This window comes from Streptomyces sp. NPDC005492 (assembly GCF_040605995.1).
In the GTDB taxonomy this organism is placed as follows: Bacteria; Actinomycetota; Actinomycetes; order Streptomycetales; family Streptomycetaceae; genus Streptomyces.
The window spans coordinates 1-48,547 of record NZ_JBEXDX010000059.1; the positions used below are offsets into that span (position 1 = coordinate 1).

Sequence of the window (48,547 nt, forward strand, 5' to 3'; positions counted from 1 at the left end):
GCTTCTGACAGAAGAACGAGAAAGCGCTTCACATGGTCTTGGTGACGCCTTCGAGGGCGGCGGCCGTCGTACGGGGGCGGGTTGTGCGAGGTCGGGGTGCGGTGGTGGCCGTGATGGAGCTGACCGCGCTCGCCGACTCGGTCACCTTCCCCGAAGGGACCGAGCACTACGAGTCCACCCTCGAGCCCGTCGACGACACCTTCCACCGGGTCGCCGTATCGCCCGTGCCCAAGGACGTCGGCGCGGCCGGCGTGATCGAGGCGCTGGGCGAGCGGCTGAAGACGGACGAGCCCCTGGCCTGGTTGAGGCGCACTTCACTCGCACCTGTGGGTACAACGCGCCGGTGCGGGGCCGTGTCCGGACCTGGGAAACCGGCGGTGAGGGATTCCTGCCCTGCTCCGAGCCCTCGGACGACGGCGCCGGGCGTGCCGCGGGGCTGCGTCTGTGTCCGGCCGGTTCGGTGGAGGGGGAGCCGGGCTGATCCCTCTCGCCCCCGCCCGTAAGGCCCTGCGGAGGCTCCTTCCCCGTACGCCACGTACGATGGGGTAAGGCCGTGGCGTGTCCAGCCCGGCAGGGTCCGCGTAACACAGACGTACGCGCAGGCCTTCCTCACTCTCCGGGAGTACGCCGCAATATGGCCACGCGCCACGACATCCGCAACGTCGCCATCGTCGCCCACGTCGACCACGGGAAGACGACCCTCGTCGACGCCATGCTGAAGCAGGCCGGTGCCTTCGCCGCGCACGCCGCCGAATCGCTCGACGACCGCATGATGGACTCGAACGATCTGGAGCGTGAGAAGGGCATCACGATCCTGGCCAAGAACACGGCCGTCAAGTACCACCCGAAAGATGGCGGCGACGTCATCACCATCAACATCATCGACACCCCGGGCCACGCCGACTTCGGTGGCGAGGTCGAGCGCGGTCTGTCGATGGTGGACGCGGTGGTGCTGCTCGTCGACGCCTCCGAGGGCCCGCTGCCCCAGACCCGCTTCGTGCTGCGCAAGGCGCTCCAGCAGCGCCTGCCCGTCATCCTGTGCATCAACAAGACGGACCGCGCGGACTCCAGGATCGACGAGGTCGTCAACGAGACCTACGACCTCTTCCTGGACCTGGACGCGGACGAGGAGCAGATCGAGTTCCCCATCGTCTACGCGTGTGCGCGCGACGGTGTCGCCTCGCTGACCAAGCCCGTGGACGGCACCGTCCCGCAGGACAGCGACAACCTGGAGCCGTTCTTCACCACGATCCTCCAGTCCGTCCCGGCCCCGTCCTACGACGAGACCGCCCCGCTCCAGGCGCACGTCACCAACCTGGACGCGGACAACTTCCTCGGCCGTATCGCGCTGCTCCGTGTCGAGCAGGGCGAGCTGCGCAAGGGCCAGACCGTCACGTGGATCAAGCGCGACGGCACCATGTCCAACGTGCGCATCACCGAGCTGCTGATGACCGAGGCGCTCACCCGCAAGCCGGCCGAGATGGCGGGCCCCGGTGACATCTGCGCCGTGGCCGGTATCCCGGACATCATGATCGGCGAGACCCTCGCCGACCCCGAGAACCCGATCGCGCTGCCACTGATCACGGTCGACGAGCCGGCCATCTCGATGACCATCGGTACGAACACCTCGCCGCTGGTCGGCCGCGGCGGCACCGGCAAGGGCGCCTCCGCGAAGGCCGCCGTCAAGGACCGCAAGGTCACCGCCCGTCAGGTCAAGGACCGTCTGGACCGCGAGCTGATCGGTAACGTCTCGCTGCGCGTGCTGGACACCGAGCGCCCCGACGCCTGGGAGGTGCAGGGCCGCGGTGAGCTGGCGCTGGCCATCCTGGTCGAGCAGATGCGCCGCGAGGGCTTCGAGCTGACCATCGGCAAGCCGCAGGTCGTCACGCAGATGATCGACGGCAAGGTGCACGAGCCGGTCGAGCGCATGACGATCGACGTGCCCGAGGAGCACATGGGCGCGGTCACGCAGCTCATGGGTGTCCGCAAGGGCCGGATGGACAACATGTCGAACCACGGCTCGGGTTGGGTCCGGCTGGAGTTCGTCGTCCCCTCCCGCGGTCTCATCGGCTTCCGTACCGAGTTCCTGACGGGCACGCGCGGCACGGGCATCGCGCACTCCATCCACGAGGGCCACGAGCCGTGGTTCGGCACCCTGACGACCCGTAACAACGGTTCGCTGGTGGCCGACCGCGCCGGTGCCGTCACCGCGTTCGCGATGACGAACCTCCAGGAGCGCGGTGTGCTGTTCACCGACCCCGGCACCGAGGTGTACGAGGGCATGATCGTCGGCGAGAACTCCCGCGCCGACGACATGGACGTGAACATCACCAAGGAGAAGAAGCTCACCAACATGCGGTCGGCCGCCGCCGACTCGTTCGAGGCGATCGTGCCGCCGCGCAAGCTCTCCCTGGAGCAGTCCCTGGAGTTCTGCCGCGACGACGAGTGCGTCGAGGTGACCCCGGAGGCCGTTCGCATCCGTAAGGTCGTCCTCGACCAGAAGGAGCGCGGCCGCTCCGCGAGCCGCGCCAAGCACGGCTGACCTTCGGCTGGAACCGGCCAACTGAGCCCGGGTGCCCCCATCTTGGGGGCACCCGGGCTCAGCCTTTCGGCGCGGGCCGGCTGATCCCTCTCCAGGGACGGCCCTCGCGCTTGCGCTATGTCGACCCCCGTGGTCACCGAGGAATGGCCGAATACAGGGTTATCCCTCGTCCTTGTCAGGAACCCGCACAGCCCCGCCGATCAGCACTACTCTGCCGTTGGTGCGATCCTGTCCATGCCCTGTGCGGCGCCGGTCGAACTCTCCCGGCGTCCAGGCGTGTCGAATGCGCAGTGGCCGCGAAACCGCAACTCATTTTTCACGCCCATCGCGTTCGGCATGCGGACATTCAAGCCCGATAGGTGTGTAACAAGTCCGTTTCGCAGGCATCTTTCACCAAACCCTTTGTCCGGATTTTGGAAGATGTACGCGCGAGGTGTGATCGAACCGAGACCTTGTGAATATGGCTCGGTCCCGCCTCATGGCAGATAGTTAGGCGCGTAGAGCTCGGATCACGGGTCACTCGCTGTAGGCGGCGACTCATCGAGCGCGGGGAGCACTTGACCATTTCAGGCACCGGTGACGGTGATGTGTCATGCGCTCTCCCAGGTGATGAACCATTGGACTCATGAGGAGGAGCCCCCATGCGTGGTGCCAAGAGCGCCAAGTGGGTTGCGATAGCCGCAGTTGTGGCGCTGGGCGCAACGGCCTGTGGCGGCGGCGGTGACGACAGCAGCTCTGGCGGCGGCAAGGGCAACGGCGTCGTGTCGGTGGAGATCGGCGAACCGCAGAACAGCCTGGTTCCCACCAACACGTACGAGACCGAGGGCGGCCAGGTCATCAACGCCCTCTTCACGGGTCTGACCAAGCTTGACGCCGACAACAAGGTCGTCAACGCCATGGCCGAGTCGATCGAATCCAAGGACAACAAGGTCTGGACGATCAAGCTCAAGTCGGGCTACACGTTCCACAATGGCGAGAAGGTCACTTCCCAGTCCTTCATCGACGCCTGGAACTACGGCGCCAACCAGACCAACGCCCAGCAGACCAACCCGCTGTTCAGCCACATCCAGGGCTACAGCGACCTGAACCCGGGTGAGGGCAAGAAGCCGACGACCGACAAGATGTCGGGTCTGAAGGCCGTCGACGACAACACGCTCCAGATCACCCTGAGCGGCGCGTTCTCGGCGTTCCCCTCGCAGCTCTCCTTCACCGCGTTCGTCCCGCTGCCCAAGGCGTTCTTCAAGGACCCCAAGGGATTTGGCGAGGCCCCGATCGGCAACGGCCCATTCAAGATGAGCGGCACGTTCAAGCACAACGAGTCGATCAGTGTCGTGAAGTACGACAAGTACCCGGACGCCTCGAACATCGAGGTCAAGGGCGTCAACTTCAGGATTTACTCGAACCTTGACACCGCGTACAAGGACCTCGTCGCCGGCAACCTCGACACCCTGCTGACGATCCCCAACTCGGGTCTGCCGACGTACCACAAGGACCTGCCGGGCCACTACATGGACACGGCCGACTCCGGGGTCGGTTACATCGGCTTCCCGATCAAGTACAACAAGGCCTTCCAAAACGCGGACCTGCGCAACGCCATCTCCATGTCGATCGACCGCAAGACGATCGCCTCGAAGATCTTCCTCGGCGCCCGTACGCCCGCGGACGACTTCATCAGCCCCATCATCGACGGCTACCGCAAGGGGGCCTGCGGCGACGCCTGCACCCTCAACCCGGCGAAGGCCAAGGAGCTCTACAAGAAGAGCGGCGGGCTGCCCGGCAACACGCTGGAGATCGGCTACAACGCCGACGGTGACCACAAGGCCTGGGTCACCGCGGTCGCCAACCAGATCCAGCAGAACCTGGGCATCAAGGTCACGGCCAAGCCCTTCGAGCAGTTCCAGACCATCCTGAACGACCTGGATGCCAAGAAGTACCAGGGCGCGTTCCGCATGGGCTGGAACATGGACTACCCGGACATGGAGAACTACCTCCGTCCGATCTTCTCGAAGGAAGCCATCACCAACGGCTCGAACTACGCCGGCTACGTGAACGAGAACTTCGAGAAGCTGCTCGTCCAGGGTGACCAGGCGGCGACGCACGAGGAAGCCATCAAGAAGTACCAGCAGGCCGACGACGTGATCCTCAAGGACATGCCGTACATCCCGGTGTACTTCTACACCTTGAACACCGGCTTCAGCGACAAGATCAAGTCGCTGAAGATCGCCGGTCACCAGATCCTGTGGGACACGGTCAAGCTCAGCTGACCAGGTTCTGAGCAGTCCTGACACAGCGTTACGGGGTGAGCAGGGGGAAGGCTGGCCTTCCCCCTGCTCACTCCTGCTGCCGTCTCCCTGTCCGGCCGCCCCGTCCCCCTCGGTCGCGGTCGGATCGAGCACCCCCCTCTGGAGTACCCATGGGCCGATACGTCGTGCGCCGTCTTCTGCAGGTGATCCCTGTGGTGATAGGCGTCACGTTCATCATCTTCTGCCTGGTCTTCGCTCTGCCCGGCGACCCGATCCAGGCACTGGCCGGCGAGAAGCGCGCCGACCCGAACATCGCAGCGATCCTCCGTGACCACTATCACCTCAACGAGCCGCTGTACCAGCAGTACTGGCACTACATCAGCGGCGTCTTCACCGGTGACCTCGGCGAGACGTACAACGGACGTGCCATCTCCGAGATCGTCTCCGAGCGCTTCCCCATCACCCTGAAACTGGGGCTGACGGCGTTCGCCATCGAGGCCGGGATCGGCATTGTCGCCGGCATCTTCTCCGCCCTGAGGAAGGGCAAGTTCATCGACAACCTCGTGCTGGTCTCGACACTGGTGCTGATCTCGATCCCGGTCTTCGTGCTCGGCAGCGTGCTCCAGCTCGAGTTCGGCGTGAAGCTGAAGATCACGCCGGTCGCCGGCATCGAGAAGGGCTGGCCGCAGAGCTACATCCTGCCGGCCATCGTGCTCGCCTCCACCTCGATGGCGTACATCTCCCGGCTCGTCCGTACGAGCATGGGGGAGTCCGTCCGTGCCGACTACGTCCGTACGGCGATCGCCAAGGGCCTTCCGCAGCGGCGGGTCATCGGCGTGCATGCGCTGCGCAACTCCCTGATCCCGGTCGTCACCTTCCTGGGGTTCGACCTCGGTGCTCTCATGGGTGGTGCCATCATCACCGAGCGTGTGTTCAACATGCCCGGTATCGGTGGTCAGTTGGCCCAGTCCGTCTATCTGCGCGAGCGGCCGGTCGTCGTCGGTCTGGTGACCCTGCTGGTACTGATCTACCTGGTCGCCAACCTCCTCGTAGACCTGATGTACGCCGTGCTCGACCCGAGGATCCGTTATGAGTGAGAAGACGATAGAAAGGCCCACCACCGACGAGGCCGCCATAGCCAAGGAGATCGAGGCCGAGGAGAAGGCCGCGTCCCGGCAGGCGAGCCTGCTCAAGGACGGTTGGACGGACCTGCGCAAGCGCCCCATGTTCCTCGTGACGGCCTTCATCATCGTGTGCCTGCTCGCCCTGGCGATCGCGCCCAGCCTGTTCACCGACCGCTCCCCGTACTCGGACGGGTTCTGCCAGCTGCAGAACTCCATGAACGGGCCGTCTTCCGGGCACTTGTTCGGTTTCGACGTGCAGGGCTGCGACATCTACACGCGGACCGTGTACGGCACTCGCAACTCGATCGTCGTCGGTGTGGTGACGACCCTGGCCACCACGCTGATGGGTGGTCTGCTCGGCATGCTGGCCGGTCTGCTCGGCGGCTGGATCGACGCGCTGCTGTCCCGTATCACCGAGGTCTTCTCCGCTCTGCCGCTGATCATCGGCGGTCTGCTGATCATGTCGATCTGGGGCGGCGGCGACGTGTGGACCGTCTCCTTCATCATGGCGATCCTCGGCTGGCCGCAGGTCTTCCGGATCATGCGCGGCGAGGTCATCTCCAACAAGTACAACGACTACGTGACGGCCGCCCGTGCACTCGGCGCGGACTCCTGGCGGATCGCGTTCCGGCACATCCTGCCGAACACGCTCGCCCCCGTCATCGTCATCACCACGATGAACCTCGGTGTCTATATCTCCGCCGAGGCCGCCCTGTCCTACCTGGGTATCGGCATCCAGCCCCCGAACATCTCCTGGGGCGTCATGATCAGTGATGCCCAGGACCGGTTCCTGACCAACCCGCACGCCCTGCTGTTCCCGGCCGGTGCACTGAGCATCACCGTGTTGGCATTCATCGTGCTCGGCGACGTGGTCCGCGACGCCTTCGACCCCAAGTCACGCTGAGGGAGGCGTACGTGACCATCATCGACCCGACGGACGCCATTCCGGGCCAGCGCCCCGGCGACGAAGAGAAAACCGGCCCACTGCTCGAAGTGCGCGATCTGCACGTCGAGTTCCAGACCCGCGAGGGTGTGGTCAAGGCCGTCAACGGTGTCAACTACTCCGTGAACTCCGGGGAGACGCTCGCCGTGCTCGGCGAGTCCGGCTCCGGCAAGTCCGTGACCGCGCAGGCGATCATGGGCATCCTCGACATGCCACCCGCCCGCATTCCGCAGGGCGAGATCCGCTTCTACGGCCAGGACATGCTCACCATGGGCGGCGAGGAGCGGCGCAAGCTGCGCGGCGCCCGGATCGCGATGATCTTCCAGGACGCGCTGTCCTCGCTCAACCCCGTACTCAGCGTGGGGTTCCAGCTCGGCGAGATGTTCCGCGTGCACCAGGGCATGTCCCGCAAGCAGGCCAAGGCGAAGGCCATCGAGCTGATGGACCGGGTGAAGATCCCGGCCGCCGCGGCGCGCGTGAACGACTACCCGCACCAGTTCTCCGGCGGTATGCGCCAGCGCATCATGATCGCCATGGCGCTCGCCCTGGAGCCGGACCTGATCATCGCCGACGAGCCGACCACGGCCCTCGACGTGACCGTCCAGGCCCAGGTCATGGACCTGCTCGCGGAGTTGCAGCGCGAGTACCAGATGGGGCTCATCCTCATCACCCACGACCTCGGCGTGGTCGCGGACGTCGCCGACAAGATCGCGGTGATGTACGCGGGCCGCATCGTGGAGACGGCACCGGTGCACGAGCTGTACAAGCGCCCGGCGCACCCCTACACCCGGGGTCTGCTGGACTCCATCCCGCGCCTGGACCAGAAGGGCCAGGAGCTGTACGCGATCAAGGGCCTGCCGCCCAACCTGCTGAAGGTGCCCTCGGGTTGTGCCTTCAACCCGCGTTGCGAGAAGGCGCAGGACATCTGCCGTACGGAGCTTCCGCCGCTGGTCCCGGTGACCGAGCCGGACGGAGCGGAACTGCCCGGCCGCGCCAGCGCGTGCCACTTCTGGAAGGAGACGATCCATGGCTGACCCGACCAAGGCCGACGAGCCCAAGGACGCGGTGGCGCACGTCTCCGACGTGGATGTGGCCGAGGTGCACTCGGAGGAGGAGGCGGTCGCCGCTCTCGACGTGACCGTCGACAGGGGTGAGCCGATCCTTCAGGTGCGCAACCTCGTCAAACACTTCCCGCTGACACAGGGGATCGTCATCAAACGCCAGGTCGGCGCGGTGCAAGCCGTCGACGGCATCTCCTTCGACCTGCACCAGGGCGAGACCCTGGGCATCGTGGGCGAGTCCGGCTGTGGCAAGTCGACGGTGGCCAAGCTCCTGATGAGCCTGGAGAAACCGACGGCCGGCGAGGTCTTCTACAAGGGCCAGGACATCACCAAGCTGTCCGGCAAGGCGCTCAAGGCCGTCCGCCGGAACATCCAGATGATCTTCCAGGACCCGTACACCTCGCTCAACCCCCGTATGACGGTGGGCGACATCATCGGTGAGCCCTTCGACATCCACCCGGAGGTCGCACCGAAAGGCGACCGTCGCCGCAAGGTGCAGGAACTCCTGGACGTCGTAGGCCTCAACCCGGAGTACATCAACCGCTACCCGCACCAGTTCTCCGGCGGTCAGCGCCAGCGCATCGGCATCGCCCGCGGGCTCGCGCTCAATCCCGAGGTCATCATCTGCGACGAGCCGGTCTCCGCGCTCGACGTGTCGGTCCAGGCACAGGTCATCAACCTGATGGCGCGGCTGCAGGACGAGTTCAACCTCTCCTACATCTTCATCGCCCACGACCTGTCGATCGTCCGGCACATCTCGGACCGGGTCGGGGTGATGTACCTCGGCAAGATGGCCGAGATCGGCACCGACGAGCAGATCTACGAGCACCCGACGCACCCCTACACCCAGGCGCTGCTGTCCGCGGTCCCGGTGCCGGACCCGGAGGCCCGTGAGCACCGCGAGCGGATCATCCTGACGGGCGACGTGCCCTCCCCGGCCAACCCGCCGTCCGGCTGCCGCTTCCGCACCCGCTGCTGGAAGGCCCAGGACAAGTGCGCCGAGGAGGTTCCGCTGCTCGCGATCCCGGAGCGCTTCAAGGACTCCGACGGCCCGGTGGCCCACGACTCGGCGTGCCATTTCGCCGAGGAGAAGGACGTGGTGCACGCGGTCTGATCCGTACGTACGGCCTCTGGTTCCCGGCACTGTCCTACGGTGCCGGGAACCGGCGTGGGTGAAACGGCCGCGTCTTGACGCCTGGCCGGCGCTTCCCCGCACACGGCTGAACGCCGCTCTTTGGCCGTCTGCCGTCACTGCGTCAGCGGGCGAGGAACTGCTTGAGCACCGCGGCGAGTTCAGCGGGTGCGTCCAGCGCGATGAGGTGTGCCGCGGTGGGGAACTCGACCAGGTCGGCGCCGGGGATCTCGGTGGCGTACCGGCGGGCGATGTCCTGGAAGTCGGCGACGTCGAGGCGGCCGATTCCAACCAGCGTGGGAACAGCGATCGTGGCGATGTCGCCTTCTGCGCCGCCCTGGGAGTGCTCTCCGACGGTGTCCTGGTTCACCAGCGACGTCCGCATCGGGGTCCGGAGTTGTTCGGCCAGTCCCGGGGCGACGTCTTCCCAGCCGCGGCCCGGTCCGCGCAGCCACATGTCCAGGTTCACGCGGACTGCGGTGTCCAGGTCGCCCGCGGCCAGGGCCGCCGTTTCGGCCTCGTCGTACACGACCATGTCCGCCGACCAGTCATAGCCGGGCCACGGCGGGGCGAGCAGGGTCAGGGACTGTACTCGGCCCGGGTGGGCGAGAACGAAGTTCACGGCCACCCGGCCACCCCAGGACGCGCCGACGAGCCGGACTCCTTCGTGCCCGAGATGGTCCAGGAGGCGGCACAGGTCATCGGTCTCAGTGAACGGACCGGCCGGGGGTGCGGACTCGCCGAAGCCGCGCAGGTCGTAGCGGATGACGGTGTGCTGCTCCGCGAGGGCGGGCACGACCGCGTCCCACATACGATGGTCGGCGACGCCGGCGTGTATGAGTACCACGGGCGAGCCTTCGCCGGTGACGGTGTAAGAAAGGTGACCGAGGTCGTCGGCAAGGATGTCCATGCGCGGATACTTCCAGGTCAGCACCGTACGGGCCACTGCATTAGCGATGCCGGAAGGTGACTTCTCACGTGCTGATCCGTGCCTGAGCCCAGTGGCAGGCCACCTGTCCCTCGCCGCCCCCGTCCAGCACCTTCAGGTCCTGATTCCGGCATGCGTCCGCCACTCCCGCCCGCTCCGCCTCCCCGCTCGCCAGCACCTGGCAGCGGGCGTGGAAACGGCAGCCGGAGGGGATGCGGGACGGGTCCGGCGGTTCGCCGGTCAGCACCACCGGGTCGCCCGGAGCTTCGGGGAGAACCGACAACAGCGCCTGTGTGTACGGGTGTCGGGGCGCCGTCAGGACCCGCTCCACCGTGCCCGTCTCCACGATCCGGCCCAGATACATCACCGCGACCCGGTCGGCGATGTTCCACGCCAGGCCCAGATCATGGGTCACCACCAGTGCGGCCAGGCCCAGCTCGGTGCGCAGGCGCAGCAGCAGGGCGAGGATCTCGCCGCGTACGGAGGCGTCGAGCGAGGCCACCGGCTCGTCGGCGACGATGAGTGCGGGCTCCAGGACCAACGCGCCCGCGATGACGACTCGTTGACGCTGGCCGCCGGACAGCTCGTGCGGGTAACGGAGGAAGAAGCGCTCGGGCGGCCGCAGCCCCGCCCGGGACAGGGCCTCGGCGACCGCCGCCCGCTCGTCTCCCGGGTGCCCGTGGATCCGCAGTCCCTCGGCCACCGCCTCGTACACCGTGTGCCGGGGATTGAGTGATCCGCTCGGATCCTGCAGGACCAGCTGGGCGCGCCTGCGGTAGGCCTTCAGCGCCCGGGACGTGTACTCCAGCGGCTTTCCGTCGAAGTGGACGCTGCCCGCGGTCGGCGGGACCAGACCGAGCAGCGAGCGCGCCAGTGTCGTCTTGCCGCAGCCGGACTCGCCGACGAGGGCCACGATCTCCCCGACGCCGATATCGAGTCCGACGCCGTCCACGGCCCGGGCGGGCGGGGCGCCGCGGCGTCCGGCAAAGGTCACGTGCAGGCCCCGCGCACTCAGGAGCGGCTGCGGCGCGGGTGTCGTGGTCATGTGGTGCTCCTCGCGTCCTCGGCCGCGGTGGCCGGGCCGGGGATCGCCGGCTCCACGTGCACGCAGGCCGCTCGCCGTCCCCGTCCCGCGTCCCGGAGGGTCTGGTCCTCGGTGGCACACTCGTCCAGGGCCACCGGACAGCGCGGGTGGAAGGAGCAGCCGGAGGGCAGATCCGACGGATCGGGCGGGTCACCCGCCAGGCCGCGCGGGGCGAACCGGGAGGCCGGGTCGCCGATGCGTGGGAACGCCGCCGAGAGGGCGTTGCCGTACGGGTGCAGGGCGTCCTCGTACACCGTTCGTGCGGGGCCCTCCTCGACCACCCTGCCCGCGTACATCACCGCCAGCCGGTCGCAGGTGTCGGCGAGCACGGCCAGGTCGTGGCTGATCATGATCAGGCCCAACTCCTGCTCGGCGACGAGCTGTTCGATCAGCCGGAGGATCTGCGCCTGGATCATCACGTCCAGGGCGGTGGTCGGCTCGTCGGCGATGACGAGCCGCGGGTCGCAGGCCAGCGCCATGGCGATCATGACGCGCTGGCGCTGCCCGCCGGAGAGTTCGTGCGGGTACGCCCGCGAGCGCGCGACCGGCAGACCCACCTGCTCAAGGAGCTCGCCGGTCCGCTTCTTCGCCGCCGCCGGGGTCGCCCTGCCGTGCAGCAGGATCGGCTCGGTGATCTGGTCGCCGACGCGGTGCACGGGGTTGAGCGAGTGCATGGCCCCCTGGAAGACGATCGAGGCGCCCGCCCAGCGCACCGCGCGGACCTGCCCCCACTTCATGGTCAGGACATCCTCCCCGTCGAGCAGGATCTCCCCGCCGACCCGGGTGCCGGGCGGCAGCAGCCGCAGCAGGGCCAGCGCCAGCGTGGACTTGCCGCAGCCGGACTCGCCCGCGATGCCGAGCTTGCGGCCGGCCTCCAGGGACAGGTCCACACCGCGTACGGCGGCGGCCCCGTTGCCGTAGGTCACGGTCAGGTCCCGGACCTCGAGGAGCGTCAACGGGCCACCCCCAGCCTCGGATTGAGCACCGACTCCACGGCCCGCCCGCACAGCGTGAACGCCACCGCGACCAGCGCGATCGCGATGCCGGGCGGCACCAGGTACCACCAGTCGCCGGCACTGACCGCGCCCGCCTCGCGCGCGTCCTGCAGCAGCCCTCCCCACGAGATGACCGTCGGATCGCCGAGGCCGAGGAAGGCCAGCGTCGCCTCGGCGAGCACCGAGGAGGAGATCATCAAGGTGGTCTGGGCGAGGATCAGCGGCATCACATTGGGCAGCACGTGCCGGGTCATGACATGCCAGTGCCCGCCGCCGAGGGCCTTGGCCCGTTCGATGTACGGCCGTGACTCCACCGCCAGCGTCTGCGCACGCACCAGCCGGGCCGTGGTCGGCCATGCGGTCACGCCGATCGCCAGTACCACCGTGCCGAGCGAACGGGACATGACGGTGGCGAGGGCGATGGCCAGCACCAGCGTCGGCATGACCAGGAACCAGTCGGTGATCCGCATCATCACGGTCGCGTACGGGCCGCGGAAGTGCCCGGCGGTGATCCCGACCACGGCGCCGATGGCCACCGACAGCACGGCCGCGAGGAGCCCGACGAGCAGTGAGACCCGCGATCCCCACACCACGAGGCCCAGCAGATTCCGCCCGAACTGGTCGGTGCCCAGCGGGAATTGCCCGCTCGGACTCTCCAGCGGACGGCCCGGTGCGTCGGTCACGCTGGACACGTCGGAGCCGACCGTCAGCGGTGCGGTGAGCGCGACGAGCGCGAACAGGGCGAGTGCGGCCAGGCCCACCAGCCCGGCGCGATGGGTGCGGTACCGCGTCCAGAACCGCACGACGGACCGGCGGCGGCGCTGCCGGGCGAGCGACCGCGGGCCCGCTTGGGCGGCCGGGGGAGTGGCTTCGGTGGTCATCGGCCGACCCTGGGGTCGAGCAGCGGATAGACCAGGTCCGCCAGTGTGTTCATGACGATCACCGCCGCGGCGAAGAAGAGGAACAGCCCCTGGACCAGGGGCAGATCGGGGACGCTCAGAGCCTGGTAGAACAGCCCGCCCAGGCCGGGCCAGGAGAAGACCGTCTCCACCAGGATCACCCCCGCGACCGTACGGCCGAGGTTGACGAAGACGAGAGTGACGGTGGGGAGCAACGCGTTCGGGACGGCGTGCCGGCGGCGGACCAGGTCGTCCCTGAGGCCCTTGGCGCGCGCGGTCGTCAGATAGTCGCTGCCCATCTCGTCGAGCAGCGCCGAGCGGGTGACCAGCAGCGTCTGCCCGTACTCGACCGCGACCAGGGTGACCACCGGGAGCACGAGGTGATGGGCGACGTCGAGCACGTAGGCGAGGCCCTCCTTGCCGCCGGACTCCATGCCCCCGGTCGGGAAGAGCCCGGGGATCGGTCCCACGCCCACGGAGAACACGATGATCAGCAGCAGGCCGAGCCAGAACGACGGAACGGAGTAGAGGGTCAGCGCCAGACCGGTGTTCAGCCGGTCGGAGAGGCCTCCGTGGCGCCACGCCGAGCGTGTGCCGAGGAACATGCCGAGCGCGGTGTACAGCAGGAAGGCCGTACCGGTGAGCAGCAGGGTGTTCGGCAGCGCTTCGGTGATCTTGTCGATGACGGGCGCCCGGAACTGGTACGAGGTCCCGAGGTCACCGGTGAGTGCCTTGCCGCAGTAGTCCGTGAACTGCTGCCACAGCGGCAGATCGAGTCCGAACTCCCGTCGGTAGGTGGCCAGTTGACCGGCCGAGATCGGTCGGCCGCCGGTCATGGTCTTGACCGGGTCGCCCGGGATCAACCGGAACAGGAAGAAGCCGGTGACCAGGACGGCGAGCAGCGAGACGACGGCACCGCCCAGCTTGCCGGCGCCGTACCGGACATATGTGCTCCAGGTGCCCGCCCGCTGTCCGCGGTTCGCGGGTCCGGCGGATGCCGGGCCCACGGCCGGGTCGACCGGCGCGGACGTGGCGTCAGTTGCCATGAACGCCCGTCCTGTGCCGCGCTGTCGCGGGTCGTCGCACGGCTACTCCCGGTCCTCGGCGGTGGCACGACGGCGCATCGCGAACAGGAACACCGCGCCCACGAGGACCACGCCCCCGATGGCGATACCGGTGATCGCACCGCCCGAGAGCCCGCCGGACGAGCCGTCGGAGGTCGCGGGAACCGCGGACCACCAGCTCCAGTAGCCGTCCTGGCCGTAGATGTTGCCCGCGGCGCTGGGCATCGTCTCGATGGACTTGATCTGGTCGGTGCGGTAGGCCTCGACGGCGTTCGGGTACGCCATGACGTTCATGTACCCCAGGTCGTACAGCCGTGACTCCATCTGCTTGACGATGGCCGTCCGTTTGGCCGGGTCGTACTCGGCGAGCTGCTGGGCGTAGAGCTTGTCGTACGTCTTGTCGCAGATGAAGTTGTCGGTCGCGCCGATGTCCTTGGGTGTGGCCGGAAGGGCCGCACAGGTGTGGATGGACAGCACGAAGTCCGGGTCGGGGTTGACGGACCAGCCGTCGAAGGCGAGGTCGTACTTGCCCGCGAGCCAGGGGTCGGTCACGTTGTCCAGGCAGTCGAGCGTTACGCCGATGCCGAGTTTGCCCCACCACTCCTTGAGGTACTGGCCGACCGCCTTGTCGTTGGGGTCGGTGGCGTGGCACAGCAGGCGGTAGGTGATCGGCTTGCCGTCCTTGCCGACCCGTTTGCCGTCGCTGTTCTTCTTGTAGCCCGCCTCGTCGAGGAGTTGGGCCGCCTTCGCCGGGTCGTAGGCGAGTTCCTGGCTCGCCGAGGGCTTCCAGAAGTACGACGAGAAGCGGGGCGGGATGTAGCCCTCGCCCTCGACGGCGTGACCCTGGAACACCTTGTCGACGAGGGTCGCCCGGTCGACCGCCATGAACAGCGCGTGCCGCACGCGCTCGTCCAGCAGCGAGGGGTCGCCGTCGCCGAAGTGCTTGCCGTTCTTGGCCTGCGCGCCCGGGTTGGTGGCCAGGGCGTAGAAGCGGCGGCCGGGTGCGTCGTTGACCTTGATGTCTTTCTCGCCCTTGAGGGACGCGGCCTGCGCGGGTGTCAGGGACGGGGAGCCGGCGACGAAGGAGACCTCGCCCTTGCGCAGTGCGGCCACGGCCGCGTCCTGGTCCTTGTAGTAGCGGAAGACCAGCTCGTCGAACTTCGGCGCCCCGCGCCAGAAGGTCTTGTTGGCCTTGAGCCGGACGTAGCTGTCGGCCTTGTAGTCGGTGAGGACGAACGGTCCGTTCCCGACGATCGGGAAGCTCTTGTCGTTGTTGAACTTCGAGAGGTCGCCGACCTTCTCCCAGATGTGTTTGGGCACGATCGGCACGTCGAGCGCGGTCATCGTCGCCTGCGGCTTCTTCAGCTGGATGACCAGCCGGGTGGGGCTCGGGGCGGTGACCTTATCGAAGTTGGTGACGAAGCTGCCGTTGGCGGTGGCGGCGCCCGGATCGGTCATCATCTTGTTGAACGTCCACGCCGCGTCCTCGGCGGTGGCCTTCTGTCCGTCGGACCACTTGGAGTCGGAGCGGATCGTGTACGTCCAGGTCAGCTTGTCCGGCGACGGCTTCCAGGCGGTGGCCAGCCCCGGGACGACGTGAGCATCCTTGGGGTCGTAGTTGGTCAGGTAGTCGTACATCAGCCGGTGAATGGTGGTGCTGACCAGACGGCTCGCCAGGAAGGGGCTCAGGGAGTCCACGCTCTGTGCGACCGCGACGGTGAGGACCTTGTCCCCCTCCGTGGCCGCGGCCTGATGCGGTGCCGGGTTGAGGGGGGTGGCGAGAGCCGCCGAGACTGCCAGGGCGGAGGCAACGGCGGCGGACAGCCGGCGTAAGAGGAGTCGCGGTCTTCTCGGGTGCGACTGTTCTGTGCCGTTTCGGTCCTGAGTGCTCATGGTCCTGACCTCGCGCTTGACCAGGTGACGCCGGCTGGGTTGAAGAGTGTGTCTATCAGCGGCGGTCGGCACCCGTCAACGGTGCCTGAAAGCCCATGTGGCCTGCGGAAACGGGGAGTTGACGGCCCGATCGGAGGTTTATTGGTCCAAACCACTGAAGCGTGCCTGGTGGGGACTTGGCGGTGCGGCGTGACACTCAGGGCCAGGTGGCTTCACCCCTACTCCGCGCGGCCTGTGCTGCATTCGGGTGGCTGCGTGTGCACTCTGAACCTTTTGTGCGGATATTTGCCGATAACGGATTGATCTGGATCGGCTTTCCCGAGGAGGCACTCGATGCGTGGAGCCACGCACGCCAAATGGGCCGCTTGCGCGGCGGCGGTAGCCCTCGCGGCGACCGCCTGTGGGGGCGGGAGCAGCGGCAGCGGCGGCGGCGGTGACGGCAGCGCGGTCCTCAGTGCCTCCTGGGGCGACCCCCAGAACCCGCTGGAGCCGGCCAACACCAACGAGGTGCAGGGCGGCAAGGTCCTCGACATGGTCTTCCGCGGTCTCAAGCGCTACGACCCGAAGACCGGCAAGGCCGCGGACATGCTCGCCGACAAGATCGAGACCACGGATTCGCAGAACTTCACGGTTACGGTGAAGAGCGGCTGGAAGTTCAGCAACGGCGAGGCGGTGACCGCGAAGTCGTTCGTCGACGCCTGGAACTACGGTGCCAGCCTCAAGAACAACCAGAAGAACGCGTACTTCTTCGGATACATCGAGGGCTACGACAAGGTCCACCCCGACAGCGGCTCACAGTCCGCCGACACCCTCAGCGGGCTCAAGGTGACGGGCACCAACACCTTCACCATCAAGCTCACCCAGAAGTTCTCGACCTTCCCCGACACCCTCGGCTACGCGGCCTACTCCCCGCTGCCGTCGACGTTCTTCTCCGACCACGCCGCCTGGCTGAAGAAGCCGGTGGGCAACGGGCCGTACGCCATCGAGTCGTACACCAAGGGCTCGCAGATGCAGCTCAAGAAGTGGGACGGCTACACCGGTGCGGACAAGGCCCAGAACGGTGGCGTGACCCTCAAGGTCTACACGGACAACAACACCGCCTACACCGACCTGATGGCCGGCAACCTTGATCTGGTCGACGATGTCCCGGCGGCTCAACTCAAGAACGTCAAGAACGACCTCGGTGGTCGTTACATCAACACGCCCGCCGGGATCATCCAGACGCTCGCGTTCCCGTACTACGACAAGAACTGGAACAAGAGCGGCTCGGAGAAGGTCCGCACGGGGCTGTCCATGGCCATCAACCGGGACCAGATCACCAACACGATCTTCCAGAAGACCCGCACCCCGGCCACCGACTGGACCTCCCCGGTGCTCGGCACCGCGGGCGGCTTCCAGGACGGGCTGTGCGGGGACGCCTGCAAGTACAACCCGACCGAGGCGAAGAAGCTCGTCCAGGAGGGCGGCGGGATTCCCGGCGGGCAGGTCAAGATCACGTACAACGCGGACACGGGCTCGCACAAGGAATGGGTGGACGCCGTGTGCAACTCCATCAACAACGCGCTCGGCAACGACAAGGCATGCGTCGGCAACCCGGTCGGCACCTTCGCGGACTTCCGCAACCAGATCGGCCAGCACAAGATGACGGGGCCGTTCCGGGCCGGCTGGCAGATGGACTACCCGCTCATCCAGAACTTCCTCCAGCCGCTCTACTACACCAACGCCTCCTCGAACGACGGCCAGTGGTCCAACAAGGACTTCGACAAACTCGTCAACCAGGCCAACGCGGAGACCGACACCGCCAAGGCGATCAAGCTCTTCCAACAGGCCGAGGGTGTCGTACGGGACAACATGGCCGCCATCCCGCTCTGGTACCAGAACGGCAGCGCGGGCTACTCCGACCGGCTCTCCAACGTGGCGCTCAACCCGTTCAGCGTCCCGGTCTACAACGAGATCAAGGTCGGCTGACCCGCGATGGGGCGGTACGTCGTCCGGCGGCTGCTGCAGATGATCCCGGTCTTCATCGGCGCCACACTGCTGATCTTCCTGATGGTGAACGTGATGGGCGACCCCATCGCGGGCCTCTGCGGCGACCGGCAGTGCGACCCGGCGACGGCCGCCCAGCTCAAGCGCGAGTTCGGCCTCGACAAGCCCGTGTGGCAGCAGTACCTGACCTACATGGGGAACGTCTTCACCGGTGACTTCGGGACGGCGTTCAACGGCCAGAAGGTCACCGAGCTGATGGCGACCGCGTTCCCCGTCACCATCCGGCTGACCCTCGTGGCGATCGTCATCGAGGTCGTCGTCGGCATCGCGCTGGGCGTCATCACCGGCCTTCGGCGCGGCCGCCCGATCGACACCAGCGTGCTGCTGCTCACCCTCGTCGTCATCTCCGTCCCCACCTTCGTCACCGGTCTGCTGCTGCAACTGCTGCTCGGTGTCGAGTGGGGCTGGATCAAACCGTCCGTCTCAACGGACGCCACCTTCAGCGAGCTGATCGTCCCCGGTCTCGTCCTCGCCTCGGTCTCCCTCGCGTACGTGACCCGGCTGACGCGCACCTCCATCGCGGAGAACAAGCGCTCCGACTACGTCCGTACGGCCGTCGCGAAGGGCCTGCCGAGGCGCCGGGTGATCGTCCGGCACCTGCTGCGCAACTCGCTCATCCCCGTGGTCACCTTCATCGGCACCGACATCGGCGCCCTGATGGGCGGCGCGATCGTCACCGAGCGGATCTTCAACATCCACGGCGTCGGCTTCCAGCTCTACCAGGGGATCGTCCGCCAGAACACGCAGACCGTCGTCGGCTTCGTGACGATCCTCGTCCTCGTCTTCCTGGTCGCCAACCTCCTCGTCGACCTCCTGTACGCCGTACTCGACCCGAGGATCCGCTATGCCTGAGCAGCCGTTCGAGCAGGATCGCGCCATCGCCGGGACCGGCATGGGCGGGGCGATGGACCTCGCCACGAGCGAGGCGGAGACCCTGGAGCGGACCCCGGGCGGCCCGGAGGGCACCGGCCCGGCGGAGCGGCCCCGCTCCCTCTGGTCCGACGCGTGGCGAGACCTGCGCCGCAACCCCGTCTTCATCATCTCCGCGCTCGTGATCCTCTTCCTGATCGTCATCTCCCTCTGGCCCTCGCTGATCGCCTCGGGCAACCCCCTCAAGTGCGACCTCGCGAAGGCCCAGGAGGGCTCCCAGCCGGGCCATCCCTTCGGCTACGACGGTCAGGGCTGCGACGTCTACACGCGCACGGTCTACGGCACCCGTACGTCCGTCACGGTGGGCGTCCTCGCCACGCTGGGCGTCGCGCTCTTCGGGTCGGTGCTGGGGGGCCTCGCCGGGTTCTTCGGCGGGGCCTGGGACTCGCTCCTCTCCCGCCTCACGGACATCTTCTTCGCGATCCCGGTAGTCCTGGGCGGCCTGGTCCTGCTGTCGGTGGTCACCAGCAACACGGTCTGGCCGGTCATCGGCTTCATGGTGCTGCTCGGCTGGCCGCAGATCTCCCGCATCGCCCGCGGCTCGGTCATCACCGCCAAACAGAACGACTACGTCCAGGCCGCCCGAGCCCTCGGCGCCTCCAACTCCCGCCTCCTGCTACGGCACATCACCCCGAACGCGGTAGCCCCGGTGATCGTCGTCGCGACCATCGCCCTGGGCACCTACATCTCCCTGGAGGCGACCCTGTCCTACCTCGGCGTGGGCCTGAAGCCCCCCACGGTCAGCTGGGGCATCGACATCTCCGCGGCCTCCGCCTACATCCGCAACGCCCCCCACATGCTCCTCTGGCCGGCCGGAGCCCTGGCGATCACCGTCCTGGCGTTCATCATGCTGGGCGACGCGGTGCGGGATGCCCTTGATCCGAAGTTGAGGTGAGGGGTGTGTTTTTGAGCGGGTGTGAGGTGAGCGGTCGATGGTTGGGCCCGGTTCCCGCAGGCGGTTGGGCGAGAGACGCGGGTGTGCCGTCGCCATCGGTCCCGTCCGCCCGGTCGCCTGGGGCGTCTGCGGTCCCCGTGTCCGCGTTCTCTCCGCTCGGCGGCGCGGCTCGCGACGCCGATGGCGTGAGGGTGGTGGAAGTGAGTGGGCTGCGGCTGGTCCGAGTACCTGTGGGGTTGCGGAGCCTGGCCGGAACTTGGGCACGGGCCGCCGGTGGGGTGGCCGTGGGAGCGCCGTCTGCACCGGCTGCGCGTTGTGCCTCGGTTGTGCCTGCGGTCCCCGTCCCCGCCTTCCTCGTGCCCGGCGACGCGATGCGCGACGCCCTCGGATCCGAAGGCGAGGTGATGGCGTGCTGACGCTGCAAGCGCGTGGTCTGCGGCGGGGGCTGCCGAGCGGGCCGGGTGCGCTGTTCGCCCCGGCCGCCCGGTTCGTGTTCGTCATGTTCGGCGGCGCGGTGTGCGGCGTCTCTGATCCGAAGGTGAGGTGATCGGCGTCATGTTGCTCGAAGTGCGGGATCTGCACGTGGAGTTCAGGACCAGGGACGGGGTCGCCAAGGCTGTCAACGGGGTCAATTACAGCGTGGACGCGGGGGAGACCCTCGCCGTGCTGGGGGAGTCGGGGTCCGGGAAGTCCGTGACCGCGCAGGCCGTCATGGGGATCCTCGATGTGCCGCCAGGGAAGATCACCGGTGGGGAAATCCTGTTCCGGGGGCAGGATCTGCTCAAGTTCAAGGAGGACGAGCGGCGCAAGGTCCGCGGCGCCGAGATGGCGATGATCTTCCAGGACGCGCTGTCCTCGCTCAACCCCGTGCTCTCCGTGGGCGACCAGCTCGGCGAGATGTTCATCGTGCACCGGGGGATGTCCCGCAAGGACGCCCGCGCCAAGGCGGTCGAGCTGATGGAGCGGGTACGGATCCCGGCCGCCAAGGAACGCGTCCGCGACTACCCCCACCAGTTCTCCGGCGGTATGCGCCAGCGCATCATGATCGCCATGGCGCTCGCCCTGGAGCCGGCGCTGATCATCGCCGACGAACCCACCACCGCCCTCGACGTCACCGTCCAGGCCCAAGTCATGGACCTGCTCGCCGAGTTGCAGCGCGAGCTGCACATGGGGCTCATCCTCATCACCCACGACCTCGGAGTCGTCGCCGACGTCGCCGACAAGATCGCCGTGATGTACGCCGGGCGGATCGTCGAGTCGGCCCCGGTCCATGACATCTACAAGGCCCCGGCACATCCGTATACGCGCGGTCTGTTGGACTCGATCCCCCGCCTGGACCAGAAGGGGCAGGAGCTCTACGCCATCAAGGGCCTCCCGCCGAACCTCATGCACATCCCGCCCGGCTGCGCCTTCAACCCCCGCTGCCCGATGGCCCAGGATGTGTGCCGGACGGACGAACCACCCCTCTACGACGTGGACGAACACCGGGGCAGCGCCTGCCACTTCTGGAGGGAGTGCCTCAATGGTTGAGTCAACGGTTGAGCCGATCCTGGAAGTCAGTGGACTGGTCAAGCACTACCCGTTGACCCAGGGCATTCTGTTCAAGAAACAGGTCGGTGCCGTCAAGGCCGTCGACGGTGTGGACTTCACGCTCAACAGGGGAGAGACCCTCGGCATCGTCGGGGAGTCCGGGTGCGGCAAGTCGACCGTCGCCAAGATGCTGGTCAACCTTGAACGGCCGACGGACGGGTCGATCAAGTTCAAGGGCGAGGACATCAGCCGTATGTCGGGCCGTGCGCTCAAGGCCGCGCGGCGCAACATCCAGATGGTGTTCCAGGACCCGTACACCTCGCTCAACCCCCGCATGACCGTCGGCGACATCATCGGGGAGCCGTACGAGATCCATCCCGAGGCGGCGCCGAAGGGCGACCGGCGCAAGCGGGTTCAGGATCTGCTGGACGTGGTCGGGCTCAACCCCGAGTACATCAACCGGTATCCGCACCAGTTCTCCGGCGGCCAGCGCCAACGCATCGGCATCGCACGGGGGTTGGCGCTGCGCCCCGAGGTCATCGTGGCCGACGAACCCGTCTCCGCGCTCGACGTCTCCGTGCAGGCCCAGGTGATCAACCTCCTCGACCGGCTCCAGGACGAGTTCGACCTGTCGTACATCTTCATCGCGCACGACCTGTCGATCGTCCGGCACATCTCGGACCGGGTCGGGGTCATGTACCTCGGCCGGATCGTGGAGATCGGCAGGGACGCCGAGATCTACGACCACCCGACGCACCCCTACACCCAGGCCCTGCTCTCCGCCGTACCCGTGCCCGACCCGGACGCGCGCGAGCACCGGGAGCGGATCATCCTGGCGGGCGACGTGCCGTCCCCGACGAACATCCCGTCCGGGTGCCGCTTCCGTACCCGCTGCTGGAAGGCGCAGGAACGGTGTGCGCTGGAGGTGCCGCTGCTCGCGGTACCGGCCGAGTTCCGGCTCGTGACCGGGCCCGCCGCGCACGACTCGGCCTGTCACTTCGCCGAGGAGAAGACGGTCGTACCAACGGAAGCGCCCCGGGACGATCTTGGGAATGAGGCGGAATAACAACACAAACAGGCATCAAACGCGTTAACACGCAGGCAACTCGACCGACCCGATCTCGATATACGGACGCGTCAATCTGAATGACGTACGGCCGTGCGGGTGCCGTAAACGGACCGGGGCGCGCCATGTCGCCCCGGTCCGTTGCCGTACCTAGACCAGGCCCAACGCCCGCTTCAGGAAGTCGACTTGGAGCAGCAGCAGGTTCTCGGCGACCTGTTCCTGCGGGGTCATGTGCGTCACCCCGGACAGCGGCAGCACCTCGTGCGGGCGGCCGGCGGCCAGCAGCGCGGAGGACAGTCGCAGGGCGTGCGCGACCACGACGTTGTCGTCGGCGAGGCCGTGCACGATCATCAGTGGGCGGTGCGGGTCGGCAGGCGAGGACAGCCCCTCGTCGGTGACGAGACCGCTCTTCGCGTACGACTCCGGGTCCGCGGCCGGGTCGCCGAGATACCGCTCCGTGTAGTGGGTGTCGTAGAGCCGCCAGTCGGTGACCGGGGCGCCCGCGATGCCCGCGTGGAAGACGTCCGGGCGGCGCAGCACGGCGAGCCCCGCGAGCCAACCGCCGTACGACCAACCGCGGATGGCCACCCGGGAGAGGTCGAGCGGATGGCTCTTCGCGAGGTCCTGGAGGGCGTCGATCTGGTCGTCCAGGGAGACCGTGAAGTCGCGGTGGACGGCCTTCTCCCAGGCCGGTGAGCGGCCGGGGGTGCCGCGGCCGTCGGCGACGAGCACCGCGAAACCCTGGTCGGCGAACCACTGGGACGTGAGGTGCGCGTTGTGTGCGGCGACCACGCGGGGGCCGTGCGGACCGCCGTAGGGATCCATCAGAACGGGCAGCGGATTCTCGCCGTCGTAGTCGCGTGGCATAAGCAGGGCGCACGGGACGCGGCGTGCGCCCCCCTCGGTGAACGTGATGCGCGGGGACATACCTGGATCTTCGGCGTACGAAGCGACCGTCACCGTCTTCCTGCCCTGGCGCAGGACCTGAACCTGGGTGCCCGGCCGCCCCGGTGTCGCCGACACCAGGACCGTCACGCCCCCGGCGCGTACCGCCGAGTGCACGCCGGGCTCCTGCGAGAGACGCTCCAGGCCGAGTTCGTTCACCCGGTAGACGTGCACCTCACCGGTCTCCGGGGCGGGCGCGTCCTCGCCCGCCGAGGCCGAGACCAGCACGCTGTCGTCCGAGACGTCCAGGACGGCGCGTACGTGCAACTGCGGCCCTGTGAGCAGGCGTTCACCCACCGCGAGCACCCGGGCGCCGCCCTCGTCCGCGATCCGCACAAGTCGTCCCGAAGGGCTCCAGCAGGGCACACCAGGGAAAAGATCAAGCCAAACTGGATCTTCGTCGGCGTGCACCATCCGGGTCGCCCCGGAGTCCGGCTCCACGGCCAGGAACAATTGGCTGCGCTGGTCCCGGGCCTGCACCAGCAGCAGCGGCGCCCCCGCCTCTGACCAGTGCACTCGCGCCAGATACGGGTAACGCGCCCGGTCCCAGACGACCTCCGCGCGCACCCCGTCCAGACCGACCACGTACAGCCGGACCTCCGCGTTGGCCGTGCCCGCCGCCGGATACGCCACCCGCTGCGGCTCGCGCTCGGGGTGGGCCGGATCGGCGATCCACCAGCGCCGCACCGGAGTGTCGTCCGCGCGCGCGACCAGCAGATGCTCCGAGTCCGGCGCCCACCAGAAGCCGCGGGTACGGCTCATCTCCTCGGCCGCGATGAACTCGGCCAGCCCATAGGTGACTTGTTCCGACTCCGGCTCGGCCAGCGCCCGGTCACCGTCGCCCTCGGCCCCTACGACCCGCAGGGCGCCGCCGGTGACGTAGGCGATGTGCCGTCCGTCGGGGGCGGGGCGGGGGTCGATCACCGGTCCGGGGACGGGGAGTTCACGTGCCGTGCCCGCCTCCAGGTCGGCCGTGAAAAGCCGCCCTGACAACGCGAAAGACGCCAACTCCACGGCGCTGTCGGTGGCGTAGCCGACGATCCCGGCACCGCCCTCACGGGTGCGTTCGCGGCGCGCCCGCTCCTCGGGCGAGAGGCGCTCCGAGGCGCCGCCCAGGAGGGCGCGCGGGTCGGCCGCCACGCGCTCCTCGCCGCCCGCCGGATCGAGGACCCACAGCGCGTTCGCCCGGTCCGTGCCGGAGGCGGAGCGCAGGAACACGACCCGGGAACCGTCGGGCGCCACGGTGAACGCGCGCGGCGCGCCGAGCGTGAACCGCTGGGTACGGGCGTGCCGTCGGGGGAAGGAGTCAGCCTCGGTCGTCATCCCCCGACCATATTGGCCATGCGCCCCCTTGTGCGGCTGTGCGCCGAGCGATGCGCGAGCGCGGATAGTTATGATCACTAGCGCTGGGTGGGTATCAACCTGCTGGCTGCTGTATGGATTTGCTCTACGGATCCACTCCATGGATCCATTGCCCCCATAGTCCGACCCCCCGAGTCCCTGGGATCATTGGAGGTGAGCCGCCGTGGCACTCTCGATTTCGGCGGTGGTGCTGCTGGCGATCGTCGTCTTCCTTCTGGTCAAGAAATCAGGGCTGAAGGGCGGGCATGCGGTCGTCTGCGTCCTCCTCGGGTTCTATCTGGCCTCCTCGACGGTCGCGCCCACGATCAGCGATCTCACGACGAACATCGCGAGCATGATCGGCAGCATCAAGTTCTGACGGCTCACCTTTAGGGTGGGCGCATGACGGAACTGCCCGGCCGTCGTCTGCTGCTGGTGCACGCGCACCCGGACGACGAGTCGATCAACAACGGCGCGACCATGGCCAAGTACGCGGCCGAGGGTGCCCACGTGACACTGGTCACGTGCACCCTCGGTGAGCACGGCGAGGTCATTCCGCCCGCACTGCGGCATCTGTCGGGCTCCGACCTGGCCGCGGAGCGGGAGCGCGAACTCACGGCCGCCATGAAGGCGCTCGGCGTCGCGGACCACGGCTTCCTGGGCGGCGCAGGGTGGTACCAGGACTCCGGGATGATGGGCACCCCGGACAACGACGACCCCGCCTGCTTCTGGCAGGCCGACGTCGACGAGGCCGCCGGACATCTCGTCGAGGTGATCCGCGAGAGCCGCCCCCAGGTCCTGATCACCTACGACCCCGACGGCGGCTACGGCCACCCCGACCACATCCAGGCCCACCGCGTCGCCATGCGCGCCGCCGAACTGGCCGCCGACGCCGGGCACCCGATCGCCAAGGTCTACTGGAACCGCGTCCCCCGGCCCGTCGTGGAGGAGGGCTTCGCGCGGCTCCGCGCCGCGCTGCCGGACCTGCCCTTCGCCGAGGCGGCCGCCGTGGACGACGTACCGGGTGTCGTGGACGGCGAGCGGATCACCGCGGCGATCGACGGCTCCGCGTACGCGGCCGCCAAGACCGCGGCCATGCGCGCGCACGCCACCCAGATCGAAGTCGCCCCGGACCAGCCGTACTTCGTGCTCTCCAACTACCTCGCGCAGCCGATCCTCACCACTGAGTACTACGAGTTGGTCCAGGGCGAGGCCGGCGGTCCGACGCCCGAGACAGACCTCTTCGAAGGGCTGGGCCTGTGATGAGCGCCAACCAGGGCGGCAGCCTGCTCGCCCAGCCGCTGCAACGGCCTTCCGGGCTACGGGTGTTGGCCTATCTGGGCCTCTTCGTGCTCGGCGCGGTCGTCGGGGTGGCGGGGGCGCTGGTGCAGGCCGCGTGGTTCCCGGGCGGGCTGCTGCTCGCGCTCGTGGGAGCGGCCGGACTCTTCCTCGGCGGGGCGAGAGCGGCCGACGGACGGGGCGGTGCCGTGGCGCCCGCCGCCGGTTGGATGGTCGCCGTCATCCTGCTCACCGCCAGCCGCCCGGAAGGCGACTTCCTCTTCGGCGCGGGAGTCGGTTCCTATCTCTTCCTGCTCGGCGGAATGGCTGTTGCTGTGATGTGTGCCACGTTGGGTTTGGGGCGGCAACCAAGCGGTCCTGACGTCCGACTTGGCAAGTGACGTACCACTTCGCGGTGAGGCGCGCGTGCGAGTCCGGTGTGGGTTTCCCCAGCGGCCGTGGGATACCGCCAAGAAGTGGCCAGTATGGTGGTGCGCGCCGCCGAGTCGCCCGTGGGTGTCGGGCGGCGGAGCCAACCGGGAGAACCTGCCTTGAGTCGTGAAACTGACACTCCGTCCTCCGGGCCCGACGGGCGCGGCGGAGCCGCTTACCCCTCGGGGACCCCGCCGTACGGGACGCCCGCGGCTTCCGACGACCGTACGGACGCGGGGCGTTCGGCCGCGCAGCCGGAGGAACGCAAGACCGAGACGACGCTGACGACCCGGATCCGGATCAACATCCCGGGGTCGCGGCCCATTCCGCCGGTCGTCGTGCGCACGCCCGTCGCGGACGCCGAGACCGGTGAGAGCGAGTCGACCGGCGAAATGCCGTTGCCCGGTGGCGGGATGCCCACGGCGACGGGCATCGTCGAGCCGACCGCCGAGATCGCGCTGCCGACGGCCGAGGAGAAGACCAGCGACTGGTTCGCACCCCGCAAGTCCGGCCCTGCGAAGGGCGGTCAGGGCGGTGGCGGCACCAACGGGGCCGGGATTCCCGGCGGTTCGGCCGCCGGAACCCCGAGCGGAGCCCGGCCGAGCGCCGGCCGTCCCGGTGGTGTGGTCGGCGGCATGACCGTGACGGGAGCGACCCGTCAGGGCGGCACGAACGGTGCCGGACTCGGCGGTGCCACCGGCGCGGGACCCGTCGCCCCCGGGCACGGCGGCGGCACCGGCTCCTTCGACGTGACCGAGGCGCTGGCGGCGGCCGGACAGTCGGGCAACGGCTCACGCCCGAACGGCGGCCCCGGCGAACCGCGCCGCGACGACCTGCCGTACTTCTCGGAGAACGGGCAGGGCGAGCAGGGCGGACAGGGTGGCTTCCCCGGGCCCAACGGGCAAGGCGGACAGGGTGGTTTCCCTGAGGCCAATGGCCACGGCGGCCCCGGTGGGCCGAGCGGTTTCAACGGCCCGAACGGGCGCGGCGGCCAGGGCGGACCCGAGGGTCCTGCGGGCCCAACCGGCGGTCCGGTCACCGGCGACGGCCTCATGTCGCCCTCGACGGGCGGCGAACCGGGGGCACCCAGCGCATTGAGCGGTTACGTCGACGGACCTGGCGGCGCGGGTGGGCCTGGCGGCGCCGGTGGACCCGGCGGCCCGGGCGGGCGTCGCGGCCGGCATGGCGGCGGCGGACCGGGCAGGGGCTCCGAGGGTCCCGGCGCGGGGCCTGGTGGTCCGGGCATGAGCCCCGGTGGACCTGGTGGTCCCGGCGTGGGAGGCCCCGGTGGTCCCGGCTCCGGGCTTGGTGGTCCGGGTGCTGGTCCCGGCGGACCGGGCATGGGCCCCGGCGGTCCTGGCATGGACGTTCCCGGTGGTCCCGGTGCCGGACCGGGTGGTCCGGGAATGGCGCCCGGAGGCCCGGGCATGAGCCCTGGCGGTCCCGGTGGTCCCGGTGGACTGGGCATGGGCCCCGGTGGCTCCGGTGCCGGACCGGGTGGTCCGGGCATGAGCCCCGGTGGACCTGGTCGTCCCGGCATGGGAGGTCCTGGCTCTGGGCTTGGTGGTCCGGGTGCTGGTCCCGGCGGACCGGGTGGTCCGGGCACCGGCATGGGTCCCGGCGGCCCCGGCATGGGCGCCCCCAGTGGACCCGGCGCCACCCCCGGAGGGCCCGGCATGATCCCCGGCGGTGGTCTCAGCGACGACACCGCCATCCTCACCCCGCAGAAGCCGGCCCCCGAGCCCGGCTACGGCGCCCCCGCCGACCAGGTCTCCGGACACACCGTCACCAGCGGGATGCCGGTCGTCCCGGGTACCGGGAACCCGCCGTTCGGCCCCGGTGCCCACCCCGACGGGCCGCTGCCGCACACGCCCCCGAAGCTGCCCGAGCCCGGCTCGACGCAGAGCGCGCCGGCCGCCAAGAACGCGGGCAAGAGCGCGGCGAAGAAAAAGAAGAAGGGCCGCAGCAAGCTGGTCCTGCTCCTCGTCGGTGTGTTCGTCCTCGCGGGCGGTGCCTACGGCGCCGGGCTGCTGATGAACCACACCGACGTGCCCAAGGGCACCACCGTGCTCGGCGTCGACATCGGCGGCGGCACCCGTGACGACGCCGTCAAGAAGCTCGACGACGCGTTCGGCGACCGGGTGAACAAGCCACTGAAGCTGTCGGTGGGCGGAAAGACGGTCTCGCTCAAGCCGGACCAGGCGGGGCTGCAGTTCGACTTCGCGTCCACGGTCAGCGCGGCCGCCACGAGCGACTACAACCCGGTCTCCGTGATCGGCTCGCTCTTCGGCCAGCACCGGGTCGTCCAGCCCGACATGCCGACCGACGAGGAGAAGCTCCAGGCCGCCCTGGCGGACCTCGGCGGCGGCTCCGGCTCCGGCGCGGTGACCGAGGGCACGATCGAGTTCAAGGCCGGCAAGGCGGTCGCCGTCTACGGCAAGGCGGGCAAGGCCATCGACGCGAGCGGCTCAGCCGACGCCGTGGAGGCCGCGTACCGCGCCGAGATCGAGACCGATACCGCCACCGCGGTGACGGTCCCGACCACCACCAAGCAGCCGACGGTCTCGAACGCCGAGGTCGACCGCGAGATGAAGGCCTTCGCCCAGCCGGCGATGTCCGGGCTGGTCACGGTCAAGACGGACACCGGGGTCTCGGTGCCGATGAGCCCGCAGAACTCCCTGTGGAAGTTCCTCAAGGTGAAGGCCGTCGACGGCAAGCTCGTCGACAGCCCCGACCTGACCGCGCTCAAGGAGCTCTACGGCAACGCCTTCGACGGGGTGAAGATCACCCGGGCCACCGGCCAGAAGACCGCCGTCACGCCCCAGGACGTCTACCTGGCCCTGCGCAAGGCGCTGGTGAGCAAGACCGACCGGGTGGGGATCATCGTCACGAACCCCAGCTAGGGGCTCAGCCGAAACGAGGGGGCACCCGGCACTCGCCGGGTGCCCCCTCGTCGTAGGAACGTCGTATGACAACTGTCATGCGGCACACCGGACCGCCGACACTGCCGGGCACCGGCCGCCGGCGGCCACGATGAGGGCATGACGACAACAGCGGCGACCACCACCAGCCCAGTGGTCGAGTTCGATCAGGTGAGCAAGAGCTACGGCAGCGTACGGGCCGTCGACGGTCTGTCGCTCGCGCTCCACCCGGGCGAGACGGTGGCCCTGCTGGGTCCGAACGGGGCCGGGAAGTCGACCACCCTCGACCTGCTGCTCGGCCTCAAGCAGGCCGACCAGGGCCGGGTCGGCGTCTTCGGTGCCAGCCCCCGCGAGGCCATCGTCGCCGGGCGGGTGGGCGCGATGCTGCAGAGCGGCGGGCTGATGGACGAGGTGACGGTGGCCGAACTGGTGAGGCTCGCCTGCGACCTGCACCCGAAGCCGTACAAGGCGACCGACGTCCTCGCCCGCGCGGGCATCGCCCAGATCGCCGACCGCAAGGTCAACAAGCTCTCCGGCGGCCAGGCCCAGCGCGTCCGCTTCGCCCTCGCGACGGCCGGCGACAGCGATCTGATCGTCCTCGACGAGCCCACCACCGGTATGGACGTCTCCGCCCGGCAGGCCTTCTGGGCCACCATGCGCGAACAGGCCGACCAGGGCCGTACGGTCCTCTTCGCCACCCACTACCTCGAAGAGGCCGACGCCATCGCGGACCGCGTGCTGGTCCTGCACCGCGGCCGGCTGCTCGCCGACGGCACCTCCGCCGAGATCAAGGCGAAGGCCGGCGCGCGCCGGGTCGCCTTCGACCTGGACGGCGAGATCGACGAGGCGCCGCTGCGGTCCCTGCCCTTCCTGACCACCATCGACATCAGCGGATCGACCGTCCGCATCCAGTCCACCGACGCCGACGCGACCGTCCACGCGCTCTACGGCCTCGGCGTCTACCCCCGCAACCTCGAAGTCGCCGGACTCGGCCTGGAGCAGGCCTTCGTCGCCATCACCACCGCCGAGGAGGCCAAGCAGTCATGAACAGCCTGATCCGACTGGAACTCACCCGCGCCCTGCGCAACCGCAAGTTCCTGTTCTTCTCGGTGATCTACCCCTCGGTGATCTTCCTGCTGGTCTCCAACCAGACCGGCAACGTGGAGGGCACCGGCCTGAGCGTCGCGAAGTACGTCATGGTCTCCATGGCCTCCTTCGGCGCCCTGACCGCCGTCCTGATGGGCAACAGCGAGCGCATCGCCAAGGAGCGCGAGAACGGCTGGGTGCGGCAGCTCCGGCTGACCCCGCTGCCCGGGCGCGGCTACGTCCTCGCCAAGACCGCGAGCGCCGCCGTGGTCAGCCTGCCGTCGATCGTGGTCGTCTTCGCCGTCGCCGCCCTGGTGAAGGACGTACGGCTGGACGCCTGGCAGTGGCTCGCGCTGACCGGCGCGATCTGGGCCGGCAGCCTCGTCTTCGCGGCGCTCGGCGTGGCCATCGGGTATCTGGCGAGCGGGGACGCGGTCCGCCCGATCACGATGATCATCTACTTCGGCCTGTCCATCCTCGGCGGCCTGTGGTTCCCGTCCACGACCTTCCCGACCTGGCTGCAGGACATCGCGAAGTGGCTGCCCACACACGCGTACGCTGCCCTGGGGCAGGCCATCGAGCAGAGCCAGTCGCCCCACGCCAAGGACGTCACCCTCCTCGTCGTCTACTTCGCCCTGTTCGCGGGCGGGGCGGCGTGGCTGTACCGGAAGGACACGCTGAAGGCGTGAGCGCGATGACCGAAGACCCGCGGTCCGAAGAGGAAGTCCGGGCGGAGCGGCTGGTGCGCATCGGACGGCCGCCCCGCAACCGGGCCGAGGTGATCCGCAAGCTGGTGTGGGTCCTGCCCTGGCTGGTCTTCCTCGGCTCCCCGGTGGGCGACCTGGCCTCGGGCCACCACACGACCTGGGCCACGGCGGCCGGCTGGGCGGGACTGCTGGTCTTCGTCGGGACCTATCTGGCCGTGGTCTTCCGCACCATGGGCCGGCCCTACGCCGGCGGGACGATCGTCGCGCTGGTCGCCGTGCTCTGGGTGCTGGGCCTCGTCCTGGCCCTCTGCTTCGGCAGCGCCTGGCTCGGCGTCTTCGTGTACGTCTCCGTCACCTGCGGGGTGACCCTCCCGCTGACCACCGCTTACTGGACGATCCCGCTGACCACCGCCGCGATGATGCTGGCGGGATGGGCCGCCGACGACCTGGACGACGCCTGGGGCCTGTTCCTGGTGGTGCTGCTGGTGGGGTACTCCATGACGGGCGTACGCCAACTCGTGCGCACGACCGTCGAGTTGCGCAAGGCCCGCGCCACCGTCGCCCAACTCGCCGCCAACGAGGAGCGGTTGCGCCTCGCCCGTGATCTGCACGACCTGCTCGGCCACTCGCTCTCGCTGATCACCCTGAAGAGCGAACTCGCCGGCCGGATGCTCCCCGACCACCCCGACAAGGCGGCCCAGCAGGTCGCCGACATCGAACAGGTCAGCCGCCAGGCCCTGGTGGACGTCCGCGAGGCCGTCACGGGCTACCGCCGCCCCCGCCTGGCCGACGAACTCGCGGGCGCCCAGATCGCGTTGACGGCGGCCGGGGTCACGGCCGACCTCCCCGTCGAACCGGACCTCGCCCACCTCCCCGAGGACAGCGAGTCCGCGCTGGCCTGGGCCCTGCGCGAGGCGGTCACCAATGTCGTACGGCACAGCGGCGCCCAGCGGTGTGTCGTGGAACTGGTCCGGCGTCAGACCCTCGACGGCCCGATGCTCGAACTGTCCGTCGAGGACAACGGCTCGGGCGGCTCCGGCAAGGGCCCGGGCAACGGTCTCAGCGGGCTGACCGAGCGCCTGGAGAAGGTCGGGGGCTCCCTGGAGGCGGCCCGCGTCAAACACGGCTTCCGGCTGGTGGCACGGGTGCCCGCCGACGCTCAGGTCTCCTCGGCGGACGTAGGATCGCCCGCATGAGCCGTACGATCAAGGTCCTGCTCGCCGAGGACCAGTCGATGGTCCGCGAGGCACTGGCCGCGCTGCTCGGCCTGGAGGACGACATCGAGGTCGTCGCCCAAGTGGCGCGCGGCGACGAGGTGTTGGCGGCGGTCCGGGAGCACGCCGTGGACGTGGCCCTCCTCGACATCGAGATGCCGGGCTGCACGGGCATCGAGGCGGCGGCCCGGGTCCACAAGGAACTCCCCGGTGTGAAGCTGGTCGTCCTCACCACCTTCGGCCGGCCCGGCTACCTCCGCAGCGCGATGGAGGCGGGCGCCGACGCGTTCCTGGTCAAGGACGCCCCGGCGGCCCAACTCGCCGCAGCCGTACGGAAGGTGCTGGCGGGGGAGCGGGTCATCGACCCCACCCTCGCGGCGGCGGCCCTGGCCGAGGGCGCCAACCCGCTCACCGACCGCGAACGCGAGGTCCTCAGAGCGGCGGCGGACGGCTCCACCAACGCCGAACTCGCCACCGCCCTCCACCTCTCCCAGGGCACGGTGCGCAACTACCTGTCGACCGCCATCCAGAAACTGGCGGTGCGCAACAGGGCGGAGGCGGTGCGGATCGCGCGGGAGAAGGGCTGGCTGTAGGTCAGTTGAGCATCGAGCGGGCCGAATGGGCCTGACGCCGCACCTGGTCGGCGGCCGGTTCGTCCACCGCGGCCACCACCTCGGCGTAGGCCTCCAGTTCGGCCGCGCCGGTGAGGAAATCCCCCCGCTGGACCAGCAGTTGAGCCCGCTCGTACCGCAACCGTGCCGGATGCGAAGGCAGCAGCAACGCCAACTCGACGGCCCACAACGCCACTTCCGACCGCTCCGGCCGGGCCGCGGCCCAGGCCCGGATGTTGTTCAGGACGCGCGACACCACCTCAAGAGGCGCCGCGGGCGCCAGCATCGAGGGGTGCAGCGCCGCCCCCGTGGCCCCGGCCACCAGCAACTCGGCGTCCGCCCCGGACAGCACGCGTCCCCCGTCGAACGGATCGGCCAGCACCTGCTCCTCCGTCGGCCCGAACCCCACCACGAAGTGCCCCGGCAACGCGACCCCGTAGACCGGAGCCCCCGCCCGCCGGGCCACTTCCATCCACACCACGGACAGCAGGATGGGCAGCCCGCGCCGCCTTCGCAGCACCTGGTGCAGCAGCGAGGACTCCAGCCGCTGGTAGTCGGCGGGCGTACCGCGGAACTCGAAGCGGACGCCGAGGAGTTGGCGCAGGGCGCTCGCCCAGGCGGACGGGCCGCCGGGGCGGAAGGGCACCTGTCCGGCCAGTTGGTCCAGTTCCATCTGCGCCGCGTCGATGCCCGCGTCGTCCAGCGCCCCGTCCGCCGCCGCGCCCACGAGCAGGCACAGCGTGGTCAGATCGGGCCGCTCGGACCGCACCTCCTCGGCGAACCGGCCGCGCACCTGCGCGGACCGCCCGGGCGGCGGGGGACAGGGAGCGGACATGGCGAACTCGAACCCCCTCACGACGATCCGTCGCGACCGGTGTCACCGGTCGGGGCCGGCTCGCGGTAGTGGTGGTAGGCGTGATGCACCCCGAATCCCATCCCGGCGTACAGCGCCCGCGCCCCCGCGTTGTCCGCCTCGACCTGCAGCCACGCGGCCGACGCCCCCTCGTCCAGCGCCCGCGAGGCCAGCGCGGCCATGACGAGAGAGGCCAGCCCCCGCCGCCGTAGCGCCGGATCGACCTCGACCGCGGCGAAGCCGGCCCACCGGCCGTCGACCACGCACCGCCCGATCGCGGCGGGCTCGGCGCCCTCGCCGGGCACGGTCGCGAACCACACCGACGGTCCTCCGCCCAGTACCTTCAGGGCCACCTCGCTCACCCCCTTGCGCTGATAGCGGGCCAGCCACGCCTCGTCGGCCGTCCTGGACAGGACGACCCCGGACGCGTCGGCCCGGTCGGCGACCGGGGCCAGCGCCCCGGTCCACAGCTCGGCCGTCACCTCACGGGTCCAGCCGCGCCGCTCCAGCTCGGCGCAGAGCAGCTCCTGTGTGCCCTCGGCTCCGGTCGCGGTCTGGACGTAGGCGGGCAGGCCGCGCTCTCCGTACCACCGTCGTACGGCGGTGAGGGCCTCGTCGAGGGGCAGGCCGGGATCGCCGAGCGGCAGCACGGAATTGGCGCGGCGGGTGAACCCGGCGGCGGCCCGCAGTTCCCACTCGCCGAGCCGCTCGCGCTCCACCGGCTGCCAGCCGCGCGCGGCGACCCGGGCCAGCTCCCGGTAGCCGGCGGAGGGTCCCCGGCGGCGGGCCGGAGCGGCCGGGACCACCTTGCCCGCGACCAGCGAGGATTCCGCGATCCGGACGGACTCGCCGCTCTTGCGTGTGATCGTGAGCACACCGCTGTCCCATGATGTGAGAACACCCACCGTGTCGGTGAACTTCTCCGCCGTGTCTTCACCCTCGCTCAAGCGCCGGACCGAGACCCGTTTACCCACGTCAGCGGCGGTTACGCGGACCTCAAGACGTCCAGCCGCAGAGATTTCCACAGGTCAGTTCACCCCTCCTGTATGGATCACGCCCCGGAACGGAGATACTAGGGGCGGGCATGGACGACGCCGCGCTCCAGCGCGCCTGGCGGCGGAGCCTACGGAGGCCCGCCAGCGCCCTATCGAGGAGGAACGACAGCGTGACCTACGTCATCGCGCAGCCTTGTGTCGACGTCAAGGACAAGGCGTGCATCGAGGAGTGCCCGGTCGACTGCATCTACGAGGGCTCCCGGTCCTTGTACATCCACCCGGACGAATGCGTCGACTGTGGAGCCTGCGAGCCGGTGTGCCCGGTCGAGGCGATCTTCTACGAGGACGACACTCCCGAGGAGTGGAAGGACTACTACAAGGCGAACGTCGAGTTCTTCGACGAGCTCGGCTCCCCCGGCGGCGCCAGCAAGCTGGGCCTGATCGAGCGCGACCACCCCTTCGTCGCCGCGCTGCCGCCGCAGAACCAGTAAGAGCGGCCCGCACCGACGCGCCGCCTCGGTCCCGTACGGCCTGATCACCCCGATCGCCGTACGGGGCCGAGGCGTTTGCCGTACCGGTCGTACCGGCTGTACCTGCTGTACCTGCTGTACCGAAGAGAGTGAGCGAGGAACCGTGTCCGCAGTCTCCGACCGTCTGCCCACCTTCCCCTGGGACAAGTTGGAGCCGTACAAGAAGACGGCGACGGCACACCCGGACGGCATCGTCGACCTCTCGGTCGGCACCCCGGTGGACCCGGTCCCCGACCTGATCCAGAAGGCCCTGATCGACGCGGCCGACTCGCCCGGCTACCCGACGGTCTGGGGCACCCCGGCCCTGCGCGACGCGATCACCGGCTGGGTCGAGCGCCGCCTCGGCGCCCGGGACGTCACCCACCGCCACCTCCTGCCGATCGTCGGCTCCAAGGAACTCGTCGCCTGGCTCCCCACCCAACTGGGCCTGGGCCCCGGCGACCGGGTGGCCTACCCGCGCCTGGCGTACCCGACGTACGAGGTGGGCGCCCGACTGGCCCGCGCCGACTACGAGGTCTACGACGACCCGACGACTCTGGACCCCCAGGGCCTGAAGCTCCTCTGGCTCAACTCGCCCTCCAACCCGACCGGCCGGGTGCTGAGCAAGGACGAGCTGACCAGGGCCGTCGCCTGGGCTCGTGAGCACGGTGTCCTGGTCTTCTCCGACGAGTGCTACCTCGAACTGGGCTGGGAGGCCGACCCGGTCTCGGTCCTGCACCCGGACGTCAACGGCGGTTCCTACGACGGGATCGTCGCGGTGCACTCGCTCTCCAAGCGCTCGAACCTGGCCGGTTACCGCGCGGCCTTCCTGGTCGGCGATCCGGCGGTCCTCGGCCCGCTCCTGGAGATCCGCAAGCACGGCGGCATGATGACCTCGGCGCCCACCCAGGCGGCGGTGGTCGCGGCCCTCGGCGACGACACCCACGTCCGCGAACAGCGCGAGCGCTACATCGCCCGCCGCACCCTGCTCCGCGAGGCCCTCGTGTCCCACGGCTTCCGCATCGAGCACAGCGAGGCGAGCCTCTACCTGTGGGCGACCCGGGACGAGTCCTGCTGGGACACGGTGGCCCACCTGGCCGGCTTGGGCATCCTGGTGGCGCCGGGCGACTTCTACGGCACGGCGGGCGAACACTTCGTACGGGTGGCGCTGACGGCGACGGACGAGCGGGTACGGGCGGCCGTGAATCGGCTCGGCTGACGGTCCGCGTCTTTTGCGGGATACCGGCATGGAAAAGGGGCCCAGGGAAAATCCCTGGACCCCTTCGGCTCCGGCTGACTAGCCGAGCGGCAGACCCTTCAGGGGCAGCTCCTGCGCGGACGGCAGTCCGCCCTTGGTGACCGCGTCCGTCGGCAGTCCGCCGCCCGACGTCGCCGTCTTCGCCGTCTCGCCGAGCAGGCCACCGGCCTGACCCGCCGTGTCCCCGGCGACGTGCTGCGCGGCCGGTGCGACCGTCTTCGCGACCTTGCCACCGGTCTTGCCTGCGGCCGGTACCGCCTTCTCCAGCGTCTGGCCACCGGACTTGCCGGCGACCCCCGTGACGTTCTGGCTCGCGCCGTCGACCGTGTTGCCGACGCTCGCCCCGTCCAGAGCGGTCAGCCCGCTCAGGTTCGGGGTGGCCGGCAGGGAGGGGGCCGCACTGGCGGAGCCGGCCGCACCGACCCCGGCTGCCGCTCCCGCTGCTACGAGCAGCGCGGCACGGGCGATCCGGCGGGTCAGGGGGAGGGTCATGATGCTCCTTGTGTTGATCTCCGGGCTCGGACGCAGTGACTACCGCTCGAAGCGCGCGAAGGTTGCGGAGCGACAACGTAAAGAGTTGGTAATGCGTCGCATTATCAGCTACGGATAAAAACGGACAAAGAGCGCCCGGTCCGAAAGTCTGCCGAATGGGGACGGCCCTTTGTTCTCAAGGGGTCCGGCGTATGTGGAGGAGGCGGCGCGACGACCTGGGCGCGGCCGGGCTCGGACCGCCCGCGCATGACCCCTACGGGTGAGGACCCGTACTACTGCCCGACCACCTACTGCCTGGCCTGCTTCTCGGTCACGATGCGAACCCCTCCCGCGGCCTTGGTGTCGGTCGAGTGCCACGGGTCGTTCGCGCTGCCGGCGGCCCATTCGCGGCCGGCGTACGACACGCGCTCGATGTGCAGCTCCGAGGAGTTGGCCACCGCCCAGTGCGCGAGCTGCCAGCCGATCTTCGTGCTGCCGGACCGCACCGGCAGGGTCACCGTGCTGTTCCCGCCCGTCGCGCTCGCGCTGGGCGACGGCGTGGCCTTGGTCTTGGACGTGGCCTTGGACTTCGCCCCGGACGTCGACTCGCCGGTCACCTCCGCGCCGGTCTCCTTCAGCACCTCGCGGCCGAAGTCCCGTACCAGCGCGGTCTGTACGGCGTCCGGGCCGGTCGCGGTCCGCGTGGTGTCCGGCAGGCCCTGGCAGGTCAGCGTGGCGGCCGCCTGCCCGGTCAGGGCGGCGGACAGCAGCGTGGCGTCGGCCTCGTGCCTGGCGTACGCCTCCGGGAATCCGCTGCGCTGCACGCGCTGCGCGGCGACGGTGAGGGGGAGCTTCTCGTAGTCGGACACCTTGGCCAGGTGCTGGTAGAAGACGCCCGCCGCGTACGCCGGGTCCAGGATCTCCTTCTTGGTGCCCCAGCCCTGCGAGGGCCGCTGCTGGAACAGGCCGAGCGAATCCAGGTCGCCGTGCTTGATGTTGACGAGCTGCGACTCCTGGAGCGCGGTCGCGAGGGCGATCGTCACGGCCCGCTCGGGCATACCGCGGCCGGTACCGACGGCGGCGATCGTCGCCGCGTTCATCGCCTGCTCCTGCGTGAACTCGTACTCCTGGCCGTCGCCCTTGCCGGAGACCACCTTGCAACCGGGCCCGCCCCGGCCGCCGGTGACGTACTGAACGACCAGATAGCCCGCGACCGCGAGCAGCACCACGAGGGCCGAGGAGAATCGGAAGAGGCGGCCTCGTCGACGCCTCTTCGGAGTGGGGGACTGCTCAGGCATCCCCACAAGGTACTGGAGGCTCCTGTCACTCACGCCCAGGGTGTGGACAACCGGCGGCCCGGCCGTTCGCGTTAGGGTCGGCGCCATGGCCGACACCCCACTTGACCTCACGCTGGACGCCGCACGGCTCACCGCTCAGCTCGTCGACTTCCCCTCGGAGAGCGGCGGCGAGAAGCCCCTCGCGGACGCCGTCGAGACCGCGCTGCGGGCCCTGCCGCACCTGACGGTCGACCGGTACGGCAACAACGTCGTCGCGCGTACGCACCTCGGCCGTAAGGAACGCGTCATCCTGGCGGGCCACATCGACACGGTCCCGATCGCGGACAACGTCCCCTCGCGCCTCGACGAGCACGGCGTCCTGTGGGGCTGCGGCACCTGCGACATGAAGTCCGGCGTCGCGGTCCAGCTCCGCATCGCGGCCACGGTCCCGGCCCCCAACCGGGACCTGACGTTCGTCTTCTACGACAACGAGGAGGTCGCCGCCCACCTCAACGGCCTCAAGCACGTCTCCGAGGAACGTCCCGAGTGGCTGGAGGGCGACTTCGCGGTCCTCCTGGAGCCGACGGACGGTCAGGTCGAGGGTGGCTGCCAGGGCACTCTGAGGATGTTCCTGAAGTTCACCGGGGAAAGGGCGCACTCCGCGCGCGCGTGGATGGGCTCCAACGCGATCCACGCCGCCTCCAGGGCGCTGGCCAAGCTCGCCGCGTACGAGGCCCGCACACCCGTCGTGGACGGCCTCCAGTACCACGAGGGCCTCAACGCGGTGCGTGTGGAAGGGGGCGTGGCCACCAATGTCATCCCCGACGCGTGCACCCTGGTCGTCAACTTCCGCTACGCGCCCGACCGCAGCGAGGCCGAGGCGGAGGCGTTCGTGCGCGACTACTTCGCCGACTGCGGGGTCGACGAGTTCGTCGTGGACGACCACACCGGAGGGGCCCGCCCCGGTCTGACCCACCCGGCCGCCGCGGCCTTCATGGCGGCCGTCGGCGGCGAGGCCCGCCCCAAGTTCGGCTGGACCGACGTGGCCCGCTTCAGCGCGCTGGGCGTGCCCGCGGTGAACTACGGCCCGGGTGCCCAACTCCTCGCCCACAAGGTCGACGAGCGGGTCGAGGCGGCCCTGATCCCCGAGGCGGAGCGGCGGCTGCGGAACTGGCTCACCGCCTGACATCCGTATGTCCCCCCTCCGTAACCCGCGTAGATCTACGCTGAGGTGGAAACACGGCAAGCGGAGGGAGCGCACATGGCTACAGGCAACCCCGAGGGCAAGAAGCAGCCACCGGAGGAGCAGCGCCTGGGACCGGTCCTCCGGCGGCGCGGCCAGGTGACCGCGAGCACGACCGACCAGCGCCTCCTGGACGCGGGCGGCCCCTCGGACTGGGTCCACACCGACCCGTGGCGCGTCCTGCGCATCCAGTCGGAGTTCATCGAAGGATTCGGCACGCTGGCCGAACTGCCGCCCGCGATCAGCGTGTTCGGCTCGGCCCGCACCAAGGCGGACTCACCGGAGTACGAGGCGGGCGTACGGCTCGGACGCGCCCTGGTGGAGGCCGGCTGGGCCGTCATCACGGGCGGCGGCCCCGGTGCCATGGAGGCGGCCAACAAGGGGGCCCTGGAGGCCAAGGGCATCTCCGTCGGCCTGGGCATCGAGCTCCCCTTCGAGCAGGGGCTCAACGCCTATGTCGACATCGGGCTGAACTTCCGTTACTTCTTCGTCCGCAAGATGATGTTCGTCAAGTACGCGCAGGGCTTCGTGGTCCTCCCCGGCGGCCTCGGCACCCTCGACGAACTCTTCGAGGCGCTGACCCTGGTGCAGACCCAGAAGGTCACCCGGTTCCCGATCGTGCTGTTCGGGAGCGAGTATTGGGGCGGCCTGGTCGACTGGCTGAAGAACACGTTGATCGCCCAGGGCAAGGCGTCGGAGAAGGACCTCCTGCTGTTCCACGTCACGGACGACGTGGAGGAGGCGGTCGCGCTGGTCTCGAAGGAAGCCGGCCGCTAGAAGTCCGCTGCGGCTACGCGAGCCCCCGACGGGCCACCGCCGGGGGCCGATGCCCCGCGATCGACGCCACCATGTCCAGCACCTGCCGGGTCTCGGCGACCTCGTGCACCCGGTACACCTGGGCGCCCAGCCACGCGGAGACGGCCGTGGTCGCGAGCGTGCCGACGACCCGCTCCTTGACCGGCTTGTCCAGGGTCTCGCCCACGAAGTCCTTGTTGGACAGCGAGACCAGCACCGGCCAGCCCGTGTCGACCATCTCGCCGAGGCGCCGGGTCGCCTCCAGGCTGTGCCGGGTGCTCTTCCCGAAGTCGTGCCCGGGGTCGATCAGCACCGACTCCCTGGGCACGCCCAGTGCCACGGCCCGCTCGGCGAGACCCAGGGTCACGCGCAGGATGTCGGCCATGACGTCGTCGTACGTCACCCGGTGCGGCCGGGTGCGCGGCTCGGCGCCGCCGGCGTGCGTGCACACCAGGCCCACGCGATGGCGCGCGGCGACCTCCGCGAGCCGGGGATCGACACCGCCCCACGCGTCGTTCAGGAGGTCCGCGCCGACCTCGCAGACGGCCTCGCCGACCTCGTGCCGCCAGGTGTCGACGCTGATGATCACGTCTGGGAAGCGCCGCCGCACCTCGGCCACGAAACCGACCGTGCGCCGCGCCTCCTCCTCGGCGGTGACCTCCTCGCCGGGACCGGCCTTGACCCCGCCGACGTCGATGATCGCGGCCCCCTCGGCGACCGCCTGCTCCACGCGCGCGAGGGCGGGCTCGTCGCGGAACGTCGCCCCCTGGTCGTAGAAGGAGTCGGGGGTCCGGTTCACGATCGCCATGATCACCGGCTCGTGCGCGTCGAATTCACGCCTGCCCAGCCTGAGCATCCCCTGTGACCTCTCCTAGTGCGTACCGGTCTTCAGCCGCCTGAGACCCTAACTGTCAGCGTCGCATGGCACGATCGGACCCTGACACATTCGGCTTCGGCACGTCCGACCTCGACGCCTGTGGAGACCCCAGCGATGTTCATGTTCCTGTTCCTGGTCGTCGCGCTCGCCGTCGTGGTCGGCGCCGTGACCCTCTCGGTGATCGGCGGCGGCGACAGCGCCCCGCTCCCCGACGGCGCGCCCGAGCGCCTCGACGACCCGCTGCCCCTGGACCGGCCCGTCAACCGCGCCGATGTGGAGACCCTTCGGTTCCCGCTCGCCGCGCGGGGCTACCGCATGGCCGAGGTGGACGACGCGCTGGGCCGCATCGGCGCCGAACTCGCCGAGCGCGACGCCCGGATCGCCGACCTGGAGTCCGCGCTGGCGGGTGCGCGGGCCCACCGCCTCCCGACCGAGAAGCCCGCGGAAGGCGACCACCAGTGAGCGACGCCGTGGCCGGTCCGGACGGTGCCCTGCGCTGCCCCTGGGGGCTGTCCACCGAGGACTACCTCGCCTACCACGACGAGGAGTGGGGCCGCCCGGTCCACGGCGACGACGCCCTCTACGAACGCCTCTCCCTGGAGGCCTTCCAGTCGGGCCTCTCCTGGATCACGATCCTGCGCCGCCGCGAGGGCTTCCGCGCGGCCTTCGCCGGCTTCAGGATCGCCGAGGTGGCGACCTTCACCGACGCCGACCGCGAACGTCTCCTCACCGATCCGGGCATCATCCGCAACCGCGCCAAGATCGACGCGACGATCGCCAACGCGCGCGTGCTGGCCGACTGGGCGCCGGGCGAGCTGGACGAGTTCATCTGGTCGCACGCCCCGGCGCCGGGCCCGGCCCCGAAGTCACTCGGGGACGTCCCGGCGGTCACGGACGAGTCGACGGCCCTGTCGAAGGCCCTGAAGAAGCGCGGCCTGAGATTCGTCGGGCCGACCACGGCGTACGCCCTGATGCAGGCGTGCGGACTGGTGGACGACCACCTGGTGGACTGTGTGTCCCGCCGCCTCTGAGTCCGCTCAGCGGCCCAGGTACTTCGGCTTCTCCTTGTTGACGAAGGCCTGCACGGCGATCGCGTGGTCCTCCGACGCGCCCGCGCGGGACTGAAGTTCGTCCTCTTTCTGAAGCGTCTCCTCAAGGGTGTGCGAGAAGCCGTAGGCCACCGCCTCCTTGAGCGCCGCGTACGCCACCGTCGGCCCGTCGGCCAGGGCCCGGGCCACCTTCCCGGCCTCGGCGTGCAGCTCGGCGGCGGGCACCAGACGGTTCGCGATCCCGAGGTCGTACGCCTCCTGCGCCGTGATCGTGCGCGGGAACAGCAGCAGGTCGGAGGCGCGCCCGGGTCCGACGACCCTGGGCAGCGTCCAGGAGATCCCGGAGTCCGCGGTCAACGCCACGCCCGCGAAGGAGGTGTTGAAACCGGCGGTGTCCGCCACGACGCGGTAGTCCGCGGCCAGCGCGAGCCCGAAGCCGGCCCCGGCCGCCACGCCGTTGACCCCGGCCACCACGGGCTTCGCCATCCCGGCCAGCGCCCGCACGATCGGGTTGTAGTGCTCCTTCACGGTGGTCATGGTGACCCCCGTCCCGGCCTCCCGGTCGGCGGCCAGCAGCGTGATGTGCTCCTTGAGGTCCTGCCCGACACAGAACGCCCGCTCCCCGGCCGCGGTCAGCAGCACGGCCCGTACGGCGTCGTCCCCCGCCGCGGCCTGGACCGCCTCCCGGAGGGCGACCTTGGTCGCGACGTTCAGCGCGTTCATCGCCTCGGGGCGGTTCAGCGTGATCGTCGCGAGTCCGTCGCTCACCTCGTAGAGCACGGTGTCGGCCATGGTGTGTCCCCTCCGGTGTCGCCGCTGTGGCGTACCGGCCGGTACGCCCTACGTCCGTAGGACAGCATGGCGGAGATCACCGTCCGCGCACCGGACCGGACGTGTGACCTGCGTCAAAGAATTCGGGCCCGAATTCGGTCGGCCAGGGTCCGCGCGGCGGCGCAGTATCGCAGTCGCATCGGCGAATTGAGTGGTTTTGCTCGCGCGCGTTGCCCAAGCGATGCCGACTGATGTTGGTCATCGGGTCCTGAGATGCGGGATAATGGCTTGGAAGCAATGTGTTCGATGCCGGTGACGCGTGTCTCATTAGGGGCCGCGCGTGCCCTCCATGGGGCCGTCGGCGACGATGAGCTGGTTTCAGGAAGGGGAACGAGCATGGCGGCCATGAAGCCGCGGACGGGCGATGGCCCGCTCGAGGTGACCAAGGAGGGGCGGGGCATCGTCATGCGCGTTCCGCTCGAAGGCGGCGGGCGGCTCGTCGTCGAGCTGACCCCTGACGAGGCCGACGCGCTGGGCGACGCCCTCAAGAAGGTCGTCGGCTGACGCGGCGGAACGCGACCATACCCCTTCAGCTACCCCGGTACCCGAGATGGTGCCGGGGTAGCTGCTTTTCCGGGTTCTACGGGATGGGGCGGCCCGGGAAGGGCGGGCCATGCCGCTGACGCGGCGCGGTGCGGGCGGCCGCATGCCCTCGCTCGCGGGCGCCGACCAGACGCCGCAGGGGCTGTCTGGGTGTGCGGCTCCGCCGCGGGGGGCGCGGCCGGCCGAGACGGTGCCGCGGCCGAGCGGCGGCATGACCCGGCAACTCCAGCGGCATGACACCGCACGCCCGGCGGAGCGCTCAGCGCTTGACCGCGCACAGCAGGCCGTCGCCCACCGGGAGGAGTGACGGGATCAGTTCCGGGCTCTCGCGTACGGCGCGCAGCAGTTCGCGCAGGCGCAGTACCTCGGTGGGCTGGGGGCCGGAGTCGACGGTCCGGCCGTTGGCGAAGACGCCCTCGAAGACCACCAGGCCACCCGGACGCAGCAGGCGCAACGATTCAGCGAGATAGTCCAGGAATTCCTGCCGGTCACCGTCGCAGAACACGAGGTCGTAGCCGGCGTCCGCGAGCCGGGGCAGCACGTCCAGGGCGCGCCCCGGGATGAAGCGGGCCCGGTTGCTGGCGAAGCCGCAGGCGCGGAAGGCCTGGCGGGCGAACTGCTGGTGGTCCGGCTCCTGGTCGACGGTGGTCAGTACCCCGTCCGGCCGCATGCCGTGCAGAAGATGCATTCCGGAGATGCCGGTCCCGGTCCCGATCTCCGCCACCGCCTTCGCGTCCACGGTGGCGGCGAGCATCCGCAGCGCGGCGCCCGTGCCGGGCGACACCGAGCGCAGCCCTGCCTCGCGGGCCCGGTCACGGGCCCAGCGCAGCGCTTCGTCCTCGGCGACATAGGCGTCGGCGAACGCCCAGCTCGTCTGCCGGTTGGCGGTAATGACCCTCTCCTGTCCCCGTGGTTGCCTGGGCGTGACTGTATCCGTTGGTGCCGGGAACCTGCTGATGGGACCGGGCGTTTAGAGGGGGAGGAATGCACTGGGGGACACGGCCGGAGGGGAGAGCGGGGGATGAGGACGGATCAGCGCATCGGGCAGAGGCACGGGCGGTGGCCCGGGCCGGGGCACGAGGACCGGCTCGCACCGCCGGAAGGTCGGTATGAGCCCGTATCAAATTCTCGTAAAACCCCTTATCCGGAGCTAACGGGGCAGGTGGCTATGGTAGGGGCTCCACTGGACACCACCAGAGCCGACAGGGGAGGTGCGGCTGTACCTGTGGATCGGGGAGGAGTGCTCCGGCGCTTTCTCGGATCGGCGGGCAGGCCGAAATCCGTGAACGACACCGCTGCTGACCACAGCCACGCCGCTGACCATGCCCAGACCGCGACCTTCTCCACCGACGCGGACGGGCAGGCGTGGACTCCGCCCACCTGGGAGGAGATCGTCAGCACCCACAGCGGCCGTGTGTACCGGCTCGCGTACCGCCTGACGGGGAACCAGCACGACGCCGAGGACCTCACACAGGAGGTCTTCGTCCGGGTCTTCCGTTCCCTGTCGACCTACACGCCCGGAACCTTCGAGGGCTGGCTGCACCGCATCACCACCAACCTCTTCCTGGACATGGTCCGCCGCAAGCAGCGCATCCGTTTCGACGCGCTGGGGGAGGACGCGGCCGAGCGCCTGCCCAGCCGCGAGCCGTCCCCCCAGCAGGTCTTCAACGACGCGCACTTCGACGCGGACGTCCAGCAGGCCCTGGACACCCTCGCCCCGGAGTTCCGGGCGGCGGTCGTCCTGTGCGACATCGAGGGGCTCTCCTACGAGGAGATCGCCGCGACCCTGGGCGTCAAGCTCGGCACGGTCCGTTCCCGGATCCACCGCGGCCGCTCCCAGCTCCGCAAGGCCCTCGCGCACCGCTCGCCGGAAGCACGGGCCGAGCGCCGTTCCTTCGTGGCGCGTGTGCCCGCGCTGGGGGGAGGGGGCGCGACCGCGTGAGTGGATCACGTCCTACGCCTGCTGAGCAGCATCTGGGAGACCGACTTTCCGCCCTGGTGGACGGAGAGCTCGGTCATGAGTCGCGCGAGCGCGTACTGGCGCACCTGGCCACCTGTACGAAGTGCAAGGCCGAGGCCGACGCGCAGCGCCGACTGAAGAACGTGTTCGCGGAAATGGCCCCGCCGCCTCCCTCCGAGAGCTTCCTGGCCCGCCTCCAGGGGCTGCCCGGGGGAGGCGACGACATGGACGGCGAGGAGCCGCCCGGCGGGGGACTCTTCGCCGGGGTGGGCTTCTTCGGCGTGAAAAGAGACGGGCCGCTCGACGCCTTCGAGTTCGGCTACGTTCCGGCGGGTCCGCACGCCGCGAAAGCTCTGACCCCTTCCTCTCCGTCCGCCCGTGACGGTTTCCGTATCCACGACGTCAGCCGGCACGACGCCGACCGCTCGGCGACGCGCGGGATGCGGTTCGCGTTCGTCGCCGCCGGCGCGGTGTCGCTGGCCGCGATCGCGCTGGGCGGGGTGGCCACGGTCACGCCGGGCGACACCGCGGCCGAGGTGCGGGGCGGTGCCGGTGTGACTCCGGCGCGTACACAGGGCACGGGTGCGGCCACCCCGGAGACGGGGCGTCGTCGTGGTGGAGTCGGGCCCCTGCTGGCGCAGGGCGCGAGCCAGCGGTCGATGCTGGGCGACACCTCGGTGGCACCGACCTCCGTGTCCGCACCACTGCTGCCCGGGGTGCCGTCTCCGGCGGCCGCCCGGAGCGACGAGGTCATGCACACGCTGACCGCGCCGGTGATGGCCGGAGCGGCAGTCATGTCCCCACTGATACGCCCGCTCAACGCGACCCCGCCGGTCGCCCTCGCGTCATGGTCCAACGCCGCCGAGGCGATGGCCCCCGGCCTGCTGCGAGCCCCCGACACCACCTCGTCCCCCACTCCCACCCCCACCACCTCCTCCCGCCCCTTCCACTGACCGGCCCTGCGCCCCTTGGCTCGGCCGGTTTCGGGGGCCTCGGTTGGTGGTGAGGCTGGGGCTGTTGTGGGGGCGATTAGAGTCGGGTCGTTCTGTGGGTGGGCCACCAACTGGCGGTGCGGGTAAGTCTGTTGGCACGGTGACTTTGAGTTGGGTCGCCCTGCCTTGGGATCTCCGGTTGGCGGGGTGGGCATGGGCGAGGGTCGCCCCCTCTACACGACCCCGCCCCCTGCACCCCTACAGCACCCCGCCGTACAGCGAGCCAGGCCCCTGGGCGCTCGCGCCGCCCATCCAGCACCCGGCGGTGCTCTCCGCACCCGGCACGGCTCCACAGGCCCCTACAGCAGCTCTGGGGAGACGCCACCGCCGGTCCTCGGGTCCTCCACCGGAGGTCGAGGCGGCCAATTAACAGAAACCTCACAGGTGAGCGGCGCGTCCCCGCCCCCACAAGGCAAACAACCCGGAAAACCGGTCGCGTACACCTACTCGTAGCCCCCGGGACAGTACCGGTCGGGTGGGATCGCCGGGTACCGTGGACCCGGCCCGGACCACGGAAGACCGCACAGACCCGAGGGCCGAGGACCGAGGACATCGCAAGGAGCTTCAGGTGTTCAATGACATAGGACCGCTAGAGCTGGTGACGATCATTGTCCTCGCCGTGCTCGTTTTCGGTCCGGACAAGCTCCCGAAGGTCATCCAGGACGTCATGCGGACGATCAAGAAGATCCGCGAGTTCTCGGAGAGCGCCAAGGCGGACATCCGTGAGGAGCTCGGTCCGGATTTCAAGGACTTCGACTTCGAGGACCTCAACCCCAAGACGTTCCTGCGCAAGCAGTTGGACAACGACGAGTTGGGGCTCAAGGAGATCCGCAACGGCTTCGACCTGAAGAAGGAGATGGCCGAGGTCACGGAGGCGGTCCAGAGCGCGGACACCCCCTCCGCCTCCTCCTCTTCGTCCCCCTCCAGCGGTGGTCGTCTCGACATGACCAAGAAGCCCGAGGGCCCCGAGAAGGACGAGCGCCCGCCCTTCGACGCGGACGCCACCTGATCCTCGCGCGCGGCTTCCACGTGACGCGTTTCATACCTTCGCCACGCCCTCGTACGGCCTGAACGCGGCCCCCGCGCGCCCCGCGCGCCGGGCGCTTTCCGGGCTGTCTCCTCTGAGGTGGCTATGCTGCCGAGTTGTTGTGCGGACCGGGCGAGTCGCCCGAAGGGGGGCGGGCCGCCCCGGTCCGACGAGAGCGAGGAGGCGTCCGGAGCATGGAGACGACGAGTCGGGTGGGCGCGCAGGCACCGGCCGCGGAGGGTGGACAACAGGTCCCCTCCGCCCGGCGCACGGTCGACGGCTACCTGCTGGCGCCCTTCCCGTGGTACGGCCTCGACGAGGCCTTCACGGGGCCGCGCTGGCTGATGCAGGTGGGCATGGCGGCGGACGGAGCCGTCGAACACGGTTCGATCGGGCACGGCGACGAGCCCTCCGTACGCAATGAGGGCACGGAGGACAAGGAGAAGTTCGCGGTGGTCGTCACCGTCGCGGGCAACCCCGCCCGGCGCACCGCCGACGGCACGGGCCTGCTGGAGGCCACTTCGGTGGCCTCGGCGGCCTGGCTCGCCGGTGTGGGGCTGCTGTCCTTCACCTGGCCCGGCCAGATGGACCACACCCTGCGGGACGACTGGCTGGAGCAGCAGACGGAGACGGCCTGGGTCCTGGCCGACGACCTCGCCGGCGCCGACTGGTCGACCCTGTCCCTGCCGGTGGACGGCGTCCCGACGCCCTTCCACTACCGCGAGTCCGAGTTCGGCTGGGTGCTGGCCGGCTCGACCCAGGCGGGGGTCCACGTGGGGGCGTACGGGAGGGGCATGAGCGCGTATGGGCTCGGCTTCGCCATGATCAAGGACATCGCGACCTACGCTCAGTAGCGGCGGCTACTGGTCGAACTGGGCCAGCTCCGTCTTGATCTCGGCGGCCGTGTCGCCCGCCGCCTCGCGCTGGGCGACCCAGGCGTTGACGCCGTCCTGGACC

General features: G+C 69.7%; 45 protein-coding genes. 31 read left to right on the forward strand and 14 right to left on the reverse strand.

From position 1 onward, the window contains the following. Positions 1 to 634 precede the first annotated feature (634 nt). The 6 genes from typA (at position 635) to ABZT04_RS41230 (ending at position 9,027) form a co-directional block, all read left to right on the forward strand. Positions 635 to 2,542, forward strand: coding sequence for a translational GTPase TypA (gene typA / locus ABZT04_RS41205; RefSeq protein WP_356064514.1), 1,908 nt, complete (start codon positions 635 to 637; stop codon positions 2,540 to 2,542). Between the two features lie 641 nt (positions 2,543 to 3,183). Continuing rightward, positions 3,184 to 4,806 carry an ABC transporter substrate-binding protein gene (locus ABZT04_RS41210; protein WP_356064516.1) on the forward strand — a complete coding sequence of 541 codons (1,623 nt, stop codon included), beginning with the start codon at positions 3,184 to 3,186 and terminating at the stop codon, positions 4,804 to 4,806. Between the two features lie 149 nt (positions 4,807 to 4,955). Further along, positions 4,956 to 5,882 (forward strand): ABC transporter permease, encoded by a 927-nt coding sequence (locus ABZT04_RS41215; protein WP_356064518.1) that lies wholly within the window; start codon positions 4,956 to 4,958, stop codon positions 5,880 to 5,882. Beyond that, a complete protein-coding gene (locus ABZT04_RS41220) occupies positions 5,875 to 6,813 on the forward strand; it encodes an ABC transporter permease (RefSeq protein ID WP_356064521.1) in 939 nt (312 codons plus the stop codon). The genes ABZT04_RS41215 and ABZT04_RS41220 overlap by 8 nt, the downstream gene beginning before the upstream one ends. A gap of 17 nt (positions 6,814 to 6,830) precedes the next feature. After that, positions 6,831 to 7,886, forward strand: coding sequence for an ABC transporter ATP-binding protein (locus ABZT04_RS41225; protein WP_356064602.1), 1,056 nt, complete (start codon positions 6,831 to 6,833; stop codon positions 7,884 to 7,886). After that, a complete protein-coding gene (locus ABZT04_RS41230) occupies positions 7,879 to 9,027 on the forward strand; it encodes a dipeptide ABC transporter ATP-binding protein (protein WP_356064523.1) in 1,149 nt (382 codons plus the stop codon). Before ABZT04_RS41225 ends, ABZT04_RS41230 begins: the two co-directional genes overlap by 8 nt. 142 nt (positions 9,028 to 9,169) lie before the next feature. Here ABZT04_RS41230 and ABZT04_RS41235 read toward each other — a convergent pair whose 3' ends face one another. The 6 genes from ABZT04_RS41235 to ABZT04_RS41260 all read right to left on the reverse strand — a co-directional run bounded on the left by ABZT04_RS41235 (position 9,170) and on the right by ABZT04_RS41260 (position 15,908). Next, positions 9,170 to 9,955, reverse strand: coding sequence for an alpha/beta hydrolase (locus ABZT04_RS41235; protein ID WP_356064526.1), 786 nt, complete (start codon positions 9,953 to 9,955; stop codon positions 9,170 to 9,172). Positions 9,956 to 10,019: 64 nt separating this feature from the next. Continuing rightward, entirely contained in the window at positions 10,020 to 11,018 is a 999-nt protein-coding gene (locus ABZT04_RS41240; RefSeq protein WP_356064529.1) for an ABC transporter ATP-binding protein, read from the reverse strand. After that, positions 11,015 to 12,013, reverse strand: a complete 999-nt coding sequence (locus ABZT04_RS41245; protein WP_356064533.1) for an ABC transporter ATP-binding protein — start codon at positions 12,011 to 12,013, stop codon at positions 11,015 to 11,017. Before ABZT04_RS41245 ends, ABZT04_RS41240 begins: the two co-directional genes overlap by 4 nt. After that, entirely contained in the window at positions 12,010 to 12,933 is a 924-nt protein-coding gene (locus tag ABZT04_RS41250; protein ID WP_356064535.1) for an ABC transporter permease, read from the reverse strand. Before ABZT04_RS41250 ends, ABZT04_RS41245 begins: the two co-directional genes overlap by 4 nt. Further along, entirely contained in the window at positions 12,930 to 13,997 is a 1,068-nt protein-coding gene (locus tag ABZT04_RS41255; protein ID WP_356064538.1) for an ABC transporter permease, read from the reverse strand. Before ABZT04_RS41255 ends, ABZT04_RS41250 begins: the two co-directional genes overlap by 4 nt. 42 nt (positions 13,998 to 14,039) lie before the next feature. Next, positions 14,040 to 15,908, reverse strand: coding sequence for an ABC transporter substrate-binding protein (locus ABZT04_RS41260; protein WP_356064541.1), 1,869 nt, complete (start codon positions 15,906 to 15,908; stop codon positions 14,040 to 14,042). 333 nt (positions 15,909 to 16,241) lie between these two features. Between ABZT04_RS41260 and ABZT04_RS41265 the strand changes: the two genes are divergently transcribed. The 6 genes from ABZT04_RS41265 (at position 16,242) to ABZT04_RS41290 (ending at position 22,375) form a co-directional block, all read left to right on the forward strand. Next, a complete protein-coding gene (locus tag ABZT04_RS41265; protein WP_356064543.1) occupies positions 16,242 to 17,876 on the forward strand; it encodes an ABC transporter substrate-binding protein in 1,635 nt (544 codons plus the stop codon). A gap of 6 nt (positions 17,877 to 17,882) precedes the next feature. Beyond that, complete coding sequence (locus ABZT04_RS41270) at positions 17,883 to 18,806, forward strand: ABC transporter permease (protein WP_356064546.1); 924 nt, start codon at positions 17,883 to 17,885, stop codon at positions 18,804 to 18,806. After that, positions 18,799 to 19,779, forward strand: a complete 981-nt coding sequence (locus ABZT04_RS41275) for an ABC transporter permease (RefSeq protein ID WP_356064549.1) — start codon at positions 18,799 to 18,801, stop codon at positions 19,777 to 19,779. The genes ABZT04_RS41270 and ABZT04_RS41275 overlap by 8 nt, the downstream gene beginning before the upstream one ends. A gap of 409 nt (positions 19,780 to 20,188) precedes the next feature. Continuing rightward, positions 20,189 to 20,326 carry a hypothetical protein gene (locus ABZT04_RS41280; protein ID WP_356064551.1) on the forward strand — a complete coding sequence of 46 codons (138 nt, stop codon included), beginning with the start codon at positions 20,189 to 20,191 and terminating at the stop codon, positions 20,324 to 20,326. A gap of 8 nt (positions 20,327 to 20,334) precedes the next feature. Continuing rightward, positions 20,335 to 21,309 (forward strand): ABC transporter ATP-binding protein, encoded by a 975-nt coding sequence (locus tag ABZT04_RS41285; RefSeq protein WP_356064553.1) that lies wholly within the window; start codon positions 20,335 to 20,337, stop codon positions 21,307 to 21,309. Next, entirely contained in the window at positions 21,302 to 22,375 is a 1,074-nt protein-coding gene (locus tag ABZT04_RS41290) for a dipeptide ABC transporter ATP-binding protein (RefSeq protein ID WP_356064555.1), read from the forward strand. Before ABZT04_RS41285 ends, ABZT04_RS41290 begins: the two co-directional genes overlap by 8 nt. Before the next feature lie 150 nt (positions 22,376 to 22,525). Here the strand turns inward: ABZT04_RS41290 and ABZT04_RS41295 are convergent, their stop codons facing one another. Then, a complete protein-coding gene (locus tag ABZT04_RS41295) occupies positions 22,526 to 24,643 on the reverse strand; it encodes a prolyl oligopeptidase family serine peptidase (protein WP_356064557.1) in 2,118 nt (705 codons plus the stop codon). Between the two features lie 202 nt (positions 24,644 to 24,845). Between ABZT04_RS41295 and ABZT04_RS41300 the strand changes: the two genes are divergently transcribed. The 8 genes from ABZT04_RS41300 (at position 24,846) to ABZT04_RS41335 (ending at position 32,892) form a co-directional block, all read left to right on the forward strand. Next, positions 24,846 to 25,040, forward strand: a complete 195-nt coding sequence (locus ABZT04_RS41300) for a hypothetical protein (protein WP_019072052.1) — start codon at positions 24,846 to 24,848, stop codon at positions 25,038 to 25,040. Positions 25,041 to 25,063: 23 nt separating this feature from the next. Next, positions 25,064 to 25,924 (forward strand): N-acetyl-1-D-myo-inositol-2-amino-2-deoxy-alpha-D-glucopyranoside deacetylase, encoded by an 861-nt coding sequence (gene mshB, locus ABZT04_RS41305; RefSeq protein WP_356064560.1) that lies wholly within the window; start codon positions 25,064 to 25,066, stop codon positions 25,922 to 25,924. After that, entirely contained in the window at positions 25,924 to 26,340 is a 417-nt protein-coding gene (locus ABZT04_RS41310; RefSeq protein ID WP_356064562.1) for a DUF6113 family protein, read from the forward strand. The genes mshB and ABZT04_RS41310 overlap by 1 nt, the downstream gene beginning before the upstream one ends. 84 nt (positions 26,341 to 26,424) lie before the next feature. Further along, complete coding sequence (locus ABZT04_RS41315) at positions 26,425 to 29,274, forward strand: hypothetical protein (RefSeq protein WP_356064604.1); 2,850 nt, start codon at positions 26,425 to 26,427, stop codon at positions 29,272 to 29,274. Positions 29,275 to 29,412: 138 nt separating this feature from the next. Further along, positions 29,413 to 30,339 carry an ABC transporter ATP-binding protein gene (locus ABZT04_RS41320; RefSeq protein WP_356064564.1) on the forward strand — a complete coding sequence of 309 codons (927 nt, stop codon included), beginning with the start codon at positions 29,413 to 29,415 and terminating at the stop codon, positions 30,337 to 30,339. Continuing rightward, positions 30,336 to 31,067 carry an ABC transporter permease gene (locus tag ABZT04_RS41325; protein ID WP_356064566.1) on the forward strand — a complete coding sequence of 244 codons (732 nt, stop codon included), beginning with the start codon at positions 30,336 to 30,338 and terminating at the stop codon, positions 31,065 to 31,067. The genes ABZT04_RS41320 and ABZT04_RS41325 overlap by 4 nt, the downstream gene beginning before the upstream one ends. A 5-nt stretch (positions 31,068 to 31,072) precedes the next feature. Continuing rightward, entirely contained in the window at positions 31,073 to 32,281 is a 1,209-nt protein-coding gene (locus ABZT04_RS41330; protein ID WP_356064606.1) for a histidine kinase, read from the forward strand. Continuing rightward, on the forward strand, positions 32,278 to 32,892 hold the full coding sequence (locus ABZT04_RS41335) for a response regulator transcription factor (RefSeq protein WP_356064569.1): 615 nt from the start codon (positions 32,278 to 32,280) through the stop codon (positions 32,890 to 32,892). Before ABZT04_RS41330 ends, ABZT04_RS41335 begins: the two co-directional genes overlap by 4 nt. Position 32,893: 1 nt before the next feature. Here the strand turns inward: ABZT04_RS41335 and ABZT04_RS41340 are convergent, their stop codons facing one another. Both ABZT04_RS41340 and ABZT04_RS41345 read right to left on the reverse strand, forming a co-directional pair. Next, positions 32,894 to 33,745, reverse strand: coding sequence for a transglutaminase-like domain-containing protein (locus ABZT04_RS41340; protein WP_356064571.1), 852 nt, complete (start codon positions 33,743 to 33,745; stop codon positions 32,894 to 32,896). A 17-nt stretch (positions 33,746 to 33,762) separates the two neighbouring features. Continuing rightward, positions 33,763 to 34,788: a GNAT family N-acetyltransferase gene (locus ABZT04_RS41345; protein WP_356064573.1), complete on the reverse strand. Its 1,026-nt coding sequence runs from the start codon at positions 34,786 to 34,788 to the stop codon at positions 33,763 to 33,765. Between the two features lie 140 nt (positions 34,789 to 34,928). On the opposite strand from ABZT04_RS41345, the gene fdxA reads away from it, so the two are divergent. Continuing rightward, positions 34,929 to 35,249, forward strand: coding sequence for a ferredoxin (gene fdxA / locus ABZT04_RS41350; protein ID WP_019058397.1), 321 nt, complete (start codon positions 34,929 to 34,931; stop codon positions 35,247 to 35,249). A gap of 142 nt (positions 35,250 to 35,391) precedes the next feature. After that, complete coding sequence (locus ABZT04_RS41355) at positions 35,392 to 36,486, forward strand: bifunctional succinyldiaminopimelate transaminase/glutamate-prephenate aminotransferase (RefSeq protein WP_356064575.1); 1,095 nt, start codon at positions 35,392 to 35,394, stop codon at positions 36,484 to 36,486. A 78-nt stretch (positions 36,487 to 36,564) separates the two neighbouring features. On the opposite strand, the gene ABZT04_RS41360 is transcribed toward ABZT04_RS41355, so the two are convergent. Together ABZT04_RS41360 and ABZT04_RS41365 are read right to left on the reverse strand one after the other, a co-directional pair. Next, the gene (locus ABZT04_RS41360; RefSeq protein ID WP_356064577.1) at positions 36,565 to 37,017 is read right to left on the reverse strand and encodes an ATP-binding protein; all 453 of its coding nucleotides are present in this window, start codon (positions 37,015 to 37,017) and stop codon (positions 36,565 to 36,567) included. Positions 37,018 to 37,304: 287 nt separating this feature from the next. Further along, a complete protein-coding gene (locus tag ABZT04_RS41365) occupies positions 37,305 to 38,294 on the reverse strand; it encodes a heavy metal transporter (protein WP_356064579.1) in 990 nt (329 codons plus the stop codon). An 85-nt stretch (positions 38,295 to 38,379) separates the two neighbouring features. Between ABZT04_RS41365 and dapE the strand changes: the two genes are divergently transcribed. Together dapE and ABZT04_RS41375 are read left to right on the forward strand one after the other, a co-directional pair. Beyond that, positions 38,380 to 39,459, forward strand: a complete 1,080-nt coding sequence (gene dapE / locus ABZT04_RS41370; RefSeq protein ID WP_356064582.1) for a succinyl-diaminopimelate desuccinylase — start codon at positions 38,380 to 38,382, stop codon at positions 39,457 to 39,459. A 75-nt stretch (positions 39,460 to 39,534) separates the two neighbouring features. Further along, positions 39,535 to 40,293, forward strand: coding sequence for a TIGR00730 family Rossman fold protein (locus tag ABZT04_RS41375; RefSeq protein WP_355922173.1), 759 nt, complete (start codon positions 39,535 to 39,537; stop codon positions 40,291 to 40,293). Between the two features lie 13 nt (positions 40,294 to 40,306). Here the strand turns inward: ABZT04_RS41375 and folP are convergent, their stop codons facing one another. Further along, positions 40,307 to 41,167, reverse strand: a complete 861-nt coding sequence (gene folP / locus ABZT04_RS41380; RefSeq protein ID WP_356064585.1) for a dihydropteroate synthase — start codon at positions 41,165 to 41,167, stop codon at positions 40,307 to 40,309. A 135-nt stretch (positions 41,168 to 41,302) separates the two neighbouring features. Here folP and ABZT04_RS41385 point away from each other — a divergent pair, with 135 nt between their 5' ends. Both ABZT04_RS41385 and ABZT04_RS41390 read left to right on the forward strand, forming a co-directional pair. After that, entirely contained in the window at positions 41,303 to 41,650 is a 348-nt protein-coding gene (locus ABZT04_RS41385; protein ID WP_356064588.1) for a DivIVA domain-containing protein, read from the forward strand. After that, positions 41,647 to 42,219 (forward strand): DNA-3-methyladenine glycosylase I, encoded by a 573-nt coding sequence (locus ABZT04_RS41390; protein ID WP_356064591.1) that lies wholly within the window; start codon positions 41,647 to 41,649, stop codon positions 42,217 to 42,219. The genes ABZT04_RS41385 and ABZT04_RS41390 overlap by 4 nt, the downstream gene beginning before the upstream one ends. Positions 42,220 to 42,225: 6 nt before the next feature. Here the strand turns inward: ABZT04_RS41390 and ABZT04_RS41395 are convergent, their stop codons facing one another. After that, positions 42,226 to 43,029 (reverse strand): enoyl-CoA hydratase-related protein, encoded by an 804-nt coding sequence (locus ABZT04_RS41395; protein ID WP_356064593.1) that lies wholly within the window; start codon positions 43,027 to 43,029, stop codon positions 42,226 to 42,228. Between the two features lie 375 nt (positions 43,030 to 43,404). Between ABZT04_RS41395 and ABZT04_RS41400 the strand changes: the two genes are divergently transcribed. Further along, positions 43,405 to 43,572: a DUF3117 domain-containing protein gene (locus ABZT04_RS41400; protein WP_003966491.1), complete on the forward strand. Its 168-nt coding sequence runs from the start codon at positions 43,405 to 43,407 to the stop codon at positions 43,570 to 43,572. Positions 43,573 to 43,870: 298 nt separating this feature from the next. Here the strand turns inward: ABZT04_RS41400 and ABZT04_RS41405 are convergent, their stop codons facing one another. Continuing rightward, complete coding sequence (locus ABZT04_RS41405) at positions 43,871 to 44,569, reverse strand: O-methyltransferase (RefSeq protein ID WP_356064608.1); 699 nt, start codon at positions 44,567 to 44,569, stop codon at positions 43,871 to 43,873. Positions 44,570 to 44,779: 210 nt separating this feature from the next. On the opposite strand from ABZT04_RS41405, the gene sigE reads away from it, so the two are divergent. The 4 genes from sigE (at position 44,780) to ABZT04_RS41425 (ending at position 48,444) form a co-directional block, all read left to right on the forward strand. After that, positions 44,780 to 45,553: an RNA polymerase sigma factor SigE gene (gene sigE / locus ABZT04_RS41410; RefSeq protein WP_174447548.1), complete on the forward strand. Its 774-nt coding sequence runs from the start codon at positions 44,780 to 44,782 to the stop codon at positions 45,551 to 45,553. Then, the gene (locus tag ABZT04_RS41415) at positions 45,550 to 46,524 is read left to right on the forward strand and encodes an anti-sigma factor (protein WP_356064595.1); all 975 of its coding nucleotides are present in this window, start codon (positions 45,550 to 45,552) and stop codon (positions 46,522 to 46,524) included. Before sigE ends, ABZT04_RS41415 begins: the two co-directional genes overlap by 4 nt. A 607-nt stretch (positions 46,525 to 47,131) precedes the next feature. Beyond that, positions 47,132 to 47,572, forward strand: coding sequence for a sec-independent translocase (locus ABZT04_RS41420; RefSeq protein WP_356064597.1), 441 nt, complete (start codon positions 47,132 to 47,134; stop codon positions 47,570 to 47,572). Positions 47,573 to 47,784: 212 nt separating this feature from the next. Further along, entirely contained in the window at positions 47,785 to 48,444 is a 660-nt protein-coding gene (locus ABZT04_RS41425; protein WP_356064600.1) for a hypothetical protein, read from the forward strand. Positions 48,445 to 48,547 lie beyond the last annotated feature (103 nt).

Coding starts and splice junctions, on each gene's coding strand:
- ABZT04_RS41275 (WP_356064549.1), top strand. CDS start 18,799: ATGCCTGAGCAGCCGTTCGAGCAGGATCGCGCCATCGCCGGGACCGGC.
- ABZT04_RS41400 (WP_003966491.1), top strand. CDS start 43,405: ATGGCGGCCATGAAGCCGCGGACGGGCGATGGCCCGCTCGAGGTGACC.
- ABZT04_RS41335 (WP_356064569.1), top strand. CDS start 32,278: ATGAGCCGTACGATCAAGGTCCTGCTCGCCGAGGACCAGTCGATGGTC.
- ABZT04_RS41215 (WP_356064518.1), top strand. CDS start 4,956: ATGGGCCGATACGTCGTGCGCCGTCTTCTGCAGGTGATCCCTGTGGTG.
- typA (WP_356064514.1), top strand. CDS start 635: ATGGCCACGCGCCACGACATCCGCAACGTCGCCATCGTCGCCCACGTC.
- ABZT04_RS41360 (WP_356064577.1), bottom strand. CDS start 37,017: ATGACCCTCCCCCTGACCCGCCGGATCGCCCGTGCCGCGCTGCTCGTA.
- mshB (WP_356064560.1), top strand. CDS start 25,064: ATGACGGAACTGCCCGGCCGTCGTCTGCTGCTGGTGCACGCGCACCCG.
- ABZT04_RS41250 (WP_356064535.1), bottom strand. CDS start 12,933: ATGACCACCGAAGCCACTCCCCCGGCCGCCCAAGCGGGCCCGCGGTCG.
- folP (WP_356064585.1), bottom strand. CDS start 41,167: ATGCTCAGGCTGGGCAGGCGTGAATTCGACGCGCACGAGCCGGTGATC.
- ABZT04_RS41425 (WP_356064600.1), top strand. CDS start 47,785: ATGGAGACGACGAGTCGGGTGGGCGCGCAGGCACCGGCCGCGGAGGGT.
- ABZT04_RS41295 (WP_356064557.1), bottom strand. CDS start 24,643: ATGACGACCGAGGCTGACTCCTTCCCCCGACGGCACGCCCGTACCCAG.
- ABZT04_RS41255 (WP_356064538.1), bottom strand. CDS start 13,997: ATGGCAACTGACGCCACGTCCGCGCCGGTCGACCCGGCCGTGGGCCCG.
- ABZT04_RS41235 (WP_356064526.1), bottom strand. CDS start 9,955: ATGGACATCCTTGCCGACGACCTCGGTCACCTTTCTTACACCGTCACC.
- ABZT04_RS41220 (WP_356064521.1), top strand. CDS start 5,875: ATGAGTGAGAAGACGATAGAAAGGCCCACCACCGACGAGGCCGCCATA.
- ABZT04_RS41290 (WP_356064555.1), top strand. CDS start 21,302: ATGGTTGAGTCAACGGTTGAGCCGATCCTGGAAGTCAGTGGACTGGTC.
- sigE (WP_174447548.1), top strand. CDS start 44,780: ATGGTAGGGGCTCCACTGGACACCACCAGAGCCGACAGGGGAGGTGCG.
- ABZT04_RS41320 (WP_356064564.1), top strand. CDS start 29,413: ATGACGACAACAGCGGCGACCACCACCAGCCCAGTGGTCGAGTTCGAT.
- ABZT04_RS41340 (WP_356064571.1), bottom strand. CDS start 33,745: ATGTCCGCTCCCTGTCCCCCGCCGCCCGGGCGGTCCGCGCAGGTGCGC.
- ABZT04_RS41260 (WP_356064541.1), bottom strand. CDS start 15,908: ATGAGCACTCAGGACCGAAACGGCACAGAACAGTCGCACCCGAGAAGA.
- ABZT04_RS41385 (WP_356064588.1), top strand. CDS start 41,303: ATGTTCATGTTCCTGTTCCTGGTCGTCGCGCTCGCCGTCGTGGTCGGC.
- ABZT04_RS41375 (WP_355922173.1), top strand. CDS start 39,535: ATGGCTACAGGCAACCCCGAGGGCAAGAAGCAGCCACCGGAGGAGCAG.
- ABZT04_RS41265 (WP_356064543.1), top strand. CDS start 16,242: ATGCGTGGAGCCACGCACGCCAAATGGGCCGCTTGCGCGGCGGCGGTA.
- ABZT04_RS41240 (WP_356064529.1), bottom strand. CDS start 11,018: ATGACCACGACACCCGCGCCGCAGCCGCTCCTGAGTGCGCGGGGCCTG.
- dapE (WP_356064582.1), top strand. CDS start 38,380: ATGGCCGACACCCCACTTGACCTCACGCTGGACGCCGCACGGCTCACC.
- ABZT04_RS41270 (WP_356064546.1), top strand. CDS start 17,883: ATGGGGCGGTACGTCGTCCGGCGGCTGCTGCAGATGATCCCGGTCTTC.
- ABZT04_RS41365 (WP_356064579.1), bottom strand. CDS start 38,294: ATGCCTGAGCAGTCCCCCACTCCGAAGAGGCGTCGACGAGGCCGCCTC.
- ABZT04_RS41330 (WP_356064606.1), top strand. CDS start 31,073: ATGACCGAAGACCCGCGGTCCGAAGAGGAAGTCCGGGCGGAGCGGCTG.
- ABZT04_RS41230 (WP_356064523.1), top strand. CDS start 7,879: ATGGCTGACCCGACCAAGGCCGACGAGCCCAAGGACGCGGTGGCGCAC.
- ABZT04_RS41325 (WP_356064566.1), top strand. CDS start 30,336: ATGAACAGCCTGATCCGACTGGAACTCACCCGCGCCCTGCGCAACCGC.
- ABZT04_RS41285 (WP_356064553.1), top strand. CDS start 20,335: ATGTTGCTCGAAGTGCGGGATCTGCACGTGGAGTTCAGGACCAGGGAC.
- ABZT04_RS41395 (WP_356064593.1), bottom strand. CDS start 43,029: ATGGCCGACACCGTGCTCTACGAGGTGAGCGACGGACTCGCGACGATC.
- ABZT04_RS41210 (WP_356064516.1), top strand. CDS start 3,184: ATGCGTGGTGCCAAGAGCGCCAAGTGGGTTGCGATAGCCGCAGTTGTG.
- ABZT04_RS41315 (WP_356064604.1), top strand. CDS start 26,425: ATGGTGGTGCGCGCCGCCGAGTCGCCCGTGGGTGTCGGGCGGCGGAGC.
- ABZT04_RS41310 (WP_356064562.1), top strand. CDS start 25,924: ATGAGCGCCAACCAGGGCGGCAGCCTGCTCGCCCAGCCGCTGCAACGG.